This window comes from Psychroserpens burtonensis DSM 12212 (assembly GCF_000425305.1).
Taxonomy (GTDB): Bacteria; Bacteroidota; Bacteroidia; order Flavobacteriales; family Flavobacteriaceae; genus Psychroserpens; species Psychroserpens burtonensis.
This window is the reverse complement of sequence record NZ_AUDE01000026.1, coordinates 1-57,671: the sequence shown is the minus strand read 5'-3', so window position 1 is coordinate 57,671 and position 57,671 is coordinate 1. Positions and strand designations below refer to the sequence as shown.

At 33.4% G+C, this 57,671-nt stretch carries 61 protein-coding genes, 1 tRNA gene and 1 pseudogene (1 of these 63 running past the window's edge); 19 read left to right on the top strand and 44 right to left on the bottom strand.

Going from position 1 to position 57,671, the window contains the following annotated elements; translation table 11 throughout:
• The 12 genes from H593_RS0112340 to H593_RS0112290 form a co-directional block, all read right to left on the bottom strand.
• On the bottom strand, nucleotides 1-234 hold the 5' portion of the coding sequence (locus tag H593_RS0112340; RefSeq protein WP_028872733.1) for a TIGR03643 family protein. 39 nt of this gene lie to the left of the window's left edge; the window shows 234 of its 273 coding nt (coding positions 1-234); its start codon is at nucleotides 232-234; its stop codon lies off the left edge, out of view.
• A 4-nt stretch (nucleotides 235-238) separates the two neighbouring features.
• A complete protein-coding gene (locus H593_RS0112335) occupies nucleotides 239-664 on the bottom strand; it encodes a hypothetical protein (RefSeq protein ID WP_028872732.1) in 426 nt (141 codons plus the stop codon).
• A 141-nt stretch (nucleotides 665-805) separates the two neighbouring features.
• On the bottom strand, nucleotides 806-2,275 hold the full coding sequence (locus tag H593_RS0112330) for a cryptochrome/deoxyribodipyrimidine photo-lyase family protein (RefSeq protein WP_028872731.1): 1,470 nt from the start codon (nucleotides 2,273-2,275) through the stop codon (nucleotides 806-808).
• Between the two features lie 19 nt (nucleotides 2,276-2,294).
• The gene (locus tag H593_RS0112325) at nucleotides 2,295-2,759 is read right to left on the bottom strand and encodes a DoxX family protein (RefSeq protein WP_028872730.1); all 465 of its coding nucleotides are present in this window, start codon (nucleotides 2,757-2,759) and stop codon (nucleotides 2,295-2,297) included.
• Between the two features lie 101 nt (nucleotides 2,760-2,860).
• Nucleotides 2,861-4,393, bottom strand: coding sequence for a cryptochrome/photolyase family protein (locus H593_RS0112320; protein ID WP_028872729.1), 1,533 nt, complete (start codon nucleotides 4,391-4,393; stop codon nucleotides 2,861-2,863).
• Nucleotides 4,394-4,508: 115 nt separating this feature from the next.
• Nucleotides 4,509-5,819: a DASH family cryptochrome gene (locus tag H593_RS0112315; protein WP_028872728.1), complete on the bottom strand. Its 1,311-nt coding sequence runs from the start codon at nucleotides 5,817-5,819 to the stop codon at nucleotides 4,509-4,511.
• Nucleotides 5,789-5,938, bottom strand: a complete 150-nt coding sequence (locus tag H593_RS20525) for a DUF2256 domain-containing protein (RefSeq protein WP_084142324.1) — start codon at nucleotides 5,936-5,938, stop codon at nucleotides 5,789-5,791. Before H593_RS20525 ends, H593_RS0112315 begins: the two co-directional genes overlap by 31 nt.
• Nucleotides 5,931-7,355, bottom strand: a complete 1,425-nt coding sequence (locus H593_RS0112310) for an SDR family oxidoreductase (protein WP_028872727.1) — start codon at nucleotides 7,353-7,355, stop codon at nucleotides 5,931-5,933. Before H593_RS0112310 ends, H593_RS20525 begins: the two co-directional genes overlap by 8 nt.
• 83 nt (nucleotides 7,356-7,438) lie before the next feature.
• Complete coding sequence (locus tag H593_RS0112305) at nucleotides 7,439-8,053, bottom strand: flavin reductase family protein (protein WP_028872726.1); 615 nt, start codon at nucleotides 8,051-8,053, stop codon at nucleotides 7,439-7,441.
• The gene (locus H593_RS0112300; RefSeq protein ID WP_028872725.1) at nucleotides 8,053-9,363 is read right to left on the bottom strand and encodes an ABC1 kinase family protein; all 1,311 of its coding nucleotides are present in this window, start codon (nucleotides 9,361-9,363) and stop codon (nucleotides 8,053-8,055) included. The genes H593_RS0112305 and H593_RS0112300 overlap by 1 nt, the downstream gene beginning before the upstream one ends.
• Nucleotides 9,364-9,373: 10 nt before the next feature.
• Nucleotides 9,374-10,030 (bottom strand): TetR family transcriptional regulator C-terminal domain-containing protein, encoded by a 657-nt coding sequence (locus tag H593_RS0112295; protein WP_028872724.1) that lies wholly within the window; start codon nucleotides 10,028-10,030, stop codon nucleotides 9,374-9,376.
• A gap of 110 nt (nucleotides 10,031-10,140) precedes the next feature.
• The gene (locus tag H593_RS0112290; RefSeq protein WP_028872723.1) at nucleotides 10,141-10,797 is read right to left on the bottom strand and encodes an MIP/aquaporin family protein; all 657 of its coding nucleotides are present in this window, start codon (nucleotides 10,795-10,797) and stop codon (nucleotides 10,141-10,143) included.
• 112 nt (nucleotides 10,798-10,909) lie between these two features.
• Here H593_RS0112290 and H593_RS0112285 point away from each other — a divergent pair, with 112 nt between their 5' ends.
• Nucleotides 10,910-11,758: a DUF2911 domain-containing protein gene (locus tag H593_RS0112285; RefSeq protein ID WP_028872722.1), complete on the top strand. Its 849-nt coding sequence runs from the start codon at nucleotides 10,910-10,912 to the stop codon at nucleotides 11,756-11,758.
• Nucleotides 11,759-11,812: 54 nt separating this feature from the next.
• Here the strand turns inward: H593_RS0112285 and H593_RS0112280 are convergent, their stop codons facing one another.
• The 11 genes from H593_RS0112280 to H593_RS0112225 form a co-directional block, all read right to left on the bottom strand.
• Nucleotides 11,813-12,799: a Gfo/Idh/MocA family protein gene (locus tag H593_RS0112280; protein ID WP_028872721.1), complete on the bottom strand. Its 987-nt coding sequence runs from the start codon at nucleotides 12,797-12,799 to the stop codon at nucleotides 11,813-11,815.
• The gene (locus H593_RS0112275; protein ID WP_028872720.1) at nucleotides 12,780-14,483 is read right to left on the bottom strand and encodes a sodium:solute symporter family protein; all 1,704 of its coding nucleotides are present in this window, start codon (nucleotides 14,481-14,483) and stop codon (nucleotides 12,780-12,782) included. Before H593_RS0112275 ends, H593_RS0112280 begins: the two co-directional genes overlap by 20 nt.
• Nucleotides 14,484-14,642: 159 nt before the next feature.
• Nucleotides 14,643-17,168, bottom strand: coding sequence for a PIG-L family deacetylase (locus H593_RS0112265; protein WP_037052303.1), 2,526 nt, complete (start codon nucleotides 17,166-17,168; stop codon nucleotides 14,643-14,645).
• Between the two features lie 370 nt (nucleotides 17,169-17,538).
• On the bottom strand, nucleotides 17,539-17,802 hold the full coding sequence (locus tag H593_RS19185; RefSeq protein WP_245585050.1) for a VOC family protein: 264 nt from the start codon (nucleotides 17,800-17,802) through the stop codon (nucleotides 17,539-17,541).
• Between the two features lie 4 nt (nucleotides 17,803-17,806).
• A complete protein-coding gene (locus H593_RS0112255) occupies nucleotides 17,807-18,013 on the bottom strand; it encodes a hypothetical protein (protein WP_028872718.1) in 207 nt (68 codons plus the stop codon).
• A 6-nt stretch (nucleotides 18,014-18,019) separates the two neighbouring features.
• Nucleotides 18,020-18,562, bottom strand: coding sequence for a mechanosensitive ion channel domain-containing protein (locus H593_RS0112250; protein ID WP_028872717.1), 543 nt, complete (start codon nucleotides 18,560-18,562; stop codon nucleotides 18,020-18,022).
• Between the two features lie 52 nt (nucleotides 18,563-18,614).
• Complete coding sequence (locus tag H593_RS0112245) at nucleotides 18,615-19,550, bottom strand: hypothetical protein (RefSeq protein ID WP_028872716.1); 936 nt, start codon at nucleotides 19,548-19,550, stop codon at nucleotides 18,615-18,617.
• A gap of 34 nt (nucleotides 19,551-19,584) precedes the next feature.
• Nucleotides 19,585-20,172, bottom strand: coding sequence for a Maf family nucleotide pyrophosphatase (locus tag H593_RS0112240; protein ID WP_028872715.1), 588 nt, complete (start codon nucleotides 20,170-20,172; stop codon nucleotides 19,585-19,587).
• A gap of 2 nt (nucleotides 20,173-20,174) precedes the next feature.
• Nucleotides 20,175-21,092 (bottom strand): geranylgeranylglycerol-phosphate geranylgeranyltransferase, encoded by a 918-nt coding sequence (locus H593_RS0112235; protein ID WP_084142323.1) that lies wholly within the window; start codon nucleotides 21,090-21,092, stop codon nucleotides 20,175-20,177.
• 128 nt (nucleotides 21,093-21,220) lie between these two features.
• Nucleotides 21,221-21,751 carry a KdsC family phosphatase gene (locus H593_RS0112230; RefSeq protein WP_028872713.1) on the bottom strand — a complete coding sequence of 177 codons (531 nt, stop codon included), beginning with the start codon at nucleotides 21,749-21,751 and terminating at the stop codon, nucleotides 21,221-21,223.
• A 4-nt stretch (nucleotides 21,752-21,755) separates the two neighbouring features.
• Nucleotides 21,756-22,541, bottom strand: coding sequence for a Rossmann-like and DUF2520 domain-containing protein (locus H593_RS0112225; protein ID WP_028872712.1), 786 nt, complete (start codon nucleotides 22,539-22,541; stop codon nucleotides 21,756-21,758).
• Between the two features lie 76 nt (nucleotides 22,542-22,617).
• Here H593_RS0112225 and H593_RS0112220 point away from each other — a divergent pair, with 76 nt between their 5' ends.
• Together H593_RS0112220 and H593_RS0112215 are read left to right on the top strand one after the other, a co-directional pair.
• Entirely contained in the window at nucleotides 22,618-23,022 is a 405-nt protein-coding gene (locus H593_RS0112220) for a group III truncated hemoglobin (protein WP_028872711.1), read from the top strand.
• A gap of 608 nt (nucleotides 23,023-23,630) precedes the next feature.
• Nucleotides 23,631-26,963: a cytochrome c biogenesis protein gene (locus H593_RS0112215; protein ID WP_028872710.1), complete on the top strand. Its 3,333-nt coding sequence runs from the start codon at nucleotides 23,631-23,633 to the stop codon at nucleotides 26,961-26,963.
• Nucleotides 26,964-27,046: 83 nt separating this feature from the next.
• Here H593_RS0112215 and H593_RS0112210 read toward each other — a convergent pair whose 3' ends face one another.
• Entirely contained in the window at nucleotides 27,047-27,766 is a 720-nt protein-coding gene (locus tag H593_RS0112210) for a DUF3307 domain-containing protein (RefSeq protein ID WP_028872709.1), read from the bottom strand.
• Nucleotides 27,763-28,437 carry a transcriptional regulator gene (locus H593_RS0112205; RefSeq protein WP_245585049.1) on the bottom strand — a complete coding sequence of 225 codons (675 nt, stop codon included), beginning with the start codon at nucleotides 28,435-28,437 and terminating at the stop codon, nucleotides 27,763-27,765. Before H593_RS0112205 ends, H593_RS0112210 begins: the two co-directional genes overlap by 4 nt.
• 234 nt (nucleotides 28,438-28,671) lie before the next feature.
• On the opposite strand from H593_RS0112205, the gene mscL reads away from it, so the two are divergent.
• Nucleotides 28,672-29,124 carry a large conductance mechanosensitive channel protein MscL gene (mscL, locus tag H593_RS0112200; RefSeq protein WP_028872707.1) on the top strand — a complete coding sequence of 151 codons (453 nt, stop codon included), beginning with the start codon at nucleotides 28,672-28,674 and terminating at the stop codon, nucleotides 29,122-29,124.
• A gap of 129 nt (nucleotides 29,125-29,253) precedes the next feature.
• Here the strand turns inward: mscL and H593_RS0112195 are convergent, their stop codons facing one another.
• Nucleotides 29,254-29,664, bottom strand: coding sequence for a hypothetical protein (locus H593_RS0112195; RefSeq protein WP_037052299.1), 411 nt, complete (start codon nucleotides 29,662-29,664; stop codon nucleotides 29,254-29,256).
• Nucleotides 29,645-30,076, bottom strand: coding sequence for a DUF2452 domain-containing protein (locus tag H593_RS0112190; RefSeq protein ID WP_028872705.1), 432 nt, complete (start codon nucleotides 30,074-30,076; stop codon nucleotides 29,645-29,647). The genes H593_RS0112195 and H593_RS0112190 overlap by 20 nt, the downstream gene beginning before the upstream one ends.
• 324 nt (nucleotides 30,077-30,400) lie before the next feature.
• Between H593_RS0112190 and H593_RS0112185 the strand changes: the two genes are divergently transcribed.
• Nucleotides 30,401-30,586 (top strand): hypothetical protein, encoded by a 186-nt coding sequence (locus tag H593_RS0112185; protein WP_028872704.1) that lies wholly within the window; start codon nucleotides 30,401-30,403, stop codon nucleotides 30,584-30,586.
• A gap of 397 nt (nucleotides 30,587-30,983) precedes the next feature.
• On the opposite strand, the gene H593_RS21015 is transcribed toward H593_RS0112185, so the two are convergent.
• Together H593_RS21015 and H593_RS0112175 are read right to left on the bottom strand one after the other, a co-directional pair.
• Nucleotides 30,984-31,130: a hypothetical protein gene (locus H593_RS21015; protein WP_169338367.1), complete on the bottom strand. Its 147-nt coding sequence runs from the start codon at nucleotides 31,128-31,130 to the stop codon at nucleotides 30,984-30,986.
• Nucleotides 31,131-31,188: 58 nt separating this feature from the next.
• Nucleotides 31,189-31,860, bottom strand: coding sequence for an HAD family hydrolase (locus tag H593_RS0112175; protein ID WP_028872703.1), 672 nt, complete (start codon nucleotides 31,858-31,860; stop codon nucleotides 31,189-31,191).
• Nucleotides 31,861-32,173: 313 nt separating this feature from the next.
• Between H593_RS0112175 and H593_RS0112170 the strand changes: the two genes are divergently transcribed.
• The 4 genes from H593_RS0112170 (at nucleotide 32,174) to bshB1 (ending at nucleotide 35,924) form a co-directional block, all read left to right on the top strand.
• The gene (locus tag H593_RS0112170) at nucleotides 32,174-32,989 is read left to right on the top strand and encodes a T9SS type A sorting domain-containing protein (RefSeq protein WP_028872702.1); all 816 of its coding nucleotides are present in this window, start codon (nucleotides 32,174-32,176) and stop codon (nucleotides 32,987-32,989) included.
• A 70-nt stretch (nucleotides 32,990-33,059) separates the two neighbouring features.
• The gene (locus tag H593_RS0112165; RefSeq protein WP_028872701.1) at nucleotides 33,060-34,226 is read left to right on the top strand and encodes a trans-sulfuration enzyme family protein; all 1,167 of its coding nucleotides are present in this window, start codon (nucleotides 33,060-33,062) and stop codon (nucleotides 34,224-34,226) included.
• On the top strand, nucleotides 34,219-35,109 hold the full coding sequence (rlmF, locus tag H593_RS0112160) for a 23S rRNA (adenine(1618)-N(6))-methyltransferase RlmF (RefSeq protein WP_028872700.1): 891 nt from the start codon (nucleotides 34,219-34,221) through the stop codon (nucleotides 35,107-35,109). Before H593_RS0112165 ends, rlmF begins: the two co-directional genes overlap by 8 nt.
• Nucleotides 35,110-35,207: 98 nt before the next feature.
• Entirely contained in the window at nucleotides 35,208-35,924 is a 717-nt protein-coding gene (gene bshB1, locus H593_RS0112155) for a bacillithiol biosynthesis deacetylase BshB1 (protein WP_028872699.1), read from the top strand.
• 116 nt (nucleotides 35,925-36,040) lie between these two features.
• On the opposite strand, the gene H593_RS0112150 is transcribed toward bshB1, so the two are convergent.
• Nucleotides 36,041-36,649 carry an MCP four helix bundle domain-containing protein gene (locus H593_RS0112150; protein WP_028872698.1) on the bottom strand — a complete coding sequence of 203 codons (609 nt, stop codon included), beginning with the start codon at nucleotides 36,647-36,649 and terminating at the stop codon, nucleotides 36,041-36,043.
• 334 nt (nucleotides 36,650-36,983) lie between these two features.
• Between H593_RS0112150 and H593_RS0112145 the strand changes: the two genes are divergently transcribed.
• Nucleotides 36,984-37,059, top strand: a tRNA-His gene (locus tag H593_RS0112145).
• Between the two features lie 513 nt (nucleotides 37,060-37,572).
• Here H593_RS0112145 and H593_RS0112140 read toward each other — a convergent pair.
• From H593_RS0112140 to H593_RS0112125, 4 genes are all read right to left on the bottom strand, one after another.
• Complete coding sequence (locus H593_RS0112140; protein WP_028872697.1) at nucleotides 37,573-39,135, bottom strand: M28 family peptidase; 1,563 nt, start codon at nucleotides 39,133-39,135, stop codon at nucleotides 37,573-37,575.
• Between the two features lie 97 nt (nucleotides 39,136-39,232).
• Nucleotides 39,233-40,267, bottom strand: coding sequence for a M28 family metallopeptidase (locus H593_RS0112135; protein WP_028872696.1), 1,035 nt, complete (start codon nucleotides 40,265-40,267; stop codon nucleotides 39,233-39,235).
• Nucleotides 40,268-40,347: 80 nt separating this feature from the next.
• Nucleotides 40,348-40,686: a hypothetical protein gene (locus tag H593_RS0112130; protein ID WP_028872695.1), complete on the bottom strand. Its 339-nt coding sequence runs from the start codon at nucleotides 40,684-40,686 to the stop codon at nucleotides 40,348-40,350.
• A gap of 4 nt (nucleotides 40,687-40,690) precedes the next feature.
• Nucleotides 40,691-41,473 carry a DUF3108 domain-containing protein gene (locus H593_RS0112125; RefSeq protein WP_051229723.1) on the bottom strand — a complete coding sequence of 261 codons (783 nt, stop codon included), beginning with the start codon at nucleotides 41,471-41,473 and terminating at the stop codon, nucleotides 40,691-40,693.
• Nucleotides 41,474-41,666: 193 nt separating this feature from the next.
• Here H593_RS0112125 and H593_RS0112120 point away from each other — a divergent pair, with 193 nt between their 5' ends.
• The 7 genes from H593_RS0112120 to H593_RS0112085 all read left to right on the top strand — a co-directional run bounded on the left by H593_RS0112120 (nucleotide 41,667) and on the right by H593_RS0112085 (nucleotide 49,077).
• Nucleotides 41,667-42,503, top strand: a complete 837-nt coding sequence (locus H593_RS0112120) for a universal stress protein (protein WP_028872693.1) — start codon at nucleotides 41,667-41,669, stop codon at nucleotides 42,501-42,503.
• Between the two features lie 626 nt (nucleotides 42,504-43,129).
• On the top strand, nucleotides 43,130-43,342 hold the full coding sequence (locus tag H593_RS0112110; protein ID WP_028872692.1) for a hypothetical protein: 213 nt from the start codon (nucleotides 43,130-43,132) through the stop codon (nucleotides 43,340-43,342).
• Between the two features lie 21 nt (nucleotides 43,343-43,363).
• A complete protein-coding gene (locus H593_RS0112105) occupies nucleotides 43,364-43,729 on the top strand; it encodes an arsenate reductase family protein (RefSeq protein WP_028872691.1) in 366 nt (121 codons plus the stop codon).
• A 9-nt stretch (nucleotides 43,730-43,738) separates the two neighbouring features.
• A complete protein-coding gene (pta, locus tag H593_RS0112100; RefSeq protein WP_028872690.1) occupies nucleotides 43,739-45,847 on the top strand; it encodes a phosphate acetyltransferase in 2,109 nt (702 codons plus the stop codon).
• A gap of 15 nt (nucleotides 45,848-45,862) precedes the next feature.
• The gene (locus tag H593_RS0112095; protein ID WP_028872689.1) at nucleotides 45,863-47,047 is read left to right on the top strand and encodes an acetate/propionate family kinase; all 1,185 of its coding nucleotides are present in this window, start codon (nucleotides 45,863-45,865) and stop codon (nucleotides 47,045-47,047) included.
• A gap of 264 nt (nucleotides 47,048-47,311) precedes the next feature.
• A complete protein-coding gene (locus H593_RS0112090) occupies nucleotides 47,312-47,698 on the top strand; it encodes a hypothetical protein (protein WP_028872688.1) in 387 nt (128 codons plus the stop codon).
• A 104-nt stretch (nucleotides 47,699-47,802) separates the two neighbouring features.
• Nucleotides 47,803-49,077, top strand: coding sequence for an MgtC/SapB family protein (locus tag H593_RS0112085; RefSeq protein ID WP_028872687.1), 1,275 nt, complete (start codon nucleotides 47,803-47,805; stop codon nucleotides 49,075-49,077).
• Between the two features lie 724 nt (nucleotides 49,078-49,801).
• Here H593_RS0112085 and H593_RS0112080 read toward each other — a convergent pair.
• From H593_RS0112080 to H593_RS19165, 9 genes are all read right to left on the bottom strand, one after another.
• Entirely contained in the window at nucleotides 49,802-50,161 is a 360-nt protein-coding gene (locus H593_RS0112080) for a hypothetical protein (protein ID WP_028872686.1), read from the bottom strand.
• Between the two features lie 30 nt (nucleotides 50,162-50,191).
• The gene (locus tag H593_RS0112075; RefSeq protein ID WP_028872685.1) at nucleotides 50,192-50,572 is read right to left on the bottom strand and encodes a DnaJ domain-containing protein; all 381 of its coding nucleotides are present in this window, start codon (nucleotides 50,570-50,572) and stop codon (nucleotides 50,192-50,194) included.
• Nucleotides 50,573-50,587: 15 nt separating this feature from the next.
• Nucleotides 50,588-51,358: an RNA polymerase sigma factor gene (locus H593_RS0112070; RefSeq protein WP_028872684.1), complete on the bottom strand. Its 771-nt coding sequence runs from the start codon at nucleotides 51,356-51,358 to the stop codon at nucleotides 50,588-50,590.
• Between the two features lie 66 nt (nucleotides 51,359-51,424).
• Complete coding sequence (locus tag H593_RS20125; RefSeq protein WP_028872683.1) at nucleotides 51,425-51,703, bottom strand: cyclic nucleotide-binding domain-containing protein; 279 nt, start codon at nucleotides 51,701-51,703, stop codon at nucleotides 51,425-51,427.
• Nucleotides 51,704-51,966: 263 nt separating this feature from the next.
• Nucleotides 51,967-53,013, bottom strand: coding sequence for a mechanosensitive ion channel family protein (locus tag H593_RS19175; protein WP_051229722.1), 1,047 nt, complete (start codon nucleotides 53,011-53,013; stop codon nucleotides 51,967-51,969).
• Between the two features lie 106 nt (nucleotides 53,014-53,119).
• On the bottom strand, nucleotides 53,120-53,884 hold the full coding sequence (locus tag H593_RS0112055) for a patatin-like phospholipase family protein (protein WP_028872682.1): 765 nt from the start codon (nucleotides 53,882-53,884) through the stop codon (nucleotides 53,120-53,122).
• A gap of 70 nt (nucleotides 53,885-53,954) precedes the next feature.
• Complete coding sequence (cls, locus tag H593_RS0112050; protein WP_245585048.1) at nucleotides 53,955-55,421, bottom strand: cardiolipin synthase; 1,467 nt, start codon at nucleotides 55,419-55,421, stop codon at nucleotides 53,955-53,957.
• Nucleotides 55,396-55,848, bottom strand: coding sequence for a hypothetical protein (locus H593_RS20120; protein ID WP_028872680.1), 453 nt, complete (start codon nucleotides 55,846-55,848; stop codon nucleotides 55,396-55,398). Before H593_RS20120 ends, cls begins: the two co-directional genes overlap by 26 nt.
• 125 nt (nucleotides 55,849-55,973) lie before the next feature.
• Nucleotides 55,974-56,240: a hypothetical protein gene (locus H593_RS19165; RefSeq protein WP_211224960.1), complete on the bottom strand. Its 267-nt coding sequence runs from the start codon at nucleotides 56,238-56,240 to the stop codon at nucleotides 55,974-55,976.
• Nucleotides 56,241-56,479: 239 nt separating this feature from the next.
• Here H593_RS19165 and H593_RS21290 point away from each other — a divergent pair, with 239 nt between their 5' ends.
• Together H593_RS21290 and H593_RS21280 are read left to right on the top strand one after the other, a co-directional pair.
• On the top strand, nucleotides 56,480-56,644 hold the full coding sequence (locus H593_RS21290; RefSeq protein WP_245585047.1) for a transposase: 165 nt from the start codon (nucleotides 56,480-56,482) through the stop codon (nucleotides 56,642-56,644).
• 334 nt (nucleotides 56,645-56,978) lie between these two features.
• Nucleotides 56,979-57,155: a hypothetical protein gene (locus H593_RS21280; RefSeq protein WP_245585051.1), complete on the top strand. Its 177-nt coding sequence runs from the start codon at nucleotides 56,979-56,981 to the stop codon at nucleotides 57,153-57,155.
• 277 nt (nucleotides 57,156-57,432) lie between these two features.
• On the opposite strand, the pseudogene H593_RS19150 reads toward H593_RS21280, so the two are convergent.
• Nucleotides 57,433-57,671, bottom strand: a pseudogene (locus tag H593_RS19150) (hypothetical protein); the annotation flags it as partial.

Genomic DNA, 57,671 nt, shown 5'->3' with positions numbered 1-57,671 from the left:
TCTAGAACATTTAAAACGTCCCTCTTGAAATACTCTTAGTTTTTCGTGCTTTGTCTTTCTACCTTGTACACGTTTACGCCACATCCTAAAACTTTTAGGTTTCATTTCTCGACGCATTAATTGAATTACATCTTGCTCTTTCAAACCAAATTGAAACTGAATAGCTTCAAACGTAGTTCTATCTTCCCATGCCATTTCTATAATTCTATCTGTCGCTATTGTGTCTAATTCCATACAGTTAATATTGAAAACTATAACGTTCATCAAATTTGACCTTAGCATCAAATAACTTATCCATATATACCTTATTTTCTTTAAACATGGTATTGTTTTTAAAATGAACAAATTTGCCCTGAGCATGAATACTAATTCCGTTGGTTTTATAAATCACCAATTGATAAAAAGGAATCACCCAAGTGTAATTTTTTAGACCTTTATTGATATAAATTAAAATACCACTCGGTCTCATTTCGATGTTAGCATAATTAATATCTGCAATCGTATTTAAATGCTGTTGTAAGTTAGGGCTCACATTTTCAATAATCATTCGCTTTGAGCCGACTCCTCTCATTTTAATAGATTCCATAAACGTGTAGGGGCGGCCTATTAAATCTGTTATAATGTTTTTGTGTTCTTTATTATTATGTGTTGTGTCTAGTATCAATCGTCTCTTTTATTTATTACTCAAATTTACAAAATGTTTAATGTTTTGAAACTATGTTTAAACAAAACATTAACATAGTATGATAGATTTTATCAATAATGATTATAAGTTTCTGTAATTAAGCTAGTTAACTATCTTGTGTTAGCCTTTAAGAGTGTGCTTTTTTAGTATTCGTTGACTTTCTTCTCTTGCTTTTTTGTTTTTCCTAAGGTTCCAGAGAGTGTCACTAGCTTTTTTTCTTGTTACTTCCATATCAACGATAGGATATGGGTAATCTTTACCAAGGTGAAAATTAATGAATTGTTGTTCCATTTCGGTCATTAAATACGGTTCATGAATAAAAGGTAGGTCTAAATCTTTCAGCTCGGGAACCCATTTTTTTATAAAAGTAGCGTCAGGATCGTGCTCCAAACTGTTTTTAATCGGATTATAAATTCTAAGCATATTGGTGCCCGTTTCTCCAGCTTGCATCTGCAATTGTGGAAAATGAATTCCTGGCTCAAAATCTAAAAACATTTTTGATAAATGCTTTGAGGCTGCTTGCCAAGGTTGCCAGAGATTATGTGTTAGAAAGGACACAACTAAAGCGCGCATTCTAAAATTTAAATAGCCAGTTTCATTTAAACAACGCATACAAGCATCAACAAGTGGAAATCCTGTCTGTCCGGTTTCCCAAGCGATTTGATAGTGCCCAGAAACATCTTTCTTTAATTTATGGAACCCTTTATTCACACTTTCAGTTTCCATAGTATGTTCCATTTCAAACTTTTGGATAAAGTGTGCTTGCCATCTTAAACGAGACATAAAGGCCTCTAAAGGTTTTTTACTGGACGACGTCTTTTTCAATACGTAAGCTTTCCTATAGACTTCTCTTATTGATAAGTTTCCCCAAGCAATATATGGTGAGATTCTACTGCATCCTTTCCGTGCTAATTCAGGCTTAGAAATATGATACATATAATTCACATACCGTTTGGTAAGGAATGAATCCAAATACTTTATACCGATACTACGGCCACCTTTTTGAAAAATAGCATCTTTAGGTGTGTCGAGAGACGCTACGGGAAGTAAGACTTCTAATTCTTCAATTTCTTGATTGTTGAGTAATTGATTTTCCGAAGGAGAAAACACCAATGGATCAATTTCAAAATAGGCATTACAATGTTGTGCCCAAAGCGCGCGATTTTTTAAACCACGTTGTACACCATTATGAATGTTTTCATGCCATATGATTAAATTATTTTTACAATAACGCTTAAATGATTTGTCTCTGTTATAAGTTACAAGTATTCCTGTTTCTTGGTGGGAATAGATATCACGAATCATATACTTTGACATCAATTGGTTAATAATTGAAATAATATCTGCCTCAACAGCAAGAATTTTAGAATTTAAAGGTTTAAGTTGCTTATTTAAGTCTTTAATTGATTCTCTAATGAAGTTCCAATGACGCTCACTGTAATGATTATCTTCTAGTAATATTGTCTCAAAGGCATAGAGTAGAAGCGTTCGTTCTCCCGTAGCTAATGCATTCACTATAGCCTCATTATCCTCTAAACGAAGATCGCGTTTTAACCAAACGATATGTAATTGAGGCTTATTTTTACTCATTCTATTATTCTAAAATATATTATAAATCTTTTTTTAAATCTTTCGGTTTATTAATTTCTCCACCAAGAACTAAAGCAGCTGATATAATCATTAAATTTTTAATAATATACTGTCCTTCCAAAGTAGGAACAAAAATATTATTTGATTGAAAAGTAACCTCAGGAAGAAATACAAGAGGCATGAACGTACCTACCATTTGTAATAGTAAAAGTATAATCGCTAATCGTGTTGTTTTTCTAAAGAAAAAGAAAACGCCAATGACCACTTCCCATAATCCAATTACTATTAACCAGTTTTCTGCAGAACCGAAGGGCAGCCACACTACTGTTGCTTTTAGTAAACCCTCAGCAGATGAAAGACCTAGTGGTTTTAATATCCCGAACCAAATAAATATAATACCAAATGATAAACGAATGGCAGGTCTGCTAACGCTTCTCATAATTCTAATCGTTCTCCTATCAAGTTTGTAAAGAGTCTCTTTCATGTGTAAGTTTAATTTCTAATTCTATTAATAATTAATAATTAATAATTGAAATTTAATTTCAACTATTATACATTAACCAAACACTATGTCCTAAAGATGTATTAGTAATCATCTTGATGTTCTATAATATGTTGTGCTTTCTTTTTAATGTCTTGAAGTACCTGTTTATCCATTTTATCTAATAAACTATACATCATTCCCATTCTGAAATTTTTACCCAATTGTGGGCGTTTATCATCCAGAAAATTCCAGTATAAACTATTAAATGGACACGCGTCATCTTCAGTCTTTTTGCTTTTATTATAATGACAATCACTACAATAATTACTCATTTTATTGATATAGGATCCCGACGATACATAAGGTTTTGTAGCTATTTTGCCACCATCTGCAAATTGGCTCATACCTCTAGTATTAGTAAGTTGAACCCATTCAATGGCATCTACATAAATGCCCAAATACCAGGCATCAACCTCGTCTGGATGCGTTTGAGTAAGTAAAGCATAATTACCAGTAATCATTAAGCGCTGGATGTGATGAGCATAGCCATTATCTAATGAATTATTAATGGTTTTACTTAGGCAATTCATCTTCGTATCACCCGTCCAGAAAAAATCAGGAAGTGTATTATGATTGTCTAGTGTGTTTTTCGTTTTGTATTCTGGCATAAACGCCCAATACATGCCTCTCATATATTCTCTCCACCCAATTATTTGCCTAACAAAGCCTTCAACCTGAGATATATTAATGTCATCATCATGGATACGATAGTAATTCATTACCGTAGTCACCACATCCTTAGGAGAAATGAGCTTTATATTCATAGCAAACGACAATCGCGAATGAAATAAATACGCCTCATCGGTATGCATTGCATCTTGATAATCTCCAAAATGAACTAGCAATTCTTTACAAAAATATTTAAGTTGCTCTAAAGTTTGAACTCTATTAATAGGGTAGGAGAATGTTGACGTATCAAACCTACCAATTGTAGTGATTCCTGCAGTTTCTATATCTTTTTTCACTTCGGAAATATCATTTTTAAACAACAAGTAATTCGGAATAGGAACATCACCTTTCCATTTATTCCTATTACTCTTATCGTAATTCCATTTTCCCCCTTCTGGTTGACCGGCTACCATTAAGATATCGTGTTTTTTACGCATATCTCTGTAGAAATTCTCCATCAGATATTGCTTTTTACCCTTAAAGAAGGTTGCTAGATCATCTCGTTTGGTGTAAAAATGTTCTGAAGCAACCACAAGGGTCTCTTTATCTAAATTGTCACAAAAATCAGAAAGTTGTTTGTCTAGGCGATATTCATCGGGAGACATATATTCAAAACGCTCTACGTTATGCGATTTTATAAGCGTAGTTACATTAGCCACTAGGCTTTGAGTATTTTCTTTGTCGTTTATTTTAAAATAATCAACCGTGTGGCCTTGTGTTTTTAACTCTTCTGCGAATTGACGCATTGATGCAAAAAAACCAATGACTTTTTGAATGTGGTGTTTGACATAATCTGTTTCTTGACGCATTTCAAAAAGACAATAGATAACGTCGTCGTTAGGTTTATTAAACCACGAATGCTTGATATTGAGTTGGTCGCCAAGTATAAGTCTGAGTATTTTCATTTTTTTTAAATAGCTATAGGCGTTTTTATATGAGCTTCTAGCTTTGCTTTTTAATTAATTCTATTGCTACTCGTTGGATGTTTTCGTTTTTTCGACTTCAACTTCCATTTCATTTTTAGAACAGGGTCTCCTGAAGCCATAGTTGTTGAAACTTTCCATTGCTGTCATAACGTTCTGCCTGTAAATCCACATTAAATTTTCTGTCTCTTGGGTCATTTCCTACACCTGCGACATACATCCAATTTCCATAATTGCTATGTACATCATAATCGATAAGCATAGTCTCAAAATAGGCAGCACCAATACGCCAATCTAAGAATAACTCTTTGGCAAAAAATGAAGCTACATTTTGACGGCCTCTGTTACTCATCCATCCTGTTTTTTTGAGCTCAATCATATTAGCATTTACAAAAGCAGATCTTGTTTCTCCATCGATCCATTTTTGAACTTGACGGTCAGTAGATTTCCACTCATAGTCTTTATTCAAAATACCGCCAATCTTAAAAATATCATTTTGATGTTTTAGGGACACATATTTAAAATAATCTCTCCAAATTAGTTCAAAAATGAGCCAGTAGGTGGATTCGTTTTTGAAATAATCATCCTCAAATTCTCTAATTTTCCAATAAATTGTTCTTGCTGAAAGACTACCATTTGCCAGCCAAGGAGAAAATTTTGAGCTAAAGTCTGTGCCTATTAAACCATTTCTTGTTTTTTTATAGACTCCTAATTTCTTAGTTTCAAAAAAGTAGTCATTTAATCTGTCTGCAGCACTCGTTTCTCCGCCTTGAAACGGGAAGGCGGACTTGGGATGTGCTTCAAACGAATCAAAACCTAAATCATCAAGATTTGGAATATGAGTGTCATTTTCTAAACTGTCAATTTTTTCTATAGAATCGTTGTCTTCAGAAATTCGAATGCTACTGTATTTTTCAACTTTCTTTCTGAAAACAGTAAATACTTTGGGTATGTCAGAATATGACATATTGATGTCTTCTGGATGATATAAAAATTGATCGTAATAGTCATGAAATTTAATGTGGTCTGCAACAGTCAATTTTACGCCTTCTAAAACGGTCAGTTCTTCACTAGTCCACTCTGTTTGTAAATAAATAGAGCTGATGTCGTGTTGCTCGATAAGTGCATGGATCGTGGCTTCAGGTGTCTTTGAAAACACAAACAACTCAATATGTAGTATTTTGAGATTGGCTTTTAAATTTTTAACTGTTTCAATTAAAAATTGAGCTCTATATTTTTCTGTTTTTTTGAATCCAAATCTTGACATTTCATAATGTCTCGGATCAAAGCAATAACATGCTATTACAGATTTATGGTTTTTAATAGCGCCAGCTAAGACAGCGTTATCATGGACTCTTAAGTCATTTCTAAACCATACTAATCCTTTGTTGTTTTGTTTCTCCTGCATTTTTCACTACAATATTTTACGTTTTCCCAATTCTTTTCCCATTTTTTGCGCCAACTAAATGGCAAGCCACAAGTTTGACAGATTTTTGTTGGTAAGTGTGGCTTTTTATGTTTAGACATCTACGAGCTTGTTTATCATACCATTAAAAATAAACCCATGAAACGGAAAAACACTATACCAATAGAGTCGTCCCCAAAGTCCGCGAGGTCTAAACGTGGCGGTTTGTTTGAGTATGCCATCCTCTATTTTAAACTCTAACCAAGCTTCACCAGGAAGGCGCATTTCGGCATATAATAATAATTTTTGTTGTGTTTTATCAGCAAAGATGACACGCCAAAAATCAAGTGCATCTCCAACATCTAAATCTGTAGGGCTTGTTCTTCCGCGACGTAATCCTATACCTCCAAAAAGCTTGTCAATATATCCCCTTATTTTCCAAAGTATGGTTCCATAATACCAACCATTAGTTCCTCCTATACTCCAAATTTTGTCAATTGTTTTAGGAGCATCTGTGACTTGTCGTTCTTTATAATCCTTAAAACAACCGTATTTTGGAACATTAATATATTTGTGAAGTTGATTTCTTAAACGTCCGCTACTAACCATTGAGTCTTTCCAACTTGAGATAATACTATTCTGTTCAATTTTTTCAAAAGCAAGCGCAACCGCAGTCTTGTAGTCCATGGGATCTACATCTAGTAAACGATTAATATGGCTTGGTTTTCCTACGATTTGAACACCCATACTTTCCACCAGTGACGATGCTAATTTGTAAGATGTTGACGTTACGAAATACAACCAATACGATGATAATTTTGGAGTCATTACAGGAACCGTTAAAATGTATCTTTTTAATCCACGTACCTCTGCAAATTGCAATAGCATGTCTTTATAGGTGAGAACTTCAGGGCCAAAAACGTCGTAGGATTGATTGTATACCTCCTTACGACCAACACTGTTATGTAAAAATGAAAGCACATTTCTAACACCTAAAGGTTGTGTTTTTGTATCTAGCCATTTCGGCGCAATCATGAATGGTAACTTCTCTACTAAATCTCTTATGATTTCAAATGAAGAGCTTCCAGATCCAACAATAATACCTGCTTTGAAAACTGTTAAAGCATAATGATCAGAGGCTAATCTGCTTTCCACATTTTTACGAGATTGTAAATGTTTGGATAGATTGTCATCATTAGTAATGCCACTGAGATATATGACTTGTTTGACATTAGTTTTCTCTAGCTGCTGTTTAAAATTAATAGCACAACGTTCTTCTAGAGCTTCGAAATCTGTTGAAGAATTAGACATCGAATGAATAAGGTAAAATGCAATATCAATATCTTTTGGAATGCTGTGTAGTGTTTCTGGTTTTAAAAAATCGGCTTCAATAACATCTATAGTGTCATCTTCAATATAACTTTTGTCAGCTCTTAATTTATCACGAACAGCACAGACAACATGATGCTCACTATTGGATAATAGCGGAATTAACCGCTTGCCAATATAACCCGTTGCACCTGTTACGAGAATCTTCATTTATCGATTGTGTTTTTGATAGTTTCCGAGAGGGAAGCATCATGTTAGTTTTTTAAGTTCTTAAAAATGGAAATTGTCAAAATCTATTTAGGTCTTTGATAGTTAAACCGCGTATTTGACGGCGAAACAGCATAAGCGTCAAGCCCATTAATAGCTGCGACTTTTCCTTTTGATAGATTTATAAATCCGTCAGCTTCAAGTAGCTCGTCATTAACATGCAACCCTACAATTTTACCGATAACTAGAAGTGTTCCGTTTGCTTTGATATGGTATTCCTCAACAAACTCCATAGCCAATTGAACTGGAGCACTTTTTACAAAAGGTGCATGAAATTCTTTTTTATATTCTGAAATGAGTTGAGTTTTGTCAAATTCAGAAATATCAGAATCATATTTAGCAGATGTATGATGTGCGTCTTCTAAAATAGCGTTATGTATATGATTGATCGTATAAAAACCTGTGTTCTTGATGTTATTATATGTATGACGTGTTACCGTCGTTGGTCTACAAAAGAAACCTAACATTGGCGGATTTGAACCTATATGCGTAACAGAACTAAATACAGCAACATTTTCAATACCTTCATTAGATTTTGTTCCTAATAAATTAGCAGATTTATAACCAGAGCAACTATTAATTAAGTTAATTCGGTATATATAATCAAGGTTGTCAATGTCTTTATTAGTAATATACGCCATTATAAGGTTTTATAGTTATTTATTTTAATGTCCTTTGCTTTTAAATCAAACATTAAGTTATATAACCCAAAGAAGGTACGGTTAATATAGATGAAATGCGTAGATCCTCTATTTGCATTCATTTTTCTAAGTTCTGTACTTTTTGAATAGCGCTCACCTAATTCTGTTATTTTTCCGAAGAAAGTACCATCAGAAAAGTCGAATACATCAGCCTGCAACGGTTGTGTAAACAAACTCAACATTTCATAGAACATGTCGGTAAAAAATGCAATTTCTTTAGGCGTATCGTCTTCTCTTAATATTTCAAGCTGGTACAGTGTTTCAACAAAATATTTACGATCATTTATTTTATTGACATCAGCCAATTCAAAATAAGGTATATAAAATTCGTCAGGAATTATTTTCATACAACCAAAGTCTAATGCAATTAACCCAGCGTCTTTAGATACTAAGAAATTACCAGGATGTGGGTCTGCATGAACCTTTTTTAAAGTATGCATCTGGAACATGTAGAAATCCCAAAGGGCTTGACCTAATTTATCTGAGTGTTCTTGATTTGTGTTATATGCAGTAAATTCTGATAGATGCTCACCAGCCATATAATCCATAGTGATGATGCGCTCAGAGGATAACTCTTCATAATAACTAGGAAACGATAAATTAGGAATATGAGCACACTTGAGAGCGATTTCTTTACTTTGCTCAACTTCTAAAATATAATTTGTTTCCTCAATTAATTTACCTTCAACTTCCTTGAAGTACTTATCAGAATCTTTTCCTTTGATATTAAACATGCTCACAGCGATAGGCTTTATCATTGCAAGATCTGATGCGATACTCTCCGCAACTCCTGGATATTGGATTTTCACAGCAAGTTTCTTCCCATTTTTTTCTGCAATATGGACTTGTCCAATACTTGCAGCATTTACAGAAGTTGCGTTGAAGGTATCATATATTTCATTTGGCAATTTGCCAAAGTATTTTTTAAACGTCTTTAAAACCAGTGGAGGCGATAAAGGCGGAACAGAGAATTGAGCCAATGAAAATTTTTCTACATAAGCCTGTGGCAAAATACTTTTTTCCATACTCAGCATTTGTGCAACTTTAAGCGCACTTCCTTTGAGCTGTTTTAAACCATCATAAATGTCTTCTGCATTATTTTGGTTTAAACGATCCTTAGCTTCAATTTCAGTTTTTGTTAATTTATCTCCATAATATTTGAGATAATTAACACCAACTTTTGCTCCTGTTGAAACCAGTTTCGATGCGCGTTGAATTTTGGATGTAGGTATTTTGTCTATAGTTTTCATTAAGGACTGCTTAGTTCATTTGTATTTTTTCTTTGAAAATAAATTTCCCAAAGTCTATTAAAGTTCTTATCGGAGCAACGTTTAAAACATCAAAACTCGTATTAACCGATTTCTCGATAAAAATATCTGTCTTTTCAAATCCTGGAGAGGTGTCATCTATCCAAAACTTTAAGGTCAATAATAGTTGAAACCAAGCTGTCTCTTTGAGTCCCCGTTGTTGAATTCTATCAATTTGTTCTTGTTTAATTTCTATAAGATCAATCTCTAAACTGGCTATGTAATCAGTGAAAACACGTTTTAAATCTTTTAGTAAACTCAAACTTTTTAGGTCACTTTTATGATGCTCTAAGGCATACTTTACATAACTGCGGTTTGCGGTTAGATTTTCAAAGAATGTGAAGTAAAAACTTAGTAACTTGTTACGAGCATCAAAAGATTTATAGTCATCGCTTTTTTCAAGTACCGTAATTGTATTGTGATAAAAGGCGGTGAATACATGCTTTTCAACAGCTTCAAATGATCCAAAATGATCATAAAATTTTTGTTCTTCAAAGTTATTTACTTTTGCAAAAGCGTACACCGTTTTGGGCTGATGATTGTGCTCTAAGACATAGTCCATGTAGAATGAAATAATGTCATTTTTTGTTATGTTTTTTTTTTTTGCCATGACTAGTTGATTATGCAGTAAAGATACAAAATGTTTAACTATTAACTATAAAAGTTAAACAAAAATTAACAAGACATTACAGTTTAGGTAACATTTAAATAGCACGCGTTTTAACAGCAATTTTCCTCTTTAACAAAGGAACAACTCATAACTGCTAGAAATGCTCCTATAAAAGGAGCCGTTAAATAGAGCCATAAATGCTGTAAGTTTCCGGACACAAGAGCTGGAGCAAGAGATCTAATAGGGTTCATAGATGCTTTCGTCATAGGGCCAGCAAACATGGCTTCCAATAAAATCACAGCTCCAATAGCAATGCCAGCCATGGTTCCAATTTCTTTGCTTCCTGTTGAGACGTTTATGATCACAACCATTAAGAAAAATGTAAGCAGGATTTCTAATACAAAGGCTCTATAGGGTTCAAAACCTTGAGCGGGTAAGCTGCTACCTAATGTTTCACTCTGCGGAAATAGGAACAGTAGAATAAGGCAAGCTAAAAAAGCACCAATAGCTTGTGCAATAAAATATTTTGGGACTTCCTTCCATGGAAATTTATTTGCATAAGCAAATCCAAACGTCACAGCAGGATTAAAATGTGCTCCAGAAATATCGCCAAAAGCATAAATCATACTCATTACAATTAATCCCCAAGTCATAGCAATTCCCACATGAGTAATACTTCCTCCAGTAATTTCATTAATGGTCATTGCTCCACAACCACAAAATACCATTGCGAAAGTTCCAATCGTTTCTGCGTAATATTTTTTCATTTTATGTCGTCTTTAGAAGGCTTCTTTTAATTTAAGGTTTTCTTAACAAGCAACCCGTTTGCTAGTTTGTAAATTTACGTGAATTTAAAAAATAACCATTAAATCTAATACAATGAAAAAATTATTATTAATGTTTGCAGTGTTTGCTATGTCTTTCGCTACATATGCGCAAATTGAAACACCAGCGCCAAGTCCTTCTGCTAAGTTTGAACAAAAGGTTGGATTAACAGATATTACTATTGAGTATTCTCGCCCTAGTGTTAAAGGGAGAACAATATTTGGAGATTTAGAGCCTTTTGGAGGCATGTGGAGAACAGGCGCCAATAAAAACTCAATAATCACTTTTAGTGATGATGTTACTATTGCAGGTCAGTCAGTTAAGGCTGGATCTTATGCCATATTCACGAAATTAAATTCTGCTACGCAATGGGATGTTATGTTTTATAGTGATACAGAAAATTGGGGAACACCAGCAGAGTGGGATGATAGTAAGGTCGCTGCAACTGCTAAGGTTGATGTTATGAAAATGCCTATGAGTATTGAAACATTAACAATTGATATCAATAATATTACATCTACGGGTGGAACCATCGATATTATTTGGGAAACCTCTTATGCGGGTATTCCTTTTACTGTGCCAACAGATCAAACGGTTTCAACTGCAATTGATAAAATAATGTCAGGACCAAGTGCAGGGGACTATTACGCTTCTGCTGTGTATTACTTAGAATCTGGGAAAGACATTAAAAAAGCAAAAATGTGGATGGATAAAGCGATGTTCATGACTGAAAAGCCAGGATTTTGGCAAGTAAGACAGCAATCGTTAATTTATGCTGCTGCTGGAGATAAAAAAGGTGCCATCGATTTAGCTAAGAAGTCTATGGCTGCAGCTAAAGAAGCTGGAAATCAAAATTATGTAAAGCAAAACATGGACTCTCTTAAAGAATGGGGAGCAATGTAAGTTTTAATAAAATAATAAAAAAAAGACCTATTGAAATCTCAAAAGGTCTTTTTTTTATTTGTAGTTAAGACCTATTTGTAATCTAACAGTATCGAGTAGCCTAAGGAGTGTCCTACTGAAGTTAAACGTCATTATATCACTTTCTGTTTTGTGGTCTTTTAGAAGCTGGTTAAAATGAACAGTTTCGTAATAATATCCATTAGTGGTATAATCAAAGTTAGTAGTGCTTTCTTTCCCTTCGGAAATAAGCGTCACATTAGAAGGTTCTTGAAATCTTGAATTAATTTTAATGGTACCATATTCACAATAAAAAATAGCTTCTGTAGGCGTGTTTTGTAACAATGTGCTTTTTAAGCGTGCTTCTACACCATTATCATAACTAAACAACATTAAGCATGATGAATCTACGTCATTATCAAAAAATGTTGCTTTAGATTCAATATGAATGGGTGCTCCTAGAGTATATAATGCGGCAAAAATAGGGTAGATACCAATGTCCAATAAACTTCCGCCTCCAAGTGATTTATTAAATACTCTAGAAGTCATGTCTATCTCAGGTTTAAAACCGAAATCGGCCTCAATAGTAAGAACCTTTCCGAAAGTTTCATCTTTAATATGTTGTAATACAAATTGATAATGTGGTAAAAAATAAGTCCACATTGCTTCCATCAATAAAGTATGGTTTGCTTTCGCAGTTGCAATCATGTCATCAACTTCGCTCAAATTCATAGCAAAAGGTTTCTCACACAACACTGCTTTTTTATGAGTTAGACATAAAATGGAATGTTCATGGTGAAATACATGAGGTGTAGCGATATAAACAGCATCAATGTTTGGGTCTTTTACTAGAGATTCATAATCACCAAAAGCTATTTTAGCACTATATGTTAGAGCAAAAGCATTCGCTTTATCTTGATTTCTAGAAGCTACGGCATAGAGTTGTGCGTCTTCGATGTGTAATAAATCTTGCGCAAATTTATGGGCAATTTTACCAAGACCAATAATGCCCCAATTTATGGTTTTATGCTGCTGTGTAGTCATTTTTTGATGTTAATGATTGTATGAGACACGCAATAGCAATCACGATAGCACACCCAACAAAATTCAACCATAAAAAGGGTAAATTGATATATTCATATTCATTTAATAAAAATAGTCCGATAACTAATACCTGAGTAATTAAACCTGCCACAAATACTGCATTTCCTTTCACGAACTTGAAAAAGAAGCCTAAAAGGAAAATACCTAGCACATTTCCGTAGAAAATAGAACCGATGATATTTACAAGTTGGATTAAATTTTCCGCAAGATTGGCTACGCAAGCGACACCGATAGCTATAATTCCCCAAGCTAAAGTGAAAAATCGAGATGCTGTAACCATTTGTTTATCAGACTTTTTAGATGTGTTTCTTTTGTATAAATCCATAGCTGTGGTACTTGCCAAAGCATTTAATTCACTTGCGGTACTTGACATAGCAGCACTTAGAATTACAGCGAGTAATAAACCAATTAATCCTCGAGGCAGGTTGTGTAAAATGAAATTTAAAAATACATAATCCTTATCATTACTTTCTACTTTAATATTTTGAGAATCTCCAGCTTTATCTATTAAAATTCTAGCTTCTGCTCTTAAGGCATCACTTTGCGCATTATATTGTGCTATAACATCTGGATTGACTTTTTCGCTTGTATTTGAAAATTCAGTAATAGAAGCTTTTTTCATTGCGAAAACGTCATTTTGTTTTTCCTGAATAGCTTTGTACTCTGCTGCATATATAGAGTTTAAAACAATATCAGTAGCATTAGGATTGAAATTTAAAGGTGCTTGATTAAACTGATAAAACACAAAGACCATAACACCAACCAATAAAATAAAGAACTGCATTGGTACTTTTAGGAGTCCGTTAAACATCATTCCAATCTGCATCTCTTTCAATGATTTCCCAGATAAATAGCGTTGTACTTGACTTTGGTCGGTTCCAAAGTAAGAGAGCATTAAAAATGTACCACCAATAAGTCCGCTCCAAACCGTATAACGATTATCGAGACTAAATGAAAAGTCAAGAACTTCCATTTTACCACTTGCTCCAGCGATATCTAATGCTTTTGAGAATGTGATGCCTTCTGGAAGCTTATCAATAATTAAACAGAATGCGATAATCATTCCTGTAAAAATCACAATCATCTGATGTTTTTGGGTGACATTTACTGCTTTTGTTCCTCCAGAAACCGTGTAAATAATTACTAGAAATCCAATGATAACATTAAGTAACAATAAATTCCAACCTAACAAAGCAGACAGAATGATTGCAGGAGCAAAAATGGTAATACCCGCAGCTAATCCACGTTGAATTAAAAATAAAATAGCAGTGAGCGTTCTGGTTTTTAAATCGAATCTATTCTCTAGAAACTCATAGGCTGTATATACTTTAAGACGGTGATATAAAGGAATAAATACCATGCAAATTATGACCATGGCTATGGGTAAGCCAAAGTAGAATTGCACAAATCCCATCCCATCGTTAAAAGCCTGTCCAGGTGTTGATAAAAAGGTAATGGCACTGGCTTGAGTAGCCATGACAGATAATCCTATCGTGTACCATTTTGAGGTGTTTCCACCTTTTAAATAATCTTGAACATTTTTACTGCCTCGTGACTGGTATGTTCCGTAGACAACTATAAGTAACAATGTGCTAATGAGTACAATCCAATCTAATGTTTGCATTTTAAAAGGCTTTTGTGATGATGTAAAATGCGATGATATATACAATATTAGCAGCAAGTACTATGGTATACATTTTATTCCATTTGTATTTTTCCATGGTTGGTGGTTTTTGTGACTTTGACAAGATTAGTTACCAAATATTTTATAATCTATGGATGCTTAGTTTTTGATTTGTTCTGCGTCGTTCAAATCATTTTTACCTAAAGATAGTATATTAGCAAACAAGCGGTATGCTCCAGAAACACCAGCAGGAAACTCTCTAAAAAAGCTGAGACCTGTATAGATGTAATGTCCTTTTCCATATTTCGCAACTAGTAAGCTTCCTGTTTTAGGCGTTTCGCCTTCATCATTCATAGATAGAATGGGTATGAACTCACTAGACCATTCGTCAGGAAAATATAAACCACGTTCCTGCGTCCAGCCCTCAAAATCTTTTGCTGTTATTTTATTTGGAACATTTAAAACTTCGTGATTCGTTGCTAATAATTTAACATCTGCAAATTCATCAGTTACACGATCTCTTGAAAGTTTTAAGTTATAAGGCGCAATTTGATCCACTTTAATGCCACGACTTGTGTTGTATTGTACGATCATATTTCCGCCTTGTGCAACATAGTCAAACAGTAGTTCTTGTTTAAATTTTAATTCTTCTACAGTATTGTAGGCTCTAATTCCAACTACGATGGCATCAAAACGTTTTAAATTTTCTGCAGAAATATCTTCGGGTTTTAAAATAGCTACATTATAACCAATCTGTCTTAAGCTCTCTGGAACAATATCACCAGCACCTTCGATATAGCCAATATTTTGACCTCTTTTTTTGATGTCTAGACGTACGATTTTTGTCTCACTCGGCAATAAAACCGTTTGAAACGGTATGTGATCATAATCTATCTCAATAAGCTCTTTGGTGTATATCATATCTCCAATATGTACCATAGGTGTTAATAAACCCTCGCTTTGCTCTTTTGGAGGAATAACAGTAAAAATTAAACGCTGCTCTTGACCTCTATTAACGATAATTACTTTTTGCTTTTCAGGTAATACATTCCAGTTTTTTGGATGTGCAATTTGAACATAACCTTCAATATTATCTCTACCTGCTTTAATGATAACTTCAATATCTCGCTGTTTATCAGTATCAAGAATGATGACTTTTTCTGAAATTTTAGCAGATACTTCAGGGATGATTTCAAAAGGTTTGTACACTTCACCTTTTACGGGATCATTAGTTTTGTAAACAATGGCTTTCGTAAAAGAGATGTCAACGTTTTCAATATTTAAATTAAATGTAATATTGAGCCTTCTAGGTGTTTCAGGCTTGCCTATTAGGCTTTTGTCTTCAACGTCATACATTCCCAAAGTTCCTTTTTTTATTAACCAATAGGGAGTAGAAACTTGTTGGTCTGTTTTGATAGCTACCGTTTCTTTGAAATCAAAATCGGTATTATTATCTAATGTGATGTTTTTATCTATTTTAATCCCGTTAGGATTTATGATACTTGACAAAATAATTTTTGAAGCACTACGATTAATAATCTCTAAGTTTAAATCGATATTAGATCCTGCAGTGGCATGGTTCGAATTGACTGTAGCTTCTAGATATAAACCAGCACAAGCAGCGATAATATCTTTTATTTCCTTTGTTTTTATGTTTTTCCAGTGCTCATTTTTTAAATTATGAATCCCTTTATAAGCTCTAACTAGTTCTGATATAGACGCTGACGGGTTTTTGAAATCATAGTTTTTTTGAACAGCGTTAAGAATCTCTCCAATAGATTTTCCGCCTTCTAAACGATTCCATGAGGTGTCTATACCTTCAAATATATTGGTCTTGTCTGTTGGTAAATCTCCTTTTATGAGTTCAATATATTCTATTTGTGCGCCGCGACTTCCTGTACTACCAAATCCTTGAGATTTATGTTGACTGCGACTCAAAGCTGCAATTTCAGGATTACTTAATCCGCTACTCGGGAAGTATACGCCAGTATCGACCTCTAATAAGTTTGATTTATCTGCGTCGTCAAATTTTTCTTGACTTCCATAGAACCACCAAGATGTATTAAAAAATAAACGTTGTGGTTGCCAAATTTCGGTTCGTGATAATTGTTTTGGATACGCATTTTTGTCACTTACTAGATCAAAAGCTTCTACGCTTAACATCGCAGAACTTGTATGATGACCATGTGTGCTTCCTGGACTTCTATGATCAAAACGATTAATTATCACATCAGGTTGAAACTGTCTAATAGCTAAAACAACATCACTTAAAACTTCTTCTTTATTCCAAATAGCTAACGTCTCATCAGGATGTTTAGAATATCCAAAATCGTTTGCTCTTGTAAATAATTGTTCGCCACCATCTATACGACGAGCAGCAAGAAGTTCTTGCGTTCTAATTACACCTAATAGCTCTCTAATTTCTGGTCCAACTAGATTTTGTCCGCCATCACCTCGAGTTAACGATAGATAAGCAGTTCTTGCTTTTACTTCGTTAGACATATAGGAAATTAACCGAGTGTTTTCATCATCGGGATGTGCAGCAACATATAGCACAGAGCCTAAGAAATTCAACTTTTTTAGAGACTCATGAATCTCAGATGATGTAGGTTTTTTTGGTTGTTGGGCTGTTATTAGCGTTATTGAAAATAGGGATAAAAGCAGGAGATGTAATCGTGTCTTCATTGTTTGATATTTAGCTAGAATCAAATATAATAAAGTATGATAGGTGAGTCTGTGTTTTTAGATTTCTTTAACGTTAGAAAATAAAGGAAAATGACGTCTGTCTATTAAGAGTAGATAGGTTAAGCTACATGCGATCAGTCATGCTGTCTTACAATTTAAATATCGCAAACTTAGCAGTATCAATTATTTTATGAGCGTCTTGTGTAACACATTGATGAGTCGCCCGATGTTGAATTTTTACTGTTATACCCAATGTCATGTAAATAATTTTTTAATGAATCATATAGTTACTCTTCTTTCTAAACGGCTAACGCGTTACCTGAGTGGTCTGTAAGCTGAAAACGCCTTCCTCCAGGAAACAAAAATATATCTACAGAGATCGCACCACCAAGGGCAATGATTTTTGTTTGATATCTTTTAAATTTTCATTATGAATAATAACTAAGGCGTCATTTGTAATTGGTTTTTCTGTTTTTTCGAATCCACCAGTCAATCCACTATTGGAAAAGGAGGTGTAAGTTGGACCATAATCTGTAAACATCCAGCCAAATACTTTCGTATAGAATATTTTGATGCTTTCAAGGTTGTTGGCATACAATTCTATGTAATTGATGTGGCTGTTTGTTGGTGTCACACTGTTAGTGTTTATTGGTTCCTTTGCGATAAAAATAAATAGTTAAACTTAAAAAGGCTCCTGTAATTAAAAGCGCCATAATTGTTAGGTACGTGCGCTTTGAAACAATATCTGGAGCACTGGATGTTAGTACTCTATAGGTCTGCTTTATTCCTCCAAAGCAAAATATTCCGAAGAAAAAAGAAAGTAATTTATAAAACGTTTTACTCATAGTTTCTTAAATAGAATCACTCCCGTCATCATGAAGCCCTTCAATTGCGTCTTTCTCTAACAAAGTCACCGCTTTTTGGAGAATCAAATTATTAGGATATGTAACAAGATCTCCACTGTCTAATCTTAAGTGCAGTTGGAATGCTCTAATATCTTCTATAATGGCTTCAATTGGGAAATCTTTATCATGGATTTTGATTTTATCTCCTACTTTATATGGAAAAGAAAAGAACATAATAATTCCCGAAGTAACATTACTTAAAATAGACCAAATAGCGAAAAGTGCAATCCCTATAACCGCAAAAACAGAAGAGAATACAACTGCCATGTCTTTGAATTCTGCACCAAAAACAAAAGATTGAATTATTAAAGTTATAATAAACAGTGTTACAGTTATATATCTGCGTATTAGTTTAATACGAGCGTCGTTAACTCCGCTTTTTCTTCCCATTTTCTTAACGAGCTCGTGACTTATAAAACGAATCAATAGTATGATAAGTAGCACAAAACCAGTAATAATCAATTGAGATTTGTAAGTTTCAAAAAACATAAAGATGAGTTTAGTTGGTCATTCAAAGATATAGTACAACTTAAATAGTTTGCTATTTAAGTTGAAGAGTTTTGCGTAAATTTTCATCTGCATTTGAGTTTTTACTCCAATAAGCAGATTTGATGGTTTTAAGTTTTGTCGCTTTTGTTGTAAGCATTTTAGAACGTGCACCATAACCGTCTTTGTAGGTCTCTTCCCAGCTCGTTATGTCATAAGGGAATTCTGGATTATAATTAATGGTTAATTTACGATCAAGCCCATTGTAATAGATGATATATTGTCCGTCTTTATTAATCGCTTTTGCAAAATAGGGTTTCGTTTCTATATGCTTTAATCGAATATATTCCATGGACGGAATAATTTTTAACTCACCAGTAGGTAGGCTTTTAGGGTCTATTCGTAATTTTGTCCACAATTCATTTTCTAAAATGGCTTTATCTAAAGTGACCTCTTCATCTCCTTCACTTTCAAAATAACTGTATGATGTCATTTCAAATTTCCCACGATTATTAAGTTGCGAATAGACATGTCCGCACCATTCTTGCACAGAGCAACTTACTTTTAGTGCATGCTGGTTATTGCTCACAGGGTAAAACGTAGATTGCATTATAGAATACGGATACACACCAGTGTTGAAATTTTTCGTGAAATTTAATTTTAAAAGAGACGTATTGGCTTTGTCATAGCGATCTGCTTTGACTTGTTTTTGTGGGAGAAAATCTTCTGTAACAAACACTAAAACAGCGTTGCCATCTCGCATTTCTCCATAACGTGCTTGTTTTAATTGATAGGATGATATTTCTGCTTCTCCAGCATACCAGTAGTCTTTAAATTCTTGAGATGGTTCAAAGGCAGGTGACTTCGTAAGCGTTTGTGGTGCTTCGGAAATTGGCTCGCTTTGTAAGGCTTGGTCTTTTGGTATCGTATTGTCCCTACAAGACATAAATATTCCGAAGAAAACAAGTAATACTAAATAGCGTTTATTCATGGCTATAAATTTTGGTAAAATTACAAATCAAACCTTATAAAACCATGCTGTTTAACGTTTTGTAAAGGAGGTGTGTTGGCAGGCCTACGACGTTCGTGTAAGAGCCTTCAATACCAGTGATTCCTATTTGGCCAATCCATTCTTGAATTCCGTAGGCGCCAGCTTTATCATAAGGTCTGAAGGTTTTGACGTAATAATCAATTTCGTTTGTAGTGAGCGCATTAAAAGTCACTTTTGTAACAGCATTTACTGTTTTTTGAGATATTTTGGTGGTAAACGTAATAGAGGTAATCACTTCGTGAGAGGAGTTACTCATAGAGAATAACATTTGAAATGCATCATCGTAATCTTTAGGTTTTCCTAAGGCTTTATTGTTATGCCAAACAATAGTGTCACTAGTCACTAGAATGTCCTTGTCTTTCAATTCGTTTTTAAAAGGTTCTGACTTTAATTGAGCTAAATAATCACTAACTTCAGAATGATGTAATTTGTTTGGATACACTTCATCAATGGGCTTTAACCTAATCTCAAAATCTAATCCTAAATCTTTAAAAAATTGCTGACGGCGAGGTGATCCTGACGCGAGAATTAGAGTGTAATTTTTGAGTTTGTCTTGAATCATTTTTAAGTCGTTTTAATTATAAGAGGGTAAAGTAACAATGATAAAATCCCAAAAAGCATTACCAATTTATAAACCAAGCTAATTTGCTTGTAGTGAAAGTTGTCGGCAGCTCCAAAAATTTTTATGGTAGCATAGATTAAAGGCGCAATAACAAAAAGCAGGAAATAGCCAATTGCAATTGGTTGTGTATATAAATAAGTCACCATGAAATAAATAACAGCACCAATAGGTATCATACTTATGACAAACGCAATTTTGTTTGTACGCTCACGACCTAAAACGATGGGTAAGGTCGTCATGCCTGCTTTATAATCGCCATCAACATCTTGTATATCCTTGACCATTTCCCGAACTAAATTAATTAAGAAGGCGAAAATGGCATAATCAAAAATAATATCAAAAAAAGTGAGTTGAGTAGCTCTGTTTTGAGGGTTTATTGCTGGTAATAAATCAAAAATGCCAACAATAATTATACTCATTGCTACTAAAAAAGAGATGAGAATATTTCCAAATAATACCGTCCCTTTCAAATAAGACGCATATACATAAAGCGCTAAAGAAATAATAACAAAAATGGCAAAGAATGAACCCTGACCAATGCTTTGTGCTAAGAAAAAGCCTAGAATAATACCTGTAATATTTAGAGTAAAAAATAGATTATAGGCCAGGTTTTCTGAAACTTGTTTGCCAATAATGACTTTGTTGGGTTTGTTAATAGTATCTGTTTCAACATCGTAAATATCATTAATGATATTACCTGCAGCAGCGATACAAAGCGTCGTAATGACTAAAAGCGAAAAACCTAATGTATTTAAAGTTGTGGGTACGTCAAAAGATTCAAAAAGCGCATATTTGATAAGTACTTGTGCAATGATAATCAGTACCAGATTTTTCCAACGAATGAGATTTAAAATGTGCAATGTGCTTTTAGGTGTTAACTTGTATTATACTAATTTTGATGAGTGCTGAATTCTAAATGATCTTGAGTCTTCAGTCTTTTCTTTTTTAATCGAATCAGGTTTGCTAGAAGTTAAAGTTGAAACTTATACTAATCATACTTGGCATCAAAATTCCCGTCCCATTTGCCTTGCACTTTCATGATTTGCTCAATGATGTCTCGTACAGCACCTTGTCCACCTCCTTTGTGAGAAATATAATGGCTTACAGCTTTGACTTCTATGGCAGCATCTTGCGGACAAACAGCCAATCCAACTAATTTCATGACAGGAATATCTGGAATATCATCTCCCATATACAATACGTTTTTTGCCTCTATATTGTTGTTCGTCACATACTCATGAAATTGATTGACCTTTTGGTGAGCACCCAAATAAATATCTGTAATGCCCAGGCTTTCCAAACGTTTTTGCACACCAAGATTACTTCCTCCAGAAATAATACAGATGTTAAATCCAGCATCTATAGCTGTTTTAAGGGCATAACCATCTTTAATATTCATACGCCTTAGCATATCACCGTTGGTCATTACTGTAACAGTTCCATCTGTAAGTACACCATCCACATCAAAAATAAAAGTGGTAATGTGTTCTAGGTATTCTTTATAACTTTTATCGTCCATTTAATTATCTGTTTTTTTTAGTTGTTGCGCTTGTCGAAGCATGAGTTTTTTTTATCGAAGCAGTCATTAACTTGTAAATGTCTTTATGATGCTCATTATCGAGCATTTTTAAGTGTCTTTTAATTGTTTTTTTGTCGTTGCGTTTGGCAGGACCAGTTTGAGCTCTAAAAGGGGATAGGTTTTGAATTTTATTTGCAGTTTCTAAAATGAGAGGTTTGAGTAAATCAAATTCGGCACCTTGAGACTCTGTGATTTCATGCGCTACTCTAAATAATTGATTTGTAAAATTATTCACAAATACTGCTGCTAAATGTAAGGCAGCGCGTTGATCGCTATTGACCCGTTTTGTATGGTTTGAAATTGATTGCCCTAAGTCTTTCAACTGCTGATAATCTTTACGCATTAGGGTTTCTAGACATAATGGAACTTCTATAAAATTAATCTCTGCGCCTTTAGAAAACGTCTGTAACGGGTAAAAAATACCGCGTCTATTCTTTTTATCTATATCATAAGGACTTACACTCCCTGAAGTATGCACGACCAAGCGGTCTTCAAAGGGTAATTGTTCAGATAATTGAGCTATAGCATCATCACTAACTGCAATGATATAAATATCTGCTTCAACGAGTTGCGACAGATCATTTGTTAATAGCACTTCGCTGTTAAAAGGGCGCATGCTTTTTATGTCTCGATTGTACCATTGCTTGATGGTGACGTTTTCCGCAGAAAAAAAAGCCTTATATAAATGATGAGCAACATTACCTGCTCCTAAAATAACTATTGTAATCATACCGCTAAAATACAATAGAAATAAGAAATGATAATTATCATGCTTTAATTTATCTTGAGTAATTACATTTGTGGCTATGAACCAAGATATTAGTAATCGAGAGGATGTGTTTTTATTAGTGGATACGTTTTATAAAAAGGTACGTAAAGACAACATACTAGGACCTTTTTTTAATGAAATGATTAAAGATTGGGATGCGCATTTAGAGCACTTGACAACCTTTTGGGAAACGAGTTTATTTATAGCCAAAAAGCTGGATAAGAAGTACTATGGAAATCCGCTAGAAGCTCACGTAAAGGTAGATAAGTATTTTGATCATAGTATCTCAGAGCTTCACTTTGGCATTTGGCTCAACCTTTGGTATGAAACACTCGAAGAACTTTTTAAAGGAGATGTCACAGAAACTGCAAAACGTCGCGCCCGAAAAATGGGAACCTTTATGTACTTAAAGATTTTTGAGGCAAGACAAGCCAAATTATAATAGCGCTTTGATTTTATAAATAATACCTAAAACCTAGGGAAGTAAATTGACGACTGTATAGCTATTTAATATTTTTTTATTCTTACCCACTTATTGTAATGGTAATTCTTACTGTGCTTGCAGTTTGGGTATCTAAAAAATAACCAAAGCAGTCTATCGTGAACGTCAAACACGACTTATAGTATTGGAGAAAACCATGCGAGTAAAGCATATGAGTAACTATTTTTTAAGTAATAGAGCGTATCAACAAACTTGATTAATAAATTCACTGGATCATTATTCTAAATAATACTATACTTTTCGATAATTACTAAAATTAAGAGCAAACGATAGGCGGCGCCCTATATAAATAGTCACGATTACCTTTGCATAAAATAGAAGGTATGAGTAATTCTGAATGTAAGGTTTTGATTTCTAATGTTCGTTTTGTTTTAAGATAAATTGAAGATCAGAAAAGTAGATATGAGTTGATGAAATTACGACATCTAAATTCATATAAAGTAACTCACCACTAATATATATATTTAACACATTTTTGACACAATTTGTCCAATACTAAACGAACTAAATTAGTTATCTTTGAAAAACTAAAATGAACTTTTCTTGCTATGCAAAAGAAACTTGCTAATATTCTCTTTTCTACACGTCTAACTGGTATTTTATTTATTGTCTATTTTGTATCTATGATTATTGGTACGTTTATGGACGCTGGCCAAGATACATCTCCAACACCCTACTCAAGGTATTATATTTATAATTCCTGGTGGTTTGAGGCTATCCAGATGATGTTTGTTATAAATTTCATCGGTAATATCTTTAGATACAGGCTCTATAAAAAAGCGAAATGGGCTACATTAACACTGCATTTGTCTTTTATATTTATTTTTATAGGAGCAGGAATTACACGATATATAGGTTTTGAAGGTTGGATGCCAATTGGTGAAGGCGAAACAGAAAACACGTACCTTACAAGAGATGTTTTCTTAACCACGTTTATTGATGGCGATTTAGTTGTCAACGGACAACAACAAAGACGGGTAGAGCAGGAGCGTGTTGATTTTTCAGAACGATTGGATAATGATCTTACTTTAAATACAGAATACAACGGAACACCAGTAACCATCCAAGTTAAAAAGTTTGTAAAAGATGCAGAATTAGATATTATTCCAGGTGATGTTGGTGACGCTTACCTTAAATTGGTAGAAGCTGGGGATCAGGGCCCACATAGTCATTACATCAAGGATGGCGATAAAGATGGTGAGCTGATTCATAATATCGTATTTACACTAAATAGTCCAACAGCAGGTGCTATTAATATAACTACAAAAGACAATCTCATGTTTATAGAGTCCCCTTTTGAGGGAGATTATATGACAATGGCAACGCAAGTCACCGGGAAATTAGTGAAGGATTCGATTCAACCACTAAAATTAAGGTCACGTTATCAGGTTGCAAATATGGCGATCGTGTTTCCTAAGCCAGTGATGCAAGGAGAGTTTGGAGTTGTGAAAAAATCAGAGATGTTGCAAAGTCGAGAAGATGGTGTTATTGTCGACGTGACTGCTAACGGAGAAACTAAAACGGTCAATTTATTAGGTGGGCAATACGTCAACGGACGCTTTGAACAAGTCAAAGTAGGCGGTTTAGACATTGCCGTAAAATATGGTTCTATCGTTAAAGAATTGCCATTTAGTATTAAACTCAATGATTTTGTTGCGGATCGTTATCCGGGAACGGAAGATAATTTCTCTGCGTTCTCGAGTGAAGTCACAGTCATAAAACCTAACGAAACACCTTACGATTATAAGATTTTTATGAATAACGTTTTAGATGAGGAAGGCTATCGGTTTTTTCAATCTAGTTTTTTTCCAGATGAAAAAGGAACCAAGCTTTCTGTAAATCATGATCAATGGGGAACATGGGTCACTTATTTTGGGTATATGTTATTATACTTTGGTTTAATGTCTATTCTATTTAGTAAAGGAACTCGTTTTGCAGATTTAAAGCGCATGCTTGAAAAAGTGAAAGCGAGCAAAGCAAAGTTGTTAACGATTCTTTTACTTGCTTCGAGTATGGTCGGTTTTTCTCAAGAACATGGTCCAAATGATGGACACAATCATGAGACACCAGTGCAACAAGAACAATCGCAAGAACACTCAGCAAATGATGGGCACGATCATAAAACTAAAACAGTTCAAGAACATTTTGAAGGTGACGGTCATGACCATAGCGCAAAAGAAAGACCTAAGATTAAAATTGATCGCCCTTCAAAAGCAGAAATTGATTCTGTAATACGCTCTAATGTGACACCAAAATCACACTCAGATAAGTTTGGTGAGTTAGTGATACAAGATTATAGCGGACGCATGATGCCAATGAATACATTCGCTTCAGAAATACTTAGAAAATTAAGTAAACGTGATCACTATGAAGAGTTTGATGCTAATCAGGTGTTACTGTCCATGCAGGAGAGTCCCTTGTTTTGGTACAACGTACCCATCATTTATTTAGCAAAGAGTAAAGGCGATTCTATTCGTAAAATAATAGGTGTAGATAAAGATCAAAAGTATGTGTCTATCACAGATTTCTTAACCGATGAAGGGCGAAATAAAATAGGACCTTATCTTAAAGAGGCTTATGCTGCTGAAATCCCTAATGGTTATCAAAGTCAGTTAAAGGAAGCTTATGATCGTATGAGTCTATTGTTTAATACGCTTGATGGTCGATCAATTAAAATTTTTCCGGTCCCAAATGACGAGGTCAATACATGGATTTCACAAACCGAATACAAGGAAGACTATCGCGAACAAATTAAAGATACACTCTACGGAAAGTTTATTGAAAACAGTTTTGGTTTCTATATAGGAGAATTATATAATGCGAAACAATCGGGTGACTATAAACTTGCAGACAAACTGTTGACAGGATTTAAAAATAGTCAAGCTGAAGTTGGGAGCGAAGTCATGTTATCTGATGAAAAAGTAAAAACCGAAATCTTATATAATAAATACGACATCTTTAAAAAGTTGTATTCCTATTATATGCTAACTGGACTGGTGCTTTTTGTTTTGCTTATCATACAGATTTTTAAGTCAAAAAGTAAAGTCTTAGATGTGATTGTTAAAGGTCTAGGGGTTGTCATTTTTGTGTTATTTCTAGTTCATACAGGAGGTTTAATTGTGCGTTGGTATATCTCTGGGCATGCGCCTTGGAGTGACGCTTATGAGTCTATGATTTATGTCGCTTGGGCAACCATGTTTTTTGGTATTGCCTTTGGGAGAAAAAGTATGCTTACTCTTGCAGCAACTGCATTTGTGACTGCTATGATATTATTAGTGGCACACATGAATTGGATGGATCCCGCTATTGGTAACTTATCTCCTGTACTAGATAGTTATTGGTTAATGATTCATGTCGCAGTTATTGTAGCCAGTTATGGACCGTTTGCTTTAGGGATGATTCTAGGGTTGACCGTATTGCTATTAATGATTTTTACTACGGAAAAGAACAAAGATAAAATGTTGCTTAATATAAAAGAACTTACATTAATTAACGAAATGTCACTAACCGTTGGATTGGTCATGTTAACAATAGGGAACTTCCTTGGTGGAATGTGGGCCAACGAAAGTTGGGGACGTTATTGGGGTTGGGATCCAAAAGAAACTTGGGCATTGATTAGTATTATTATTTATGCCTTTGTTATTCATATGAGATTAATGCCAGGACTTAGAGGTCGCTTTGGGTTTAATCTTGGATCTATATTGGCATTTGCTAGTATTTTATTCACCTATTTTGGAGTAAATTTCTATTTAGCAGGTCTACACTCATACCAGTCAGGTCAACAGATTTTAAGCGTTCAATATATAGTCGGTACGCTTGCTGTCATAGCCGTGATTGCATCAGTAGCCTATTGGAAGTATAAGAAATATTACAGAAAATAAACACCTCATTTTTGTGAGCTTTTACTAGTAAAAAACAATCTCCTTCTTTATTCAAGGAGGAGATTTAGGTTTAATAGGCTTGTTTATAATTGGGTTATGAGGTAGTTGAATATAAGCCCTATGAGCATGGCAATTCCAAAACTGATGAGTGTTCCTATGAGCACATATTCGGTTAATTTTCTATCCTTAGTTCTAGAAAGATCACCAAATCTGAAAATTGATTTTGCTGCGAGTAAAAAACCTATACCTTCCCAAAAATTTAATACTACAAATAAAAACACAAAAAGGCGTTCTAGAATACCAATATAGGACCCAGCATGTTCTAGAGAACCATTTGTGTTTTTTTTGTTTTCTATATTCCATTTAGAAATAACGGTTTTCATAATTATAGATGACATGCTGCTGAGGCCTATAAAACAACAAGCGAGTAGTAATATACTAGTATAGTTATAAGAGGCGAAGTTACTAAGATAGGGTTCGTAGAGATTGACTACAAGTGCAATAACAACAAGGTGAGCTAATTGATCTAATCCAAAAAGTAAACGCTTATTTTTTTTAGTTTGGAGATGAAGTTTTGCGAGATCTATACCAAAATGGCTTACAATAATAATAAAAAATCCTAACCAGTAGCGTCTATCAAATTGCAAGGTCACTAAAAGAGCTGCGGTATGTATTGCAATATGCAGATACAGGTATTTTGATCTTTGTTTATGCTTGTTTTTATGCGTTACCCAAGATTGTGGTTGCAATAAAAAATCACCAATAAGATGTGCTAATATAAGTGATATAAAAAGTGCTATCATATCGCTTTTAATTTTGATTCGTAGTACTGGATTAGGGCTTTAAGTTCATCATAGCCACCACGTTTTAAACTCTGACTAATATTACCTTGAGTGGTCTCAAAATGACTTGCTAGTTGTTTCTGGTTCTTATTTGGATGTGTGAGTGTGTATGCAATAAGTTGCGCAGTAGTTTGTGTCCAGTTATTAAAGGTAAATGATGCCAAATAAAACATAAGATTTAGGGTGTTGTCCAAATCTATATGTGCTGTTTTTATAGCTAAAAGGTTCTTTTTTAGTGATTCAAAACAAGTGCCAGAGTTGATGAAGGCGGTTCCGTTAGATGAGGTAATGGTATCACTATTGTATGTTTTGTCTCCAATACCAATAGCGATTCTGAGGTCTAGATTTGCAGTATATTTTAAATATGCTTTAATAACGATTGCGGTATATAATGCACGCTGTGGTTCTATTTCTAGTTGAAAACTATCACCTCTGTAGATTTCCCAGTTTTTTGGAGTTGAACCAAAGGAGTTCAAAATAGTTTTGAGATGTGTCATCCAAAGTTGAGGTTGTTGTGCTCTGGAGTTTACAAGATCTGCTGTGATGATTGCTATAGTCATGATATAAATATATAATAATTTCTTTATAAATGCTAAAATATCATCTAAATAGCTAATATTTTTAAATATCATCTAAATAGCTAATAAGATTAATTATCAATTAAATAGCTAATAAACGAGAGTATTGGTTGTGTAAAGGGGTACTGATAATGTGAAATAATGCTTTCTTTGATTCCTAAACGGATATATAAATTAAATTCAAAGTTGTTCAATTTCCGAAGTAAAAGTGTTTAAGTTTTTAGTGATAAGGTTAGTAAATAGATTAATTATAAAATAGTTTTGTGGTACAAATTTAAATCAGAGGATATGAAGTTTTTAAAAGAATTCAAAGAGTTTGCAGTTAAAGGTAATATGATGGATATGGCCATCGGTATCATCATAGGAGCCGCTTTTAATAAAGTAATAGATGTACTGGTGAAAAAGGTCTTTATGCCTCCATTATCGTTAATGACAGATGGACTTGAGTTTCAGGATAAACGCTATATTTTAAGAGATGCTGTTTACAATACGCAAGGCGATGCTACAGTAACGGAAGTCGCTGTGGAGTATGGAATATTATTTGAAACCTTTTTAGATTTTATAATCGTCGGACTCACAGTTTTTATAGTTGTAAAAGCCATGAACAGACTTAAAGATAAAGCCCAAGACCCCAAAAACGTCATCGTAAAAACACCTAAAGATATTGAGTTGTTATCTCAGCTTACCGAGTTAATGAAAGAGCAAAATAAGTTACTAAAATCTAATAATTATAATTCATAATCGACTGGTTTTTTTTTATTTTTAGTTTTTGCTAGCTCAAAGCCTAGTTTGCCTGACAGCAGGTTACTCGTTCAAAAGGAAGAGCGTTTAGAATCGTCTAATTTCAGAATAACGCTAAAAAGGCTAACATTAAAAAAATGAAACTAAGCTTGAAATAAATAAACCAGTCCATAAGCCGGTTCTAATCCAATTGCGAGACACCAAAAGGTCTATCGTTTTATTAGAAAAAGAATTATCGCTTATCTGTTGATGCAACGGTACAAATTGTATAAAGGTAGATACCCATAAGGTGAGAACGACGAGCATTCCGCAAATAGAAAAAAGCGTCTGTTCTAAGAATATTTGAATCGTATAAATACTGAGTTGACCAAGCATCAAAGGCATTACAACCAAAGCCATATTAAAGGTATAGCGACTATGCCATTTGAAAAGTGCGTTAGAAGGGAAGTGCTTAAAACTAGGATAGATAAGCAATTGTACGATCCAGATGAGCACTACGAGTCCAAAATCTAAAAGTACTCTAAGTCGTTCTAAGTCCATTGTCAGTACCATTCACTTTTTTCCATACATGCTCGCTATTAAGCTTAAAACTTCCAATAAAATCAAAGTTACAATCGCTAGGCGCAATAATAGATAAGAAGGGTTGTTCCTTTTTATCGCGATAAAGATGATAAGATTCACCAATAATAGGCTCAAAATTATAACGCGCGTTATAAACGAGGTTATTATATTCTAATTCTTCCATCATTTTATCATAGGCAGCTTTAAGTTCTAGATATTTAGACTGGATTTGTTTGTTGGCTTTAAGGATGTTCCTGTTTTTCCAAGATGAATTATCTGTGACTTTAATAGCAGGAGCACCAACATTAGTTGCATACGGTTTTAGCGCTGCATCATAACGTTGCGTGTCTCTATTAAATACAATCTGGTCTGGTTTTTTGTCTTGAGACATAGTCAACATTCTTTTTTGCAAAGATAAAGCACACATTTTATTCATAGTGGTTAAATACGCTTTAATTTTTTAGTCAAGTCGAGAACGCTCTTCTTAAACTAATTATTGAAACTAAAATCTTGGATGCTAATACTATTTCCTTTTATATGTTTTACAGTCACAATTACTAGGGGGAATATCTGTTGTTAATTCTAGTGTAAATTAATAGGCGATAAGATTTCTGACTTTTAAGCATAGAAGTCAATGGAAATGTTAAAATTAAAATGGAGGTATTTATTATTATCAATAAATTTATTTTATCTTAGTAGAGTTAATTGTTTAATCATGAATTTTATTAAAAAGATAGGTCCAGCTAATTTGTTTCTATTAGCCTTGTGTGTTCTTATTATTGGTGTTGCAGAATACCTCTTTCTAAGAGGAGATAAGTTACATGCTATATTTATTGGACTTTGGGCACCAACACTACTTCTAGTTGTCATATTCATAAAACAAATTAAAAATGGACGCTAACGATATTGTAATATACTTCTCGGTATTTGTGTCTGTTTGTGTAGTAATATGGGCAGTTTGGATTATTCGGGTTTATGATAAAATAGATAAAAATAGTTAATACTGTATTCTATTTCTTATTCGTTTGTTCCACACGTTTTAATTCTACTAAGATATTTAACTAGATATGTTTTGTTACCAAGACGTCTTTGGGATTTTTATTAGTTCAAAATTTATTGTTTTTTCAAAGGGTGGAGGGGTGAACTCAGCGTGTAATCAGTAGATTAGATAATTAATGGAATAGGAATTATGTACTATAGTCTTCCTCTTTTAAAAACAAGACACCTAATAAGCTTAAGTATTGTAAGTTAAAATAGAATTATAACTTTATTTTTTCTCAAAAAGTAAACATGGGTAACTACGCTTCTTTCGCTTTATTAATAATCGCTCTCAAACGCTCTTTTCTTAACCCTGCCTCTTGTCTAAGTTTATTCTTCTTTTGATCCATGAGCTTAGAGTGCTTGGATTTATTGTTACCGTTTTTTTGTCCTTTCGGTTTTGCCATTGATTAAGGTTTGTGAAAATATGTATTATTTTCTGAAGTGTAAAATATCTTGAAAAAGCTAAGCTAGGCTTTGAGCAAGCAAACCCTTGAGTTTCTCATAAGAAATCTCCTCAAACGATGACACTACCAAATCTGCCTTACTATAATCTTGATCTTTACTATGTAAACTATTGTAGCCTATACAATATATATTGGCAGCTTTAGCAGCTGATATGCCGTTAGTAGAGTCTTCAATTACAAAGCATTCTTTGGGTTGTTTACCAGATAGTTCTGCTGCCTTAATAAATATTTCAGGATGAGGCTTGGAGGCCTTTAAATCGGCACCACTAATTTTAGCATCAAAATATTGATCTAAATCAAAACGCTTAAAAATACGATTTATGTTTTTCATAGATGCAGAAGAGGCAAGGACTAAAGTCACACCGTTGGCATGGTAATCTTTGATGAGAGTTAAAACACCATCTAATAATTGGAGAGAGGTATCACTTTTAAAAAGCGCTTTGAAATGCTTCCGTTTAATATCGGTTAGCGTTTGAGCACATAAGGGCAATTTAAAATAGGAAATGAGTTGTTTGCAAATCTCCATAGTGGACTGACCTGTAAAAGAGGCATAAAGAGCATCCGATACATCGATGTTGACATCGTTAAACATTTGGAAATAGGCTTTATGATGAAGAGGCTCAGTATCTACGATGACACCGTCCATATCAAATAATACAGCTTTAAACATGTGGTTGAATTAATTAGCATTACGAATATATGTAATTACGTATTGAATATCAATAGGTTTGGTTGACAATTACGTGGACTCTAGATTATTTGCAGATATGTTCGATAAAGTGTTATTTTATTTTTTTTACGCTTCACTCTTGTGAATATACTCCTATGCTTTTTTATATATATGCTTATTCAAACCCATTAAAGAAAAATAAACAATAAGTCTTAATGCATTTCATCGATTATTTAAGCATTTCGTGGTGTTCATTCCTTTTTTAGTACTACATTAGCATGAACTAAATAATACTTCATTAATCCCCAAATAAATGAAAGCTTTATACTACTTATGTTTCGCTGTTCTTTTTTTAATACCTACTAAAGGCATCTGTACATCGTTTGATGATGTTATTACTACAACAGGTAATCAAGTTCAGCGTGTTCGCATTGATGTTACAACTTCATTGGGATATACAAGACATTTATTATTAGCGTTTACACCTAATAATGCTGCAACAGATGCTTATGATTACGGTTATGATGCTTTAAATAGTGATAATTATTCAAATGATAGTAGCTGGATGGTTGGTGAGCAGCGATGCGTTATACAAGGTGTTGGAGCATTTCTTAATACAAAAGCTTATCCTTTAGGTTTATTTCTTTCTAATGCTGGGAATATAGTATTTTCACTCACAGGACTAGAGCATTTTGATGAGATCATAGAAGTTTTTATTTATGATGCCTTTACCAATACTACAACATCAATTTCAGATAGTAATTTTATAGAAACTATGCCAGAAGGTGATAGCACAAATCGATTCTATGTGACGTTTACCAATAATATTAGTACTATGGTTTTTACAGATAGTACCTTATCAACTTCAGAGACTCAATTAGCAACACCTCAAATTAGTTATATTAGTTCAACCAAAGAATTACAAATTATCTCACCAAATGGTTTAGATATTGATGATATTCATCTTTATAATATTTTGGGACAAAACTTAAGGCAATGGTCTAATTTGGAATCTAACACATTTGGTAATTATACTATTTCAATGTCTAATATCTCAAAAGGCACCTATTTGGTTAGTCTAAAAACTAAAACAGGGAAATTTAATAAACGATTGATTATATCCAAATAGTAAAACGCTATTTAATATTGATTTTGATGCGATTCTTTTTTGTAATTTTAGAGCTACAAATATATAATTCATGTCAAAGAAAAAACAAGGCTTAAATACTATTTGCACTCACGTAGGTGAAATAAAAGATGAGCAGTTTAAAGGTGCAGTATCACCAATTTACTTATCTACATCGTATGAGTTTGATGGTGTTGATGTTAAGCGTTACCCAAGATACTTCAATACACCAAATCAAGAGTTTTTAGCTAAGAAAATTGCAGCACTTGAGCATACCGAAACGGCTATGATTTTTAGTAGTGGTATGGCAGCGATTAGTCACATGTTTTTGGCCTTCTTACAAAAAGGAGACCATATCGTTGTTCAAAACACTTTGTATGGTGGTACTAGTAATTTTATTCGGGAGGAATTCCATAAATATGGAATCGACTATACATTTACTAATGGATATGCGGTTTCAGATTTTGAAGCAGCAATCCAATCCAATACAAAGTTGATTCATATCGAGACACCTTCTAACCCCTTATTAACAATCACAGATATAAAGGGAGTTGCAGATTTAGCAAAATCAAAAGGCATCGTTACGACTATTGATAATACATTTGCAAGTCCTGTAAATCAAAATCCAATAGATTTTGGTATAGATATCGTGATGCATTCTGCAACTAAATATTTAGGTGGTCACAGTGATATTTCGGCAGGTGCAGTTGCGAGTTCTGCAGCACATATGGATCGTATTTGGAATGTCTCTAAAAATCTCGGTGGAAACTTAAGTGATATGACTGTTTGGATGTTAGAACGTAGTATGAAAACACTAGCACTTCGCGTGAAAGCACAAAATAAAAATGCTCGCAAACTGGCTAAGTTTTTAGACAAACATGAGGCTATTGCAAGAGTGTATTATCCTGGTTTAAAAAGTCATCCCGAGCACCAATTAGCAAAAGAACAGATGCATGATTTTGGTGCGATGTTATCTTTTGAATTGGTAGATGGTATTGATGCTATGGCATTCATGAAACAACTTAATTTAATCAAACCTTCCATGAGTTTGGCAGGTGTAGAAAGCACCATGTTATTACCTTCAAAAACCTCTCACTCATTATTAACTCAAGAGCAACGCGATGCTGTTGGGATTAGTGATCAGTTGATACGATTTTCAGTAGGTATAGAAACATTTAGAGATTTAAAAATAGATATTGAACACGCAATAATTAATACTAAAACTACATCTTTTGCATAAAAATAATAAACATTCTAAAGGCTATGATTTTGATCTTTTAGTGAAGAGTTCTCCAAAATTAGAAGAATTCGTTTTTACTAATTCCTTCGGAAATGTAACCATTGACTTCGCTAATCCTAAAGCAGTAAAATTGTTAAATACAGCTTTATTGAAAGTACATTACGGCATTGACTATTGGGAATTTTCTGATGCGAATTTATGTCCGCCAATTCCAGGTCGTGTTGAGTATATTCATTTATTAAATGCTTTGCTAAAACGTTCAGAAGTCAAAGAAAACATTACAGTATTAGATATAGGTGCAGGAGCAACTTGTATTTATCCACTATTGGGACAAGCAGAATACGGATGGAATTTTATTGCTACGGAAATTGACTCACAAGCTATGAGGTCTGCTGAAAAAATAGTAGCAAAAAATAAGTTGAGCAAGTCCATCAAATTGCGCTATCAAGATAACGAACAGAATATCCTCACCGGAATTTTTAAATCCAAAGAAAAGGTGAGTGCTGCGATGTGCAATCCTCCATTCTATAAAGACGAAGCAGAGGCCGATGAAAATACATTACTCAAACAAAAAGGATTAGGAAAGCAAACCGATAAAGTGGCTCGTAATTTTAGTGGTACTGCAAAAGAACTGTGGTATCCCGGAGGAGAGAAGGCTTTTGTCCATAATTATTTGTATCAAAGTTCACTTCTAAAAACCAACTGCTTTTGGTATACTTGTTTAGTTTCCAAAACACAACATGTTTTAAGTATGGAAACATCACTAAAAAAACTTGGAGCGACAGATTTTAAGATTTTGCAGATTTCTTTAGGTAACAAAATAAGTAGAGTCGTAGCATGGACCTTTTTAACGGAAGAGGAGCAAGCCCAATGGATCTCGTAATTCATATTATAATTTGTAACAGTTATATTAAATAAACATGTTTTCCTGTTCCTGTCTGCCGACAGGTAGGTTCACGGAAATGAAAATAAGAACTTTCAATGAAATTAGATATACTCGTATTTGGAGCACATCCAGATGATATAGAATTAGGATGTGGAGGCACAGTCGCTAAAGAAATTGCTAACGGTAAAAAAGTAGGTCTTATAGATTTAACTCGCGGAGAGTTAGGAACACGCGGTACAGCGCAAACTAGAGATCAAGAGGCTAATGATGCTTCGAAAATATTAGGTGTTACTGTAAGAGAAAATTTAGGTTTTGCAGATGGGTTTTTTATAAATGATAAAGAGCACCAGCTCAAAGTTGTTCAAATGGTACGTAAATATCAACCAGAGATTGTATTGTGTAATGCCATTGATGATAGACATATTGATCATGGGAAAGGAAGTAAATTGGTAAGTGATGCTTGTTTTTTAAGTGGACTCCTAAAAATAGAAACAGACCTTGATGGGAAAGTACAAGACAAATGGCGACCAAAGCAAGTCTATCATTATATCCAATGGAAGAATCTAGAGCCTGATTTAGCTGTGGATATTTCAGGATATATAGATATTAAAATGGCTTCTGTAGCGGCCTATAAAACCCAGTTCTATGATCCAAATAGTAAGGAGCCCCAAACACCTATAACAAGTAAAAATTTTACAGATAGTATAAAATATAGAGCTAGTGATTTAGGGCGTTTAATAGGCGTAGATTATGCCGAAGGTTTTACTGTTGAGCGCCATGTTGCTGTGGATAGTTTGTTTGATTTAAAATAACCTTATAAAGGAGGGAAATGTGCACTTGTTATTATTGAGAACAAGAATAATTTTACTGATAATATCACTATTTTATGCGCAATTGGTATAATCGCCCCAATCATTATTAAATAAAACTATTCTGTTTCTTGTCTTTGTTTAGGTTTATAAAGTATGATAATTTGAATGACTATAGCGAGAAGCGCTAAAAGATAAATTTCTATTTGGGTAAAAATTTCAAGCTTATCAACTGCTTTTTTACTGATTGACATTTGTCTTTTACCTTCACTTAACTGAATTTTAGATAAATTATAAAGATTTTCTTGAATGTCTGAAATGGTATTGAAAAAAGAACGTTTTTCAATAAAATTAGAATTTATCAGAATGTTTTCAGATACTTTTAAGTCTTCAAAATCGCTCTTAAGATTATTTAAAGTCTTCTTTTCTTTTTTTGTAAGCTTTGTTTGATCATATCTAGATAGGAGTTCTAAGATATTTTTATCTAATTGTTCACTTCTATTATAAAAAAAAGTGGTGTCTAATAATGCAGCAGCTATTTCTTTTTCTTGGACAGATTTTGATAAATCAAAAATCAGGTCACTAGCAACAACTCTGTCTTCATATATCGTAACAACCGCATCTCTTACTCTAATAAAATTATTTTTGTCTATGAGGTTTGTTGTGACAATAAGTACAAAGACTATAAGAATTCCAAGTATCCATTTTACTTTATTAAAGAAGGCCATAAGGTTCTGTTTTAGATTGTTAAATCAAGAACGAAAGATAATAAAGTTTCAAATTATTCTTGAATAAAATATGTTAGAAAATGCTTAAATCTTTTGTGATCTGTTAGTCTGCTTTTTGTTGGTGTTTTGTGGGTGAAATTTATAAAGCATTTATGGTCATAATGTTGGTGGTAATATTAACATTAGCATATTGAATGTTAAAACTACTATTGTAGACGCTAGTATCATTTGTATGGCGATATATTTTATTTTAACTAATAATTTTAAAAAAAAGTCTTTGTAGTAACTGTGAATTATTTTACATTTGCACACGCATTGAAAAATGTGTCCAAATGGTGGTTGTAGCTCAGTTGGTTAGAGCGTCGGTTTGTGGTACCGAAGGTCGCCGGTTCGAGACCGGTCTTCCACCCAGAATATCAAAGCTTCTCAGAAATGAGGAGCTTTTTTTGTGCATCTAATTCACAACCAAAGGATAGGGTTTGGGATCTTAATTTTGCAATATGCTGATTTTAGATTAATCGAAGCTATTTTTCGAATTTTATAACAAAAAAGTCTTCAATAGAAATTGAATACTTTTTTGTTATAAATAGGATTGCTCTAGTGTTGACTTGTAGTCAGTGAATTTTTTGAGGGTTATAGATTTCTCTAAAGCTCTTGGTTGTAAACGTATCTGCAAAATACGCACATATTATAAATCCTAACGATACTCTGGCTAGAAACAGAGAGATGACTATTAATTTTCCTTTCATCTATTTTAAGTTTGTGATCACTCACTAAAAAGAGATTTTATTAAAAAAGGTTCAAGATATTTAAAATATATCTTGAACCTTTTTGTTTTTTGCGTTAGCGATTGAGGTAGGTGTTGAAGCTCCTCGGAGAGAGCGACTACGGAAAGCGCGACCATTGAGGGTAACGCCCAACTATTACTCAGTGTCTGCTTTATCGACAACAAGTCTATCTACGCGGTTTGCAATTTCCCATGCCGTATAGAATACCAAGCGGGTTCTGTTTTCTAATAAATCATATTGAATTTTATCTGGAGTATCACTTGGTTGGTGATAATCGTCATGCGTCCCATTGAAATAGAAAATAACTGGGATATTGTTTTTAGCGAAGTTATAATGGTCACTTCTATAATAGAAACGGTTGGGGTCATTCTCGTCGTTATAGGTATAATCGAGTATGATATTGGTATATTTTTTATTTGCTTCTTCGGAAATGTTATGTAAATCTGTACTCAGTTTATCACTACCAATAAGATATACGTAATTTCTGTCTCCCTCACGTTTTGGATCTGTACGTCCAATCATATCAATGTTCAAATCTGCAACCGTGTTTTTTAAAGGGAAAATAGGATCATTATCTGAATAATGTCTAGATCCTAAAAGCCCTTTTTCTTCTCCTGTAACGTGTAAAAATAAGATAGAACGTTTTGGTCCATCTCCTTTATCTGCTGCAGCTTTGAAAGCTTCTGCAATTTCTAAAATAGCAACTGTACCAGACCCATCATCATCTGCACCATTATAAACTTGACCGTCTTTAATGCCTTCATGGTCTAAATGAGCTGAGATTACAAGAATCTCATCTGGTTTCTCTGTTCCTTTTAAGAATGCGACTACGTTTTCAGAACTTACAGCTTCTGCTTGACTTTTAATAGCACATGATATTTGTATAGCTATTGTTTTTGGCGCATCAGACTCCATAATTTGTGGATAAATCGCTTTTGCCATTTTCTCGTTTGCCATCATGAATACCATAGATGGTTCATTACTTTTTAGTGACATTCTGCCCGCTTCTCCAGATATTGCAATTTCTTTATAATAAGGCCCATATTGAGCAATCATTTCTTCATTAACAAAGATCATTGCTTTTGCGCCATTATCGTTTGCAGCATCTCTTTTTGATGAGATTGATGAACGTCCTGTGCTCCATTTTGTATCTTCGGTAGTACCAGAAGTTATATAATTCCCATCGGCATCTTTAGGTTCTCCAACTTTTATAATTACAACTTTTCCTTTAACATCTAAATCTTTATAATCTGAATAGGTGTCTGAGTCAATACCGTAACCAGCATAAATCACTTCATTGATGTCTAATTGTTGTGTTTTTGTATTACCTAGAATTAGAAAGTCTGTGTAGTTTTCCATGGCTGTTCCATTGATGGACATATCTACTTCTGGAGCTTTTTGTTTTTCTAAAGGTACTTCTTGAAAATAGTCATCACCAGAGAGCGGTGAAGGGATCCCCATATTTACATATTGATTCTTTAAATAATTAACTGCTTTCTTTTGACCAGGTTCTCCCGTTTCTCGTCCTTCAAAATCATCTGAAGCATAGGTGTAAAGCATGTCTTTTAATTCGGCAGAGGTAATTGTGTTACCGTAAATTGTTGGGTCAGCAGGTGCCTTATTTACTTTTTTTTGATTAAAGCTTCCACAACCTACTAAAAGTAAAGTTGCAGCCAAGATATTTAATGATGTTTTCATTATTTAAGTGTTACATGAATTTATAACACGATATTACGAAAAATCCAATTGATTTCTCGTGAACCCTATGAGGCTTTATATAAATTTTAACAAGATATTAATAGTCTTGATCTACGATGATTCTGTTTTCTGAATTTGCCAAATACCAGGCGGTTGCGAAAATTAGTTTTGTTCGTTTTTCGAGTAAGGCATAGTCAATTTTTTCTGGAGTATCTGTAGGCTGGTGATAATCTTCATGTTCACCGTTGAAATAGAAAATTACAGGGACGCCTTCTTGAGCAAAATTATAATGGTCTGATCTAAAATAATAGCGGTTAGGGTCCTTATCGCTATTAAGTTTATAATCTAGTTCTAGGTTTGTAAACTGAGCGTTAGCAGCTTCTGATATATAATGTAATTGAGTACTTAAACGATCTGCTCCAATAAGATAAATATAATTAGGATTGTTTTTATGAGCGTCGTCCACTCGACCAATCATATCTATATTAAGGTTCGCAACAGTATTTTTCATTGAGAACACCGGATATTTAGCGTAATATCTTGATCCTCTCAGTCCAACTTCTTCACCTGTAAGATGTAAAAAAACAATACTGCGTTTTGGCCCATGACCTTCTAAAGCTGCTTTTTTAAATCCCTGCGCCATTTCCATTACTGCAGCAGTGCCACTTCCATTATCATCTGCACCATTATAAATTTCTGTATCTGTGTAGCCTTCATGGTCTGAATGTGCTGATATGATAATCACTTCCTCAGGAAATTCGTTGCCCTTTACATAGGCGATGACGTTTTGAGAGTTTTTTATATCTCCGGAAAAAAAAGACTTAGGGATATGTTGATAATATTTAGATCCTAATGGGGATTGTATTTGTTCTTTTATGTAGTAATCCTTTAAAAATTTAGAGGCTTTATGGTGTCCTGGTTCTCCTGTTCTACGTCCTTGGAATTTATCTGTTGAAAACGCATAAACATGATTTTTAAGTTCTTCTTTAGAAATCGTATTGATATAGGAGTTTACGGTTTGTGAATCTTCAAAAACAATACTTTCTTTGAGTTGATCTATTTTTTCGGTATGTCGCAATGTAGCACAAGAGCCAACTAACGTAAGTGATAAAGTAATAAGTAGAAATTTCATTGTAATTTGGGGATAGTGAACTGAATCACAGTAAAATTAAACAAAAAAAAAGGTAATACCCAAAGGATACCTTAAATAATTTATTCTGTACTTAGATCAATTTCTAAACCATCGAGCTCTTCAATTGATTCTTCTTCGAGTTGTTCTTCTTTTAGCTCAAGTTGTTCGGTGTTTCCAACTTCAGATTTACTGAACACTGCTTTATAAGTTGTAAGTGCTAAAGCTATTATGGTCATTAAAAAGATAAGTTGAATGGGTTTTTTGTTGTGTTGCTTTTCTTTGAAAGTAAATAATGCGAGTAAGCCAAATGTCAAGGTAGCTATAGATGGTATGTATGCAATTTTAAATAATGGTGTTACAGCTAGAATAAGTGCTAGAATTGCAGTAATGAAACCTAAAATTAAAAATAACTTTTTCATATGATTAGTGTTTTAGACCTGTAGCCGACTTAATTTTTAATTCTCCGTTACCAACTGCTATTTTAAACTTTGCATAGACTAATATTTTATTGTCATCTGCTGTAAGCCATAATACATTATCGTTATTACCTTTAAGCAGGTTACTATTGCTTACTGAGATGGCAAGTTTGTAACACTCTTTTTTACCTAAAGCGGTATTTATAGTTTCTTTACTAAGATATTTTATTCTTACGACTGTTTCTTTATTGTCAAAAAGTACTGTGAAATTTTGATTATCACCAATACTAGCCTTGTGAATGTCTAAGTTTCTTATATGGTAAAGCGTTGTTACTATATCACGAGTGGACGCCCCTATCTTAACCGTTTTCTTTTCTTCCCAAGTCGTCCCATCACCTCTTTTTTTACGCATTAAGCTCGACACATTATTAGCCGTATGATTGAATGTATACTTCATGAATTTCTCATAACCACCCTCGCTAATATCTCTATTATGTAGATAGGGCTTTAAGGTTTTTGGGCTCACATAGCTTTCATATAAATCTCTAATTTTAAAAAAGCTATCCCATTTACTATAGGTTGTAGCAGTACATTTTAATTTTAATAAGGTAGATTTTGATGTCTTGACTGCACTAGTCTCCATGGTGACTTGCGCTAATTCGTTAAGCAATCCAGACATGTTATAAGATGCTGTATAAATTAGGGTTTCTCCTGCAGTAATGGTGTTATTTTGAGAAGAGGCGCTTGAAAAAAGGCATAAAACAAAAGCGGGTACTAAAAGTAATCTCATAATTGTTAGTTTGGTTCAATAACGTATGATGAAGCATTTATTATGCCGAAAATACAATGTTCTCTATTAATTATCTAACTAATTTTTTATTAAAGTTTCTATTCCATTTAAAGTCTTATTTCTAGATGATATTTATCATGACTTTTTTGAAGAATACTTAGTAATTTCGCATCGAATTAAATCTCATTATGTCATGAAAAAAATTTTATTGCCAACTGATTTCTCTGAGAACTCTATTAACGCTATTCACTATGCACTAGAATTTTTTAAAAATGAAGCCTGTGAGTTTTATGTTTTGAATGTACAAAAGGTCTCTTCTTTTGTGAGTGATGATTTGATATCGATGAAGCCTTCAGATACTATTTTTAATTCATTAATTAGTTCTTCTATAGAACAAATTAAACTTTTGATTAATAACTTAGAGAACACTTTTGGAAACGGCTTGCATGTTTTTAAATCTAATGTTGATTATGATAATTTTATTGATGCGATTAATCAACTTGTAGATATTGAGGATATTGAGTTGATCGTTATGGGGACTAGAGGGAATTCTAAATTAGATAAACGTATTTTTGGGTCTAATACCATTAGAGTGATTCAGCGTTGTAGTTGTTCGGTATTAGTAATCCCTAATGATTATAAATATTCAGAAATTAAAGATATCGTTTTTCCAACTAATTATTATTCTGAGTATAAACCTAACGATTTATCAACATTAGTGGGCCTTGCTAATAAATACGATTACGTTGTTCATGTTATTCATGTTAAAGATTCTGAACATCTTACAGGAAATCAAGAAAATAATAGAGCATTTTTAGATGTTTGTTTTACAAATATTGATCATTCTTTTCTTGAACTGGATCAAGGAAATTTATACAACGTGATCACAAAACATATTGTAGAGAATAGCATAGATTTATTAGCTATGATGAGTCGGAGACATTCTTTTTTAGAACGTCTGTTTATTACGCATCCTGTAGAGCGTTTCACTTTTGATTTAAAAGTGCCATTATTAGTTATGGAGAATTAAGGTGATGCTGCAGTAATAACATAGCATGTTCTCTAAAGGTCTTGTGATTTGAATATTAGTATTACTCGCTAATACGCTTCATCCCTTAATAGAAACTACCGAGCTTTTGCTATAATCACATAAGATTAAGAATGGAGTCGGAGATGATTTTGAAATTACAATACAAGTTGAATTTCAGGAAATCATGGGAAATAGCACTGGTATTTTAAATATCCTATTAGGAGCAATTATCAGTATTTTATTAATTGTTGCTGGCATTAGAATTACGAATATTATCTTAGTTTTTGTAACTGAAAGAAGCCTTGAAATTGGCATGTGATTAGCAATCCATACTGGGGAAAGTGATATTATCGCACCATTTTTAATGGAAGCGATCGTATCAAGCTTGGTTGGTAGTCCTATATAGATTGTATTTGGTGTTGTTGGAAATTAGATTATTTTTAAATAACCGTATTTTATATGAGCAGCTTTTTATTCAATAGAAATAGAGAAATAGGAACACGTTTTGAGATGTAGGTTTTGCTTTTGGGTATTTTTTTGCACGAAAAGCAGCAAAATTGAATTCTATTGATACTCTAAGATATGAGTAAGACATAAAATAAATAATATTTGTTAAAATACCTATTATGAAGCATTTACATAATCAGATTAGAGAGATTTCTGAAATCACAACTAATATCGAAACCAATTACCCAGAGCTCTATCGCACATTAGATGAAAATCCAATGACCATAGCAACTTCTAATCATCCACACGTTGATAAGAGGGCAATGCAAGAGTATTTAGAGAGTCTAAAGCAATTACTAGAACATCATTTGGCGACACACAAAAACAAATAAGTAAACTTTAGAGTCAATATTATGGGAGAAATAGCTACGTCAAATAGACAAATAACATTGTTTTACAGTTCTCAGTCTATAAGAGCAAAACAAACCTTGGCTTTTGCTAAAGCGGAAGGATTACCTATTCAAGACATAGATATCTTAAAAACAAAATTAACAGGAACTCAAATAGTCGAACTTGCAGAAAGATTGCATATGGATGTAGCTAATCTTGTAAACCAAGAACACCCTTCGTATACATCAAATTTTGAATATCATAATTTTTCGACAAACGATTGGATAAAAATGATACAACATAATCCGCAGATTATGAAACAACCTATTGCTTTACGAGGAGATACTACTATCTTAGTTGAAACTCCCACAGATATCATTAAAATATAGTTTGAGCACATGACAAATAAACCAACTAATAAAGCTATTTATATTACTACAATCGAACCTAATAGCGGGAAGTCTATTGTATCACTGGGATTGATGCAACTCTTATTGGGTAAGGCAGCTAAAGTGGGCTATTTTAGACCCATCATTGATGACTTCAAGAAAGGTAAAATCGATAATCATATCAATACAGTTAAGACTTATTTTAACTTGGACTTGAAATTTGAAGAGGCCTATGCCTTTAGTCGAAGTGAGGTCATAAGAATGAAAAACGAAAATAAAGATGATGAGATTATCAGCAAGATTATTGAAAAGTATAAAGCTCTTGAAGAGCGCTTTGATTTTGTCTTAATAGAAGGCACTAGTTTTACTGGTGAAGGCTCTATTATAGAATTTGATATCAATGTATTGATTGCTAAAAACTTAGGTGTCCCAGCAATTATTCTGGCTAGTGGTGTTGGGAAAACGATTGAAGAACTCGTGGGAAGTTTACAAATAGCTTATGATTCATTTAGAGATAAAGGTGTTGAGGTTTTGTCTATTATAGCCAACAAAGTAGAACTAAAAAATCAATCTTTAGTAGTTGCTGAGTTGGAGAAGCATCTGCCTTCCGAAGTCATCGTAAACGCGATTCCGTTAAATCCCATTTTGGCAAATGCGTCCATAAAGGAGATTGTCGAAGAACTAGAGGCAACTGTGCTTTTTGGAGAATCTTATATTAACAACCAAGCTGGATATTTTAGTGTTGGAGCCATGCAATTACGTAACTATCTCACCCATTTAAAAGAGAATGGTTTGGTCATAACACCAGGCGATAGAGCCGATATCATTTTAGGAGCGCTACAGGCAAATATTTCAGCTAATTATCCTTCTATATCTGGTATTGTACTTACAGGTGGATTAATACCTGAAGATTCAATCATTAAACTGATTGAAGGGCTTTCAGATGTTGTTCCAATTATTTCGGTAAAAGAAGGCACATTCTCAGTCGCAAATAGGATAGGTGCCATAAAATCGCAGATATATGCGCAGAATACACAAAAGATACTAACCTCAATAAAGGATTTTGAAAAACATGTACAGGTGGAAGCTCTGGTAGAGCGCTTGATTACTTTTGAAACGAACGGAATTACACCTAGAATGTTTCAGTATAACTTATTACAAAAAGCAAAATCGAATAAAAAACATATCGTATTACCAGAGGGATTAGACGAGCGTATTCTTAGGGCTACAAAACAATTGATTGATTTAGATGTGGTTGATATCTCCCTTCTTGGAGATGAAAAACAAATAGAAGATAAAATCGCGACTTTAGACATTATGCTAGATTTAGATAGAATAACGATTATCAATCCTATTGAATCTAAGTGTTTTGAAGCTTATGCGAAAGCGTTGTACGAGCTGCGAAAACATAAGAATGTCAATCTTGCAATGGCTAAAGATTTGATGGAAGACGTGTCTTATTTTGGCACAATGATGGTGCATATGGGCGATGCAGATGGTATGGTTTCAGGAGCAGTGCATACCACACAGCATACCATTCTACCCGCATTACAATTTATTAAAACTAAACCAGAAACATCTTTAGTCTCTTCCGTCTTTTTTATGTGTTTGGAAGATCGCGTGTCTGTGTATGGAGACTGTGCTATTAATCCCAACCCTACATCAGAGCAGTTGGCTGAAATTGCAATGTCATCTGCGGCTACTAGTTTATCCTTTGGCATTGAGCCTAAGATCGCAATGTTATCCTATTCGTCAGGGACTTCGGGTGTTGGAGAAGATGTGGAACGTGTGCGAAAGGCAACAGAAATTGTCAAGAAAATAAGACCTGATTTAAAAATTGAAGGTCCTATTCAATATGACGCTGCGGTTGATGCGGCGGTTGGTAAGACCAAAATGCCGAACTCTGAAGTAGCCGGTCAAGCTACTGTTTTTATTTTTCCTGATCTAAATACTGGAAATAATACGTATAAAGCGGTGCAACGAGAAACAAAAGCATTGGCTATCGGGCCAATAATTCAAGGATTAAATAAACCTGTGAATGATTTAAGTCGAGGTTGTACGGTAGATGATGTTTTTAATACGGTTATCGTTACGGCAATTCAGGCGCAAGGATTTTAAAACTAAAGAATGTCTATGAATATATTGGTAATCAACTCTGGAAGCTCTTCAATAAAATTTCAGTTTATAAAAATGCCTTCCGAAGAATTAATATGTCACGGTCTTTTGGAACGTATTGGTCACGACGATGCCATTCTACAATATAAAGCGAATACCGTTAGTATTAAGAAAACTGAAAGCATAAGCACACATAAGGAAGGGTTAAAAAAAATTGTAGAATTGTTACTCCACCCAGATAAAGGAGTTATTCAGGATACGGATGACATTGAAGTTGTAGGACATCGCGTAGTACACGGTGGGAATTCATTTTCGAATACCACTCTAATTAATTCTGAAGTTAAGGAAGAGATTCGAGCATATACTGCCTTAGCACCTTTGCACAATCCTAATAATCTTGAAGGAATTCTTATTGCAGAGCAACTTTTTCCCTTAGCGAAGCAAATCGCTGTTTTTGATACCGCCTTTCACCAAACCATTCCTGAAAAAGCCAAAAAATACGCTATTCCCAACAGTCTTTATAAGGAACAAAATATTCAGGTATATGGTTTCCACGGCACGAGTCATAAGTATGTATCTGAAAAGGCTATTGAATATCTACAGTTGGAAAAATCTAAGATTATTTCCATTCATTTAGGCAACGGTTGCAGTATAACAGCAGTTTTGGACGGTAAAAGCATCGACCATAGTTTAGGTTTTGCGCCTTCTAACGGACTTATAATGGGTTCCAGGAGTGGTGATATAGACCACTCAATTGTATTTTATTTAGTTAATAATTTAGGATATAACTTGGATAAAGTAAATGCGCTACTTACTAAAGAAAGTGGTATGTTAGGGCTTACAGGATATAGCGATTTAAGAGACATTCAAAGGGAAGCTGAAAATGGTAATTCAGACTGCACTCTAGCCTTAGAGATGAATGCCTATCGCATAAAAAAATTCATTGGCGCATATACTGCAACGATGAACGGATTAGATGCCATTATATTTACTGCAGGAATTGGAGAGAATTCGAGTGTGATTCGAAAGCTTGTATGTACTGATATGGATGTCTTCGGAATTGTTTTAGATGACATAAAAAACGAACAGCCATTAAATGATATAAAGGAAATTAATACATCTGCTTCCGAAGTGAAAATACTAGTTATTTCTACCAATGAAGAATTAGAAATAGCGAAGCAGGCTTTTGTCTTACTGACATAATTTCTTCGGGTTCTTGCATCACTCACATTATGTGCGTTCAATCTTCTTCTTATGCATTATTTTCAATAGGATAATCCCTAATCGTAAGACTGCTTTAAGTATTTATAAATACAGGTCAGTGCACTCTATCCTTTTACTTTAAAAGGATGAGTAAGATCTTTAATATGGTTGAGGTTATTTTAAATCAAGTATGATTTAAATCATTTTAAACTTGTCAATAAAACTTCAACTTTGAAATAAGTATAAACACAAATACCAAATACTATGGAAAATGGAATTATATACAACTCCAATTTACACTTTGAACACCAACGATGGAAAGGAGAACTTGCCTTTTGGAAAGACGAGTTAAAATTTTTTAATAATCGTTTGAGTGAACTAGTAACACGTTGGACAAACAAAGACGTACTTGCTCAATTAGAGCATTACCAGAATGAATTTGTTCTTCACAATGAGGTAATAGAAGAGATGCTTGAAGATATAGAAGAACACGAAACACGTATTGCTGGACAAAGTAAAACAGGTGCAGACGCACTAGATACTCAAATGGTTAAAAAGCATTTAGAGTTTAGAAATCGTTTAGAAACCCAAAGACACATATACTCAGAACTTAAAAAAGAGTTTTTTAGGTTTCTTGAAAAGTATATGTAAAATGAGTTACAAGTATTACAGAGATAGACTCTTTTAATACCAGTTTTGAGGCGAATTTATGTTAAAAATGGTGTAAGAGCCTTTCTATTTTTTATTAAAAATATATGCAAATTTACCAAGGAATTAACGAACTCATTGGGTCTAATATTTTAGGTGTATTAATGAGTCTGGGTATAGGTCTTATTATTGGTCTAGAAAGAGAATACGATAAACTTAAGGAAGAAAAAGGTATTGCTGGAATACGAACCTTTCCTATCGTTGCTATTCTTGGTTTTTCGTTGGCGAGCCTTACCAAATTATTTACACCTTGGTTATTAATTATAAGTTTAGGTGCCTTTATTTTGTTCTTAGCAGTTAATCAGTTCTCTCAAAAGCAAGAGGAATATGGACAAGGTTTAACTACCAATTTAGCCTTAATAGCAACTTTTGTTTTAGGTATAATGGTGTCTGTTGAATATTATAGAGATGCCTTAGCCATAGCGGTCATTATTGTTACCCTTCTTTCTCTTAAGACGCGATTCCGTTCAGTCATCAGTAATATTACTTCCGAAGAACTTTTTGCATTTATAAAATTCTCAATAATCGCTTTATTGATCTTACCTTTTTTACCTAATAAGGAATATGGTCCAGATCATTTACTAAATCCTTTTGAGATTGGTTCTATTATAGTCATTGTCTCCTTTTTAAATTTCATTGGATATTTTTTAGTTAAGTTTGTAGGTTCCAAAAAAGGTATAATTCTTACGGCTATACTTGGCGGATTAATATCCAGTACAGCAGTAGCTTGGAATTACGCATCAAGAAGTAAGGCATCTCCAGATCTTTCCAAAAAATATAGTGCAGGCATTATTGTAGCCTCAGCCATTATGTTTCCAAGACTGGCCTTATTATCCTATATTTTTAATAATGCCCTTTTGAAATATTTAGCATTACCCTTCGGGTTATTAACGCTGGTATGTGTTATTGCGACTCTGATATTGATGAGAAAGGATGATCATAAACCTGATACCAATATTAAATTAGGAAACCCTCTAAATATGTTGAATGCCATCGGTTTTGGGGTTGTCTATGTCTTAATATTATACGCGGTTTTTTATAGTGAGAAAATTCTAGGAGAGAGTGGTTTGTACTATTCTGCATTAATTGCTGGTTTGGCAGATACCGATGCTATTACCATAAGTATGGCAAAGTTTTCTTTAGATGGAGAACAACTAAAACTCGCGTCATCTGTCATCATCGCAGCGACTATAAGTAATATGTTAGTAAAACTTGGGATTACGTTATTTAAAGGTTCAAAAATTACAGGGAAATTTGTTAGCTATGCTTTTGGAAGTGTTATTTTATTGGGTATTATATATATTCTTGCTAGTAGAGGCTAATTAATTTTTTTTACGCAAAATTTGGGCGTGACCAAAGGGGTCAGGCTTTTCGCTGCAATTCCTCGCATCTCCTGCGTCGAGCTGCGGGATTTTCACTACAATCCTTCACGCAAATGCGCATTAGTATGACTATTTAAAAAGATAGAAAATGATAAATAGTATAGTAATTCCTTTTAAGGCGGAAACAAAAGCAATATTCTTTCCTTAATTAGAGAAGTAATTAGAGAAGTAATTAGGGGAGGAGTTCTATCCACAAGTTTTGAATTTACAGAAAGGAAAAGCTATAAAACCAACCAAAGTTAAATGATACTAATTAATAGAAAACTCACATCTTTATTATTTAGGTTCTCAGTTTTAGCGTATTTAATTTTAATGCTCTGTTAATTTTTTTTAATAAATAATATATACTTATGTGGTTCATTTTTAGTGCTTGTAAAACTACAATATCTTAGGACTATAAATATATGTTTAATTAAAAGTACAAATTATCATATAAGAGATAAGATTAATTCTCCAAAGCTCATAATAGCACGTTCTATTTTAGTACCTAAATTAGGTAGGATATTGATGTTATAGTGATCGTTTACAAGGGAATAGGAACAAATTATTTTTATAGCAGCGTTATCTGTTTTAGTAGTATTTGGTGCCTGAATCAATTCTAAAAAGTAAGTAAAAGTATTTAGAAAGATTAAATGACTTCCTAAATATTCACAGATTTTTTAACTTATAAACTAATATTTAAATACCCTTTTAAAACATCCACTTGAAACTCTCCTACAATAGATAGGTTTACATTTGCATTCATCAACACCAATCCATATCCCAAGTGTGAGAGCTTACAATCCTGAATGATTCCTTGTTCTATACCGCTGAAAACTGGCAAAAAATGTTTGTGAACTTCAATACCTGAAGAATGAGCTATTTTAATGGCAACTGAGACTGCATCTCTAATTTGTTCAGGTGATAAGCCTTTGTCTAATAAATCACTTGCCAAATACTTCATGTTTATAGAGTAGTAAAAGCCCATAAAATCATGAATGCCATTAGATGCATCATACGGTTTTGTGTATCTTAATAATTGCATAGTTCGTGTTTTAAATTTTAGTTGATATAACTACTTAAGAAATAGCCTTACTTTAAAAAAAAAAATCGCCATTTGGAGCACCTTGCCTAAAAAGTATGAATCGTCATCTTGGGAATAACGCCTACTTCTTTGACTTTCGTTGGCACGATTCGGGTAATCTAGCCAATCATCTCCTGTGTTCTGGTAAGCTTCCCAATGGGATCTCAATGAATCATACTTTTCCCTTTTTTCTTTATGACTTAGTACTTCACCAGCTTCTTTTATTGCTTTAAACTTTTCTTCCGCAGTTTTATCATCTGGATTTTTATTTGGATGGCATTTAGCCAAAAGTTTTCGATACGCTTTTATAATCTCTTTTGCCGAGGCATTGTTATTAATATCTACTATTTTATAATAATCCTTGTAGTTCAATTACATCCATGGTGATTAATTAACTGGATATCTATTAAAAAAACTGACTTGTAAGGCTTTCTTAGCCTCTTTTAAAAGTTGTTCAACTTCTTCGAGTGTATTATTTCTCATTTGAGCAATTTCTTCTAGTTCGAGCTTTTCATTTGTAAACAACTCAAAAACATTACGCATTGCTAAAGGTAAATTATGTACTACCATCGTTATATGATGTTGAATTTCCTTAGTACTTAAATCTTTATCAATTTTTTCAATCAAGGCCTTTTCGTTATCTTCTATAAATACATGGTTTAAGGTGTAGTCATTATGATTGTAAGACATATCGTCTAATTCTTCAATCATCAGTAAATCTCCACCACCATCTGTGCTGTATTTTTCCTGCATTTCATCCCATATAGGCTTTTTATAATCATCTATATTCTTAAAGAATAAGTCATCAAATTCTTCTTCTATAATGACATCTTCTAACAATTCATTGGTTTTTTTGAATAACCAGAGATAAAAATGTTTTTCATTTTTAACATCTTCAATATGGTCGTAGATTTCAATAAATAATTGATCGATAAAATCATCAGCCTTATACTTGTTCTTGGAGAAATTCCCTTTTTTTATAGCGGTATTCAATTGTCTATTGATATACTGTCTTATTTGGGGTATTATTTTTAATACTAAGGCATTAAATGAGGCCTGATTGCCTTCTTTTTTTAGTTTAATAAGATCAGAGAATGTTTTAGTTACGAAAACACGAAACTCCTTTTTATTTTGGTAATAAGAAATATTAGTTTGCATAATCAGTTTGCTTAAAGGGTTAGTTGTAAAGGTGCTAACTTTTTATTTTAGATAATATGATATAGATCAGTTAATAAAAAATATACGAGAATGACCTGCATCATACAAACCGATAGCAAAATTTTTTCCTTCTTCTGCACTTCTAAACGTCTTTACATTACCACTCTGAATAAAAAATAATTGATTCGCTACAGCGCCTTCAGCAAAAAAATATTCCTTGATTTTGTATTTTTTAAGATTGTAATCTTTTGATAGATCTTCGAGGTTTAAATAGTTAGATGCTTCGTTAAAAAAGGCACTTACACCTTGAGTATTTTTCGATAATTCCTTTTTTTTAGTCGACATTTTATAACCTTCAACAACTCGTTCTCTTCAATAGGTATGGTTGTGTAATCATTTGCACCAATATTCATTCCTTTTCTTATTTCTTATTTCTGATTTGTCTGATTTTGAAGTTAGATAAATAAAAGGAACACTAGTTGTTTTTGGATTCCTGCTTAGGCTTTCAAATACGCCATATCCATCTAATTCGGGCATCATCAACTACTAAAATCCTTTCCGCTGAAGCTTGGAAAATGCTTTTAAAAAAGTCTGCTTTTTTCACAATTTCATACTTGTTCTTGTCGTAATTTTGGTAACGAATTTGGATATTCTTTTTGGATAAACTCAATAAGTTGCTCCCTTACCTCACAACGCATATTCCAGGTATCCGAAGCGTTTTTTGCACTAAATGTGGCACGTAATTCTATAACTCGTTCATTTGTATTGGTAACTAAAAGCTCACCTATTTTTTTATCCCACAGTGGATTATCATTAAGAATGGATAGTAGTTTTGTTCTTAGAGTTTCGATTGGAACAGTGTAATCCATATAGAGATATATGCTGCCAATTAATTCTGTAGAGCTGAAGGTCCAATTTACAAAAGAGTTATCACTAAAATAATTAAGAGGCAAAACCAGTCGTCTCCAATCCCAAGTTTTTATAACTACGTAAGTGAGCGTTATATCTTCTACTGTACCAAACTCTCCTTCAATAACAATATCATCATCAATTTTAATTGGTTGGGTAAAAGCTATTTGAAAACCAGTAATAAGATTGGCAATTGATTTTTGGGCTGCAACACCTGCAATGATACCTATAACTCCAGCAGAAGTGAGTATGGTCGTGCCCAGCTTTCTTACTGTAGGGATATTCCATAAAATTGCAGCTATGGCAAGTGTGATTATGATTACAATAGATATACTCTTTATAAATCGCAATTGGGTCAATACTTTTCTGTCTTTTACCTTATGAATGCTACTAACATCAAATTTTTGTTTTACGACTTCTTCTACCACATTTAAGGATGCAATTACTAGCCAAGAGAAATTAACGATAATAAAGCTTTCAACTATTTTGTGCCAAAAGGTGTATAAATCAAGAAAAGAAAGGGAACTGTAAATTAATAAAAGAGGTAAAAGAAATTTAGATGGAGTTTTTAGGTGTTTTGGCAGTTGCGCTTTTAAAATGCTTGGTTTTCTTTTGTTAGAAAGTTTGAGAAGTGAAAACAAAACCCATTGTAAGGCAAGGCCCAACAAAACACAACCTAGGATTAGTATACTGTAAGTTACCCAAGATTCTAGATTAAATGGTGTTTTTAAATGGTTGGTTTTCATGCTTTTTTGTGAAAATAGAACAATACTTTTATCATAGAAATGACCAATATCATTCTTTTAATATCCTACCAAAATTGAAAAGTTAAGTTTAAAAATAAAATGACTGCTAGCAGAACAGACTTCCTTTTTCTTCTAGAACTTTTTTTGTGGTTGTATAGCCTAAATTAAAAATAGCTTCTATACTGTTCATATCAAAAGTGCCATAATTAATTAATTCCTCAGGATAAATAACCAAATCACAATCGGGGAATTTTAACATAGACTCTGAAGCCACCTTAATTTTATATGCTCTTTCTACTACAGTATAAGAATGCTTTAAATCTTCAATGCTAATTTTTTTTAAAGGATTAACGTATATGCCTATGATTTTATCACAGTCCTTTTTTAATGGTTCAACGGGAAAATTGTTTAGAGTACCACCATCAATGTAATATTTTCCATTAATCTCAGTTGGGGTAAAAACACCTGGAAAAGAAGCAGAGGCTATAATGGGTTTTATGAGTTGACCCTTGCTAAAAATTTTTAGTGAACCATCAATTATATTGGCGGCAGTAACAAATAGTTGTTTTTTTAAAGCATTAAAATTATCATTTGGAAGATATATTTTGAGATCATCATAGAATTTTGCTGAATTTATAAACCCAGGTTTGTTAAGTGCATATCTAGCGGTTTGAAATATAGATATGGTTTTGAAAAAATTCAACATTTCAGACCAGCTTATACCTGCTGCGTATAAAGCTCCAATGATAGCTCCAGCACTTGTGCCAGCGATATGTGTGGGAGAAATGCCAAACTCTTCTAAAGCTTTTATGGCGCCTATATGGGCAGCGCCTCTTGCGCCTCCTCCAGAGAGAACTAAACCTGTATTCATTTGTAAGTTGTATTAGTTATTGTAAATGTAATACGTTGATTGTAAATAATTAGTGGTTATTATCAATTGATTATAATACGGGACTAAATATCTTGGCTAGGCCTTCTTTTAAACGATCTGTTTTGGACCTTTTGAGATGTTGTTGATAGTCCATTTGTCTACTTTTATTGCAATCTTTTAAAAAATCTAGCTTCAGTTCTGTGGTTATCTCTCGGTCGTAAATAAGCACATTTACTTCATAGTTTTGTTCAAAACTTCTAATATCTAGATTAGCTGTGCCAATGGAGGTTAGAGTATCATCTGAAATAATAACTTTACTATGTAAAAATCCATCTGGATATAAGTAAATTTTAACTCCTGATTCTAGTAAATTTTCAAAATAAGAACGCACATTCCATTTAACTAGAAAGCTGTCTGAATTAGCTGAGAGTAACAATCTAACATCTATACCACTCATTGCTGCTACTTGTAAAGCTACCAATACGGCTTCTCCAGGGATTACATACGGGTTTGTTATATAAACATACTTTTTTGCACTATTAATTACCGAAAAATAGAGCTGCTGTATAGAGGAGAAATCAGAGTCTGGACCACTGGCTACTAATTGTGCAGTAGATTTTCCTGGAGCTGAATTGTTAAAAAAAAATTTGGTGTCTAACAAATCGTTTGTGTTGCTAGCAAAACTCCAATCCATAGCAAAAACAGCTTGCAAACTACTAACGATAGTACCTTTTAATTGTAAGTGCATATCATACCACTTTCCAATAATAGGATCACCTTTTATGTATTTGTCAGACACATTAATTCCACCGGTAAAACCCACAACACCGTCAACAATAATAATTTTTCTGTGGTTTCTATAATTGATAGAAGAGAGTAGTCTGCCAAAACGCATCGGTAAAAAACTATATACTCTTATTCCTGCTGCTTTAAGACTGTTTATATATTTATTGCTTAAGGTTCTGCTCCCGAGTCCATCATAAAGGAAACATATTGTCACACCTTCTTTTATCTTACCAATTAATATGGACTTAAATTTTTCGGCTAAATCGCCATCTTCAAAAATATAATATTGTATATGTATGAATTTTTTAGCGTCTTCCATAGCACTAAAAATAGCTTCAAAAGTTGCAGGACCATTTTTTAATGGGATTAATTCGTTGTTTGTGCTTGGTAAAAACTTCGAGCCTTTGGTTATAAGTTTAGCTAGTTTAATATGATTCTTAATTACTACAGGAATATTATCGTTTTCGTTTACTGTTATATAGTAATCTTCGACTTTATCTAAGTATTGAGAAATCTCTTTGGTTTTTTTTAGAGTATAGAATTTATTCTTTCTTTTGTTTCGCCCAAGGATAAAGTAAAAAAGCATTCCGCCCACAGGAATTGTAAAAATAGCTAATAACCAAGCCAACGTTTTTGTGGGTCTTATGCCATAAAGTAGCAGTCTACCCATTAAAGCAATTGCTAAAAGAAAATATAAAATTAGAGCTACTGTCATCGTTAAACTATCATTGGTTTCTAGTAAAAATTTCAAATTTAATAATACCACTATCGATAGTTGCTTTTTTTAAATCATCCATTTTGTAATCGTATATGTTTTCTCTTACTTTCGATTCTATTTTTTTAAATGTGTGATTTCCCATGGCAATTATGGTATTGAAATTTCCGTCTTGTCTAGAAAAGCAAGTACTAACATTTTTAGGTTCTTTAAAATATAACTGAATATTAGAGTAGAGGATAACATCTTTTAAAATTTCATTCTTATAATTTTTTATAATTCTAGTTTTAATCGAGGAGGAACTTTGATCGTAAGTTTTAAAACCCCGTATATGCCCAGCGGTATTTAAACTGCCTATTACTTTTAATTTGTGTACTACATCCAAATGGAGGTTTTCTTCGGAAGAACTTAAAGGACTCCAAGAAGATATAAAGATGCTAATTAGGATGTCGTAATAGGCCATAATATAATACTAACTAATTATGCTACAAATAAATGTATTAAAAAAACAGGAAAACCTGACCGATGTCATCTCAGCAGCTAACAGTAAACCTTAATTATTACACGAGTACAAATAGTTGTTTAATACTATTTTCTTTCAAAGGTTTTGTGAATGGAACTAATTCCTATAGAATTCATGACATCTTTATAACTAATTAAATCAAATTCTCGGTTCGCAATGATTATTTCTAAAATGTTCATATACTCATCGTTTTCCTTCAAACTTTCAAAGTTATTTGGCTTAGCATATCGCTTTGAATTTTCTTTGAATCCTCTTATATGTTTAGATAAAAAAGGATTTACAACAGCTTGCAATAAATCCCATTCTGATTTGTCATAATCAATACTAAGCACATCGTATTCATATAGGTCGATGATGTCACTTCTTCGTTTTTCGTTTGAAATAATATCTATGCCTTTTGATTGCAGCGTCTTAGTTTAGCCTCCAATAAGCTCGGAGTGATATTTTAAATTTCAATTAACACCGTTTAAATATGAAATATAAGAAATGGAGTTTAGAAGAAAAGCTATAAATTCTATCCTCATCTGAAGAACTAGGAATCGTTGAAGCTTGTCGCAAAGACAAGGTTAGTATGGGAACTTTTTATAGTTGGAAGAAGAAATATGATACCCAAGGCGAGTCAGACTTAAAAGTGGCCTGTGACACTCGTAGCAAAGAGTTAAAGCAAGCAGAAGAGGAGAACAGAATACTTCGTAAGCTTTTAAGTAACAAGGAGATTGAGTTGGAAGTCCAGTGAGAACTTTTTAAAAAAAAAGTTTGGGACATCAGATCCAAGAAAGATTTAGTGGATACTATTTTTAACAAATATAAAATCAGTAAAACTAAGATAATCGATATGGTAGTAATGGTTTACAGCAGTTATTATCGCAAGCCAAGCTTAGGTAAAAAAAGGAAACAAGCCAGATAAATTTACCTATCATAGTAAGAATGGATTAGTAACCTAATATGTTGTTATTGAATCTGTAAAGACCGTATTAAGTCATCCTTTTATAGATTGTGGCTACAGATTAATGACTGCTTATTTGACTCGGGACGGTTATACAATCAACCACAAGAAACTATATAGAATAATGAAAGAAGCGAACCTATTGAAGTTAGAAGACCGCATTGACAGTAGCGGTTCTGGACGCAAGTTTGTTAAATTCAGAAAAGTAATGACCGTAAAACCTTTTGATTGTCTAGAAATGGACATAAAGATAGTTTGGATTCCTAGTGCTGGTAAAAAAACGCTTATCTTCTATCTTTAATAGATGTTCACACGCGAAGAATATTAATAAACCTTTTTGCTTTTTCAATTAAATAAGCTCAAGTGATAACATTGCTGTCTGAATTATTTATACCCTAATAATGTTGTGATTAGAAGTGATAACAGAAGCCAATTTATTGCAAAAAATGTAAGATAATATCTAGGACTGATAGGTGTGTTTACAACGTGATGTGTATGGTTAGATTCTGTGTTAGCAAACAACAAAAATCCTATATTTTTTTCTATTTTTGTTTTTCAAAACGGCTTTAAGCTAGTTTCTAAAGGGCAGTTTCTATTTCTAATAGAGTTGCTCTTTTTTGTTGCTCATAATTTTGAATAAACCCTTGTTTATTTTTGTAAACAACGTAAATTAATTCTAATAGTTTTCTTTGAACAGCAATCAGTCCTTTCATTTTTATACCACTTTTAGAAACTAATCTTAAATATAATTCTTTATGGTTTTCATTATATTTTACTGCAGATAATGAGGGTAAATGCATCGCTTTTCTCAAATTAC

Coding starts and splice junctions, on each gene's coding strand:
- H593_RS0112255 (WP_028872718.1), bottom strand. CDS start 18,013: ATGAGTAAAACGTTTTATAAATTACTTTCTTTTTTCTTCGGAATATTT.
- H593_RS0112250 (WP_028872717.1), bottom strand. CDS start 18,562: ATGTTTTTTGAAACTTACAAATCTCAATTGATTATTACTGGTTTTGTG.
- H593_RS0112280 (WP_028872721.1), bottom strand. CDS start 12,799: ATGACTACACAGCAGCATAAAACCATAAATTGGGGCATTATTGGTCTT.
- H593_RS0112315 (WP_028872728.1), bottom strand. CDS start 5,819: ATGCAGGAGAAACAAAACAACAAAGGATTAGTATGGTTTAGAAATGAC.
- H593_RS0112070 (WP_028872684.1), bottom strand. CDS start 51,358: ATGCAAACTAATATTTCTTATTACCAAAATAAAAAGGAGTTTCGTGTT.
- H593_RS0112125 (WP_051229723.1), bottom strand. CDS start 41,473: ATGAGATTACTTTTAGTACCCGCTTTTGTTTTATGCCTTTTTTCAAGC.
- H593_RS20125 (WP_028872683.1), bottom strand. CDS start 51,703: ATGTCGACTAAAAAAAAGGAATTATCGAAAAATACTCAAGGTGTAAGT.
- H593_RS0112170 (WP_028872702.1), top strand. CDS start 32,174: ATGAAAGCTTTATACTACTTATGTTTCGCTGTTCTTTTTTTAATACCT.
- H593_RS0112295 (WP_028872724.1), bottom strand. CDS start 10,030: ATGGCAAAAAAAAAAAACATAACAAAAAATGACATTATTTCATTCTAC.
- H593_RS0112095 (WP_028872689.1), top strand. CDS start 45,863: ATGAATATATTGGTAATCAACTCTGGAAGCTCTTCAATAAAATTTCAG.
- H593_RS0112275 (WP_028872720.1), bottom strand. CDS start 14,483: ATGCAAACATTAGATTGGATTGTACTCATTAGCACATTGTTACTTATA.
- H593_RS0112090 (WP_028872688.1), top strand. CDS start 47,312: ATGGAAAATGGAATTATATACAACTCCAATTTACACTTTGAACACCAA.
- H593_RS0112210 (WP_028872709.1), bottom strand. CDS start 27,766: ATGATAGCACTTTTTATATCACTTATATTAGCACATCTTATTGGTGAT.
- H593_RS0112245 (WP_028872716.1), bottom strand. CDS start 19,550: ATGAATAAACGCTATTTAGTATTACTTGTTTTCTTCGGAATATTTATG.
- H593_RS0112120 (WP_028872693.1), top strand. CDS start 41,667: ATGAAAAAAATTTTATTGCCAACTGATTTCTCTGAGAACTCTATTAAC.
- H593_RS0112080 (WP_028872686.1), bottom strand. CDS start 50,161: ATGCAATTATTAAGATACACAAAACCGTATGATGCATCTAATGGCATT.
- pta (WP_028872690.1), top strand. CDS start 43,739: ATGACAAATAAACCAACTAATAAAGCTATTTATATTACTACAATCGAA.
- H593_RS21290 (WP_245585047.1), top strand. CDS start 56,480: ATGGGAACTTTTTATAGTTGGAAGAAGAAATATGATACCCAAGGCGAG.
- H593_RS0112140 (WP_028872697.1), bottom strand. CDS start 39,135: ATGAAAACATCATTAAATATCTTGGCTGCAACTTTACTTTTAGTAGGT.
- bshB1 (WP_028872699.1), top strand. CDS start 35,208: ATGAAATTAGATATACTCGTATTTGGAGCACATCCAGATGATATAGAA.
- H593_RS0112320 (WP_028872729.1), bottom strand. CDS start 4,393: ATGAAAATACTCAGACTTATACTTGGCGACCAACTCAATATCAAGCAT.
- H593_RS0112230 (WP_028872713.1), bottom strand. CDS start 21,751: ATGGACGATAAAAGTTATAAAGAATACCTAGAACACATTACCACTTTT.
- H593_RS21280 (WP_245585051.1), top strand. CDS start 56,979: ATGAAAGAAGCGAACCTATTGAAGTTAGAAGACCGCATTGACAGTAGC.
- H593_RS0112285 (WP_028872722.1), top strand. CDS start 10,910: ATGAAAAAATTATTATTAATGTTTGCAGTGTTTGCTATGTCTTTCGCT.
- H593_RS0112330 (WP_028872731.1), bottom strand. CDS start 2,275: ATGAGTAAAAATAAGCCTCAATTACATATCGTTTGGTTAAAACGCGAT.
- H593_RS0112085 (WP_028872687.1), top strand. CDS start 47,803: ATGCAAATTTACCAAGGAATTAACGAACTCATTGGGTCTAATATTTTA.
- H593_RS20120 (WP_028872680.1), bottom strand. CDS start 55,848: ATGGCCTATTACGACATCCTAATTAGCATCTTTATATCTTCTTGGAGT.
- H593_RS0112220 (WP_028872711.1), top strand. CDS start 22,618: ATGAACCAAGATATTAGTAATCGAGAGGATGTGTTTTTATTAGTGGAT.
- H593_RS0112190 (WP_028872705.1), bottom strand. CDS start 30,076: ATGTCTCAAGACAAAAAACCAGACCAGATTGTATTTAATAGAGACACG.
- H593_RS21015 (WP_169338367.1), bottom strand. CDS start 31,130: ATGGCAAAACCGAAAGGACAAAAAAACGGTAACAATAAATCCAAGCAC.
- H593_RS0112130 (WP_028872695.1), bottom strand. CDS start 40,686: ATGAAAAAGTTATTTTTAATTTTAGGTTTCATTACTGCAATTCTAGCA.
- H593_RS0112215 (WP_028872710.1), top strand. CDS start 23,631: ATGCAAAAGAAACTTGCTAATATTCTCTTTTCTACACGTCTAACTGGT.
- H593_RS0112325 (WP_028872730.1), bottom strand. CDS start 2,759: ATGAAAGAGACTCTTTACAAACTTGATAGGAGAACGATTAGAATTATG.
- H593_RS0112195 (WP_037052299.1), bottom strand. CDS start 29,664: ATGGACTTAGAACGACTTAGAGTACTTTTAGATTTTGGACTCGTAGTG.
- mscL (WP_028872707.1), top strand. CDS start 28,672: ATGAAGTTTTTAAAAGAATTCAAAGAGTTTGCAGTTAAAGGTAATATG.
- H593_RS0112105 (WP_028872691.1), top strand. CDS start 43,364: ATGGGAGAAATAGCTACGTCAAATAGACAAATAACATTGTTTTACAGT.
- H593_RS0112225 (WP_028872712.1), bottom strand. CDS start 22,541: ATGATTACAATAGTTATTTTAGGAGCAGGTAATGTTGCTCATCATTTA.
- H593_RS0112150 (WP_028872698.1), bottom strand. CDS start 36,649: ATGGCCTTCTTTAATAAAGTAAAATGGATACTTGGAATTCTTATAGTC.
- H593_RS0112135 (WP_028872696.1), bottom strand. CDS start 40,267: ATGAAATTTCTACTTATTACTTTATCACTTACGTTAGTTGGCTCTTGT.
- H593_RS0112310 (WP_028872727.1), bottom strand. CDS start 7,355: ATGAAGATTCTCGTAACAGGTGCAACGGGTTATATTGGCAAGCGGTTA.
- H593_RS20525 (WP_084142324.1), bottom strand. CDS start 5,938: ATGTCTAAACATAAAAAGCCACACTTACCAACAAAAATCTGTCAAACT.
- H593_RS0112305 (WP_028872726.1), bottom strand. CDS start 8,053: ATGGCGTATATTACTAATAAAGACATTGACAACCTTGATTATATATAC.
- H593_RS0112110 (WP_028872692.1), top strand. CDS start 43,130: ATGAAGCATTTACATAATCAGATTAGAGAGATTTCTGAAATCACAACT.
- H593_RS0112265 (WP_037052303.1), bottom strand. CDS start 17,168: ATGAAGACACGATTACATCTCCTGCTTTTATCCCTATTTTCAATAACG.
- H593_RS0112205 (WP_245585049.1), bottom strand. CDS start 28,437: ATGATATTTAAAAATATTAGCTATTTAGATGATATTTTAGCATTTATA.
- H593_RS0112185 (WP_028872704.1), top strand. CDS start 30,401: ATGAATTTTATTAAAAAGATAGGTCCAGCTAATTTGTTTCTATTAGCC.
- H593_RS0112240 (WP_028872715.1), bottom strand. CDS start 20,172: ATGATTCAAGACAAACTCAAAAATTACACTCTAATTCTCGCGTCAGGA.
- H593_RS0112175 (WP_028872703.1), bottom strand. CDS start 31,860: ATGTTTAAAGCTGTATTATTTGATATGGACGGTGTCATCGTAGATACT.
- H593_RS0112290 (WP_028872723.1), bottom strand. CDS start 10,797: ATGAAAAAATATTACGCAGAAACGATTGGAACTTTCGCAATGGTATTT.
- H593_RS0112300 (WP_028872725.1), bottom strand. CDS start 9,363: ATGAAAACTATAGACAAAATACCTACATCCAAAATTCAACGCGCATCG.
- H593_RS19175 (WP_051229722.1), bottom strand. CDS start 53,013: ATGAAAACCAACCATTTAAAAACACCATTTAATCTAGAATCTTGGGTA.
- H593_RS0112055 (WP_028872682.1), bottom strand. CDS start 53,884: ATGAATACAGGTTTAGTTCTCTCTGGAGGAGGCGCAAGAGGCGCTGCC.
- H593_RS0112165 (WP_028872701.1), top strand. CDS start 33,060: ATGTCAAAGAAAAAACAAGGCTTAAATACTATTTGCACTCACGTAGGT.